Origin of the sequence: Corynebacterium sp. HMSC064H12, assembly GCF_001809925.1 — a bacterium.
Taxonomy (GTDB): Bacteria; Actinomycetota; Actinomycetes; order Mycobacteriales; family Mycobacteriaceae; genus Corynebacterium; species Corynebacterium jeikeium_D.
This window is the reverse complement of sequence record NZ_KV799331.1, coordinates 57,672-99,888: the sequence shown is the minus strand read 5'-3', so window position 1 is coordinate 99,888 and position 42,217 is coordinate 57,672. Positions and strand designations below refer to the sequence as shown.

36 protein-coding genes (1 of these 36 running past the window's edge) are annotated in these 42,217 nt (G+C 59.9%); 18 read left to right on the top strand and 18 right to left on the bottom strand.

What is annotated here, in order from left to right; translation table 11 throughout:
• Positions 1-102: 102 nt before the first annotated feature.
• On the bottom strand, positions 103-1,728 hold the full coding sequence (gene groL, locus HMPREF2681_RS03270; protein WP_038626677.1) for a chaperonin GroEL: 1,626 nt from the start codon (positions 1,726-1,728) through the stop codon (positions 103-105).
• Between the two features lie 378 nt (positions 1,729-2,106).
• Here groL and HMPREF2681_RS03265 point away from each other — a divergent pair, with 378 nt between their 5' ends.
• Together HMPREF2681_RS03265 and HMPREF2681_RS03260 are read left to right on the top strand one after the other, a co-directional pair.
• Positions 2,107-3,492 (top strand): dipeptidase, encoded by a 1,386-nt coding sequence (locus HMPREF2681_RS03265; protein ID WP_070546061.1) that lies wholly within the window; start codon positions 2,107-2,109, stop codon positions 3,490-3,492.
• Between the two features lie 239 nt (positions 3,493-3,731).
• Positions 3,732-4,286 (top strand): 2-isopropylmalate synthase, encoded by a 555-nt coding sequence (locus HMPREF2681_RS03260; protein ID WP_048731724.1) that lies wholly within the window; start codon positions 3,732-3,734, stop codon positions 4,284-4,286.
• Between the two features lie 151 nt (positions 4,287-4,437).
• On the opposite strand, the gene HMPREF2681_RS03255 is transcribed toward HMPREF2681_RS03260, so the two are convergent.
• From HMPREF2681_RS03255 to HMPREF2681_RS03245, 3 genes are all read right to left on the bottom strand, one after another.
• The gene (locus tag HMPREF2681_RS03255; protein ID WP_070546060.1) at positions 4,438-5,649 is read right to left on the bottom strand and encodes an IS110 family RNA-guided transposase; all 1,212 of its coding nucleotides are present in this window, start codon (positions 5,647-5,649) and stop codon (positions 4,438-4,440) included.
• A 293-nt stretch (positions 5,650-5,942) separates the two neighbouring features.
• The gene (locus HMPREF2681_RS03250) at positions 5,943-7,709 is read right to left on the bottom strand and encodes a metal ABC transporter solute-binding protein, Zn/Mn family (protein WP_222865187.1); all 1,767 of its coding nucleotides are present in this window, start codon (positions 7,707-7,709) and stop codon (positions 5,943-5,945) included.
• Complete coding sequence (locus HMPREF2681_RS03245) at positions 7,706-8,515, bottom strand: metal ABC transporter ATP-binding protein (RefSeq protein WP_035006260.1); 810 nt, start codon at positions 8,513-8,515, stop codon at positions 7,706-7,708. Before HMPREF2681_RS03245 ends, HMPREF2681_RS03250 begins: the two co-directional genes overlap by 4 nt.
• Positions 8,516-8,801: 286 nt before the next feature.
• On the opposite strand from HMPREF2681_RS03245, the gene HMPREF2681_RS03240 reads away from it, so the two are divergent.
• From HMPREF2681_RS03240 to HMPREF2681_RS03215, 6 genes are read left to right on the top strand one after another with little or no spacing between them, the layout of a single operon-like run.
• Positions 8,802-11,939 (top strand): Na+/H+ antiporter subunit A, encoded by a 3,138-nt coding sequence (locus HMPREF2681_RS03240; RefSeq protein ID WP_049193803.1) that lies wholly within the window; start codon positions 8,802-8,804, stop codon positions 11,937-11,939.
• Positions 11,936-12,451, top strand: coding sequence for a Na(+)/H(+) antiporter subunit C (locus HMPREF2681_RS03235; protein WP_048760372.1), 516 nt, complete (start codon positions 11,936-11,938; stop codon positions 12,449-12,451). The genes HMPREF2681_RS03240 and HMPREF2681_RS03235 overlap by 4 nt, the downstream gene beginning before the upstream one ends.
• Positions 12,441-14,144 (top strand): Na+/H+ antiporter subunit D, encoded by a 1,704-nt coding sequence (locus tag HMPREF2681_RS03230; protein WP_049193797.1) that lies wholly within the window; start codon positions 12,441-12,443, stop codon positions 14,142-14,144. The genes HMPREF2681_RS03235 and HMPREF2681_RS03230 overlap by 11 nt, the downstream gene beginning before the upstream one ends.
• On the top strand, positions 14,144-14,749 hold the full coding sequence (locus HMPREF2681_RS03225) for a Na+/H+ antiporter subunit E (RefSeq protein WP_070429375.1): 606 nt from the start codon (positions 14,144-14,146) through the stop codon (positions 14,747-14,749). Before HMPREF2681_RS03230 ends, HMPREF2681_RS03225 begins: the two co-directional genes overlap by 1 nt.
• Positions 14,746-15,156, top strand: coding sequence for a monovalent cation/H+ antiporter complex subunit F (locus HMPREF2681_RS03220; RefSeq protein WP_049189490.1), 411 nt, complete (start codon positions 14,746-14,748; stop codon positions 15,154-15,156). The genes HMPREF2681_RS03225 and HMPREF2681_RS03220 overlap by 4 nt, the downstream gene beginning before the upstream one ends.
• Positions 15,153-15,503, top strand: a complete 351-nt coding sequence (locus HMPREF2681_RS03215; RefSeq protein ID WP_016421509.1) for a monovalent cation/H(+) antiporter subunit G — start codon at positions 15,153-15,155, stop codon at positions 15,501-15,503. Before HMPREF2681_RS03220 ends, HMPREF2681_RS03215 begins: the two co-directional genes overlap by 4 nt.
• Positions 15,504-15,625: 122 nt before the next feature.
• On the opposite strand, the gene HMPREF2681_RS03210 is transcribed toward HMPREF2681_RS03215, so the two are convergent.
• The 4 genes from HMPREF2681_RS03210 to HMPREF2681_RS03195 all read right to left on the bottom strand — a co-directional run bounded on the left by HMPREF2681_RS03210 (position 15,626) and on the right by HMPREF2681_RS03195 (position 18,959).
• Positions 15,626-16,849, bottom strand: a complete 1,224-nt coding sequence (locus HMPREF2681_RS03210; protein WP_070546059.1) for a glutamate--cysteine ligase — start codon at positions 16,847-16,849, stop codon at positions 15,626-15,628.
• Between the two features lie 17 nt (positions 16,850-16,866).
• The gene (locus HMPREF2681_RS03205) at positions 16,867-17,424 is read right to left on the bottom strand and encodes a hypothetical protein (RefSeq protein ID WP_049169906.1); all 558 of its coding nucleotides are present in this window, start codon (positions 17,422-17,424) and stop codon (positions 16,867-16,869) included.
• Between the two features lie 221 nt (positions 17,425-17,645).
• Complete coding sequence (locus HMPREF2681_RS03200; protein WP_246822699.1) at positions 17,646-18,569, bottom strand: LytR C-terminal domain-containing protein; 924 nt, start codon at positions 18,567-18,569, stop codon at positions 17,646-17,648.
• A 42-nt stretch (positions 18,570-18,611) separates the two neighbouring features.
• Positions 18,612-18,959, bottom strand: a complete 348-nt coding sequence (locus tag HMPREF2681_RS03195; RefSeq protein ID WP_016421513.1) for a DUF3263 domain-containing protein — start codon at positions 18,957-18,959, stop codon at positions 18,612-18,614.
• Positions 18,960-19,154: 195 nt separating this feature from the next.
• On the opposite strand from HMPREF2681_RS03195, the gene HMPREF2681_RS03190 reads away from it, so the two are divergent.
• On the top strand, positions 19,155-19,736 hold the full coding sequence (locus HMPREF2681_RS03190; RefSeq protein ID WP_069358948.1) for a peptide deformylase: 582 nt from the start codon (positions 19,155-19,157) through the stop codon (positions 19,734-19,736).
• Between the two features lie 3 nt (positions 19,737-19,739).
• Positions 19,740-20,912, top strand: coding sequence for an N-acetylglutamate synthase, CG3035 family (locus tag HMPREF2681_RS03185; RefSeq protein WP_049193790.1), 1,173 nt, complete (start codon positions 19,740-19,742; stop codon positions 20,910-20,912).
• Between the two features lie 46 nt (positions 20,913-20,958).
• Here HMPREF2681_RS03185 and HMPREF2681_RS03180 read toward each other — a convergent pair whose 3' ends face one another.
• The gene (locus HMPREF2681_RS03180; protein WP_222865185.1) at positions 20,959-21,786 is read right to left on the bottom strand and encodes an RDD family protein; all 828 of its coding nucleotides are present in this window, start codon (positions 21,784-21,786) and stop codon (positions 20,959-20,961) included.
• Between the two features lie 121 nt (positions 21,787-21,907).
• Between HMPREF2681_RS03180 and HMPREF2681_RS03175 the strand changes: the two genes are divergently transcribed.
• The 3 genes from HMPREF2681_RS03175 to HMPREF2681_RS03165 all read left to right on the top strand — a co-directional run bounded on the left by HMPREF2681_RS03175 (position 21,908) and on the right by HMPREF2681_RS03165 (position 23,871).
• A complete protein-coding gene (locus tag HMPREF2681_RS03175) occupies positions 21,908-22,705 on the top strand; it encodes an exodeoxyribonuclease III (protein ID WP_038626705.1) in 798 nt (265 codons plus the stop codon).
• A gap of 242 nt (positions 22,706-22,947) precedes the next feature.
• Complete coding sequence (locus tag HMPREF2681_RS03170) at positions 22,948-23,511, top strand: MarR family winged helix-turn-helix transcriptional regulator (protein WP_016421518.1); 564 nt, start codon at positions 22,948-22,950, stop codon at positions 23,509-23,511.
• 42 nt (positions 23,512-23,553) lie between these two features.
• A complete protein-coding gene (locus tag HMPREF2681_RS03165) occupies positions 23,554-23,871 on the top strand; it encodes a hypothetical protein (RefSeq protein WP_187403920.1) in 318 nt (105 codons plus the stop codon).
• Positions 23,872-23,987: 116 nt separating this feature from the next.
• On the opposite strand, the gene HMPREF2681_RS03160 is transcribed toward HMPREF2681_RS03165, so the two are convergent.
• Positions 23,988-24,491 (bottom strand): NUDIX hydrolase, encoded by a 504-nt coding sequence (locus tag HMPREF2681_RS03160; RefSeq protein WP_016421520.1) that lies wholly within the window; start codon positions 24,489-24,491, stop codon positions 23,988-23,990.
• Between the two features lie 135 nt (positions 24,492-24,626).
• Here HMPREF2681_RS03160 and HMPREF2681_RS03155 point away from each other — a divergent pair, with 135 nt between their 5' ends.
• The 4 genes from HMPREF2681_RS03155 to HMPREF2681_RS03140 all read left to right on the top strand — a co-directional run bounded on the left by HMPREF2681_RS03155 (position 24,627) and on the right by HMPREF2681_RS03140 (position 30,788).
• Complete coding sequence (locus tag HMPREF2681_RS03155; protein WP_070546058.1) at positions 24,627-26,285, top strand: hypothetical protein; 1,659 nt, start codon at positions 24,627-24,629, stop codon at positions 26,283-26,285.
• Complete coding sequence (locus tag HMPREF2681_RS03150; RefSeq protein WP_049193784.1) at positions 26,282-27,361, top strand: glutamate ABC transporter substrate-binding protein; 1,080 nt, start codon at positions 26,282-26,284, stop codon at positions 27,359-27,361. The genes HMPREF2681_RS03155 and HMPREF2681_RS03150 overlap by 4 nt, the downstream gene beginning before the upstream one ends.
• The gene (locus tag HMPREF2681_RS03145; protein WP_070546056.1) at positions 27,358-29,823 is read left to right on the top strand and encodes a serine/threonine protein kinase; all 2,466 of its coding nucleotides are present in this window, start codon (positions 27,358-27,360) and stop codon (positions 29,821-29,823) included. The genes HMPREF2681_RS03150 and HMPREF2681_RS03145 overlap by 4 nt, the downstream gene beginning before the upstream one ends.
• A gap of 113 nt (positions 29,824-29,936) precedes the next feature.
• Complete coding sequence (locus HMPREF2681_RS03140; RefSeq protein WP_070546054.1) at positions 29,937-30,788, top strand: L,D-transpeptidase; 852 nt, start codon at positions 29,937-29,939, stop codon at positions 30,786-30,788.
• 241 nt (positions 30,789-31,029) lie between these two features.
• Here HMPREF2681_RS03140 and HMPREF2681_RS03135 read toward each other — a convergent pair whose 3' ends face one another.
• Both HMPREF2681_RS03135 and pta read right to left on the bottom strand, forming a co-directional pair.
• The gene (locus HMPREF2681_RS03135) at positions 31,030-32,226 is read right to left on the bottom strand and encodes an acetate kinase (protein ID WP_049193781.1); all 1,197 of its coding nucleotides are present in this window, start codon (positions 32,224-32,226) and stop codon (positions 31,030-31,032) included.
• Between the two features lie 5 nt (positions 32,227-32,231).
• Positions 32,232-33,557 carry a phosphate acetyltransferase gene (gene pta / locus HMPREF2681_RS03130; protein WP_224783755.1) on the bottom strand — a complete coding sequence of 442 codons (1,326 nt, stop codon included), beginning with the start codon at positions 33,555-33,557 and terminating at the stop codon, positions 32,232-32,234.
• Between the two features lie 726 nt (positions 33,558-34,283).
• Between pta and HMPREF2681_RS03125 the strand changes: the two genes are divergently transcribed.
• The gene (locus HMPREF2681_RS03125) at positions 34,284-35,672 is read left to right on the top strand and encodes an FAD-dependent oxidoreductase (protein WP_070546052.1); all 1,389 of its coding nucleotides are present in this window, start codon (positions 34,284-34,286) and stop codon (positions 35,670-35,672) included.
• 33 nt (positions 35,673-35,705) lie between these two features.
• Here the strand turns inward: HMPREF2681_RS03125 and HMPREF2681_RS03120 are convergent, their stop codons facing one another.
• The 6 genes from HMPREF2681_RS03120 to HMPREF2681_RS03095 all read right to left on the bottom strand — a co-directional run.
• On the bottom strand, positions 35,706-36,476 hold the full coding sequence (locus HMPREF2681_RS03120) for a sirohydrochlorin chelatase (protein ID WP_070546051.1): 771 nt from the start codon (positions 36,474-36,476) through the stop codon (positions 35,706-35,708).
• A 55-nt stretch (positions 36,477-36,531) separates the two neighbouring features.
• The gene (locus HMPREF2681_RS03115; RefSeq protein ID WP_070546049.1) at positions 36,532-37,833 is read right to left on the bottom strand and encodes a sulfate adenylyltransferase subunit 1; all 1,302 of its coding nucleotides are present in this window, start codon (positions 37,831-37,833) and stop codon (positions 36,532-36,534) included.
• The gene (cysD, locus tag HMPREF2681_RS03110) at positions 37,833-38,759 is read right to left on the bottom strand and encodes a sulfate adenylyltransferase subunit CysD (protein WP_070546047.1); all 927 of its coding nucleotides are present in this window, start codon (positions 38,757-38,759) and stop codon (positions 37,833-37,835) included. The genes HMPREF2681_RS03115 and cysD overlap by 1 nt, the downstream gene beginning before the upstream one ends.
• 117 nt (positions 38,760-38,876) lie before the next feature.
• The gene (locus tag HMPREF2681_RS03105; protein ID WP_016421531.1) at positions 38,877-39,641 is read right to left on the bottom strand and encodes a phosphoadenylyl-sulfate reductase; all 765 of its coding nucleotides are present in this window, start codon (positions 39,639-39,641) and stop codon (positions 38,877-38,879) included.
• Between the two features lie 250 nt (positions 39,642-39,891).
• Complete coding sequence (locus tag HMPREF2681_RS03100) at positions 39,892-41,598, bottom strand: nitrite/sulfite reductase (RefSeq protein ID WP_070546045.1); 1,707 nt, start codon at positions 41,596-41,598, stop codon at positions 39,892-39,894.
• A 143-nt stretch (positions 41,599-41,741) separates the two neighbouring features.
• Positions 41,742-42,217, bottom strand: the 3' end of a protein-coding gene (locus HMPREF2681_RS03095) for a sulfite exporter TauE/SafE family protein (RefSeq protein WP_049193775.1). It continues 550 nt past the right edge of the window; 476 of the gene's 1,026 nt are visible here — the last part of the coding sequence; its start codon lies beyond the right edge, outside the window — the gene reads right to left on this strand; its stop codon occupies positions 41,742-41,744.

Below are 42,217 nucleotides of genomic sequence, written 5' to 3'. Positions count from 1 at the left end.
TGAAAGTCAGACACACTTTTTGCTACTTAACCCGCAAAAAGCGCCGCTGAGGATTTCCCTCAGCGGCGCTTTTTAGGCTAACTCAAGCAGTCGGGACCTCTTTTAGAAGCCCATGCCGCCCATCTCGTCGCCACCCGGCATTGCCGGCATAGCCGGTTCCGGCTTGTCAGCGACAACAGCCTCGGTGGTCAGGAACAGAGCCGCAATGGAAGCGGCATTCTGCAGTGCGGAGCGGGTAACCTTCACCGGGTCGTTGATGCCAGCTTCCATCAGGTCGATGTACTCGCCGGTAGCAGCGTTCAGGCCTTCACCCTGCGGCAGGGAAGCAACCTTCTCGGTAACGACGCCGGCCTCGAAACCAGCGTTCAGAGCAATCTGGCGCAGCGGAGCTGCGAGAGCCGCACGCACGATGCGGACACCGGTTGCCTCGTCGCCGGTCAGACCCAGCTCGTCGTCAAGCACGTGCGAGACCTGCAGCAGTGCGGAACCGCCACCTGCGACGATGCCCTCTTCCACAGCAGCCTTTGCGTTACGGACGGCATCCTCAATGCGGTGCTTGCGCTCCTTGAGCTCGACCTCAGTTGCGGCGCCAGCCTTGATAACTGCAACACCGCCGGCGAGCTTAGCCAGGCGCTCCTGCAGCTTCTCCTTGTCGTAGTCGGAGTCGGAGTTCTCGATCTCAGCGCGGATCTGGTTGACGCGGCCCTCGATAGCGGACTGCTCGCCAGCGCCCTCGACGATAGTGGTCTCGTCCTTGGTTACGACCACCTTGCGAGCGCGACCCAGCAGCGGCAGGTCAGCGGTCTCGAGCGACAGGCCGACCTCCTCGGAGATGACCTGGCCATCGGTCAGGATAGCCATGTCCTGCAGCATTGCCTTACGACGGTCGCCGAAGCCCGGAGCCTTGACAGCGACAGACTTGAAGGTACCGCGGATCTTGTTGACGACCAGGGTGGACAGAGCCTCGCCCTCGACGTCCTCAGCAATGATCAGCAGCGGCTTGCCGGACTGCATGACCTTCTCCAGCAGCGGCAGCAGGTCCTTGATGTTGGAAATCTTGCCGGAAACCAGGAGGATGTACGGATCCTCCAGAACGGCCTCCTGGCGCTCCATGTCAGTGGCGAAGTAACCGGAGATGTAGCCCTTGTCGAAGCGCATACCCTCGGTCAGCTCCAGGTCGAGACCAAAGGTGTTGGCCTCTTCCACGGTAATGACGCCTTCCTTGCCGACCTTGTCCATAGCGGTGGCAATCAGCTCACCGATAGCCGGGTCAGCAGCGGAGATACCAGCGGTAGCAGCAATCTGCTCCTTGGTCTCAATGTCCTTAGCGGACTCCAGGAGCTTCTCGGTAACAGCCGTGACAGCCTTCTCGATGCCGCGCTTGATGCCCATCGGGTTGGAGCCAGCAGCAACGTTGCGCAGACCCTCGGAAACCAGAGCCTGAGCCAGAACGGTAGCGGTAGTAGTACCGTCACCAGCGACATCGTCGGTCTTCTTGGCAACTTCCTTGACCAGCTCAGCGCCGATCTTCTCGTAAGGATCCTCAAGTTCGATTTCACGTGCAATGGAGACACCGTCGTTGGTGATCAGCGGTGCGCCCCACTTGCGCTCGAGGACTACGTTGCGACCCTTCGGGCCCAGCGTAACCTTGACAGCGTCTGCCAGGGTGTTCAGACCCGTTTCGAGACCGCGGCGGGCCTCCTCGTCAAATGCAATCATCTTAGCCATGAGGTTTGAAGAATCCTCCGTCTATTTATGTGGCACTTACATTGGAAGTTGACCCAGGCGCCCGCGACGGCATGTGATTCGAGGGAAGCGCCGCCCTCTCCATCACCGGAGTCAACACTGTACTTTTTAACGACTTTGCAACACTTGTTTCAGCCTGCGCTGCAGTATGTGCTGCAGTTTGCTGCAACTCGCATACAACGCACACATACACAAGGTGTGAAGTTGTTTTTATTAGCACTCAATTAGAGCAAGTGCTAATTCACTTTTTTAGCACTCAACCCCATCGAGTGCAAGGTTAAGCGCCGCAACTCCCAACGCCAATACCACTCCCGACGTCACTCCCAACGTCATCATGGTTGTGCGCCTACACTGTCGCACATGAGCATTATTAATAAGGAACTCACGGACGCCCTGCGAGACCACATCTCCAGCCAACGCGAGACCATCCGCACCCAGCTGACCGAGCTGGTGGCTTTCCCTTCCGTACACGGCACCGAAGAAACCAAACAGGCTTGCATTGACGCAGCTCAGGCGGTTACCAAGATGTACGCAGAGCTGGGCATCGAACTGAAGGCGCATCACACCATCGACGGTTCGATTGCACTGTCGGGTTTCATCCCCGGGTCGTCGGAAGGCGCGAAGACCGTACTGCTCTACTCCCATTACGACGTCCAGCCGGCGGGCGACGAATCCGCTTGGACCGCGGATCCGTGGACGCTCGATGAGCGCGACGGTCGCTGGTACGGACGCGGTACTGCCGACTGCAAGGGCAACGTGGTCATGCACCTGGCTGCGCTGCGCGCGCTGCGCGACGACGCTCTTGCGGGCCACGTCGACATGCCAAACATCAAACTCATCGTGGAGGGCTCCGAGGAGCGCGGGTCGGCGGGCCTGAACAACCTCATCGCCACACAGCCAGAGCTTTTCGACGCCGACGTCATCCTCATTGCGGATGTCGGCAATGCCGAGGTTGGCCAGCCGACGCTCGTGACCACTCTGCGCGGCACCGCCGATGTGGAAGTACGCGTCGATGCGCTGGAGCAGCCGGTTCACTCGGGCATGTTCGGCGGCGCAGCCCCGGATGCGCTGGCGGCACTGATTCGCATGCTCGACAGCCTGCGCGATGAAAATGGCTTTACTTCTATTGATGGACTGGACTGCTCGCAGCGGTGGGAGGGCCTGGACTACTCGCCAGAGACTTTCCGCGCTGACGCCGGCGTGCTCAATGGAGTGGGCCTGATTAGCAACGAGGACACTTCCGTCTCCGATCTGACCTGGGCGCGCCCGTCGGTGATTGTGACCGGCATCGACTGCCCACCGGCAACCAATGCTGTCAACGCGATTTCGTCGACCGCCATGGCGCACATTAACTTCCGCATCCCAGGCGGCGTTGATCCGGCTGAGGCGCAGGACGCGCTGGAAAATCACCTGCGCGCACATGCTCCGTGGGGCGTGAAGGTGACGGTCGAACGCGACGAGCTGGCTAACCCGTTCCGGGCCAACGTTGAGGGCAAGGTTGTGCAACTGGTCGCTGACAGCCTGTCGGCCGCCTATGGCAAGGAGACCGCAAGCATGGGCGAGGGCGCCTCAATTCCGCTGTGCGCCACCCTGCTGGACGCCGTACCAGGTGCTGACATCGCGCTTTACGGCGTGGAGGAGCCACAGGCTCGCATCCACTCGGCTGATGAATCGGTCGACCCGAACGAGATTCGCGACATCGCTATTGGCGAGGCGGTTTTCCTGGCCTCTGTCAACGGAATTTAACGGGGACAGCAAAGAATCCACCAAAGATATTGATTGAATGACTTGTGTCACATCTTTTACCTGTAGTAAGGTTCCACCCATGCAGCAGAACATTCTTATTCGAGTAGCGAAGGCTACGAACCCCGGTGGAGGCCGACAGGACTGACCCCTCCACACGGGGTCTCTGGCCGCAACTTCTCAAAGCACTTGGTTGGTCCGCCACTCACAGCAAAAGCAACTAAGCAAAGGACCAGAAAAGAATGTTTCCCACTCGCACCCAGAAGAACATGTCCACTTCGACGACGTTCACGGGCAAGCGCCCTTCGTTGGAGCACCAGGACGACGGCAATGTGCGAACTTATTCCGACGATCCATTTAGGGCTCGATTCGGACATCGCCTGCCTCGAGGCTTAAGGCAAGAAGCTCGTGGCATGAACTGGCAGAAGTTCAAGGACACCTACTCCCCCACGAGCGGCCCGGTTCAGATCAAGAATTTCGAGGCAACCCGCGGCACCCTGGGGCGCTGGAATTTCAACGCTGACTTAACACTGACCGACAAGGACGACCACACCCACACCTTCACCCAGGAGATTACCGCTATGGGGCCGGTGTCGGCTTGCACTAATCTGCTGGCTGATGCAGGTTACCGCGTGGAAATCGTGGAATTCCACCAGTTCGAAATCTTCGAAGCTACCGCTACCTTTGTCTATGCAGGTCACAACAATGACCATGTGTGGACCATGGGCTTCGGCCAGACTCCGGAGGCTTCCGTGCTCTCCGCTTTGGTCTGCGCTGCTAACCGCCTGCATGGGTAGGACGCGGATGCTGCTCGTTTAGTAAACGGGGGGTGTCCCTATGTTTTTGTCAAGTGCCAGACCGATGTTGACGAGCACAGTCTTGGGAGTAGTTTCTTAGGCGTGCCTAGGAGCCGGCCAGCGTGTGCTGGTCGGCTTCGTCTTTGGGGCTTTATGCGGCGACGGGGCGTGGCGGGATTTCGCGGAAGAACTCCTTGTTTTTCAGCATCGCGTAGATGACATTGCATCGGCGTCGTGCCAGGCAGATGACTGCTGCGTTGTGGCGTTTTCCTTCAGCGCGTTTGCGTTCGTAATACCGCCGTGACGGTTCGTGGCTGCGGATAACTGCGAATGCGGAGTAGAACAAGGCGTTTTTCAGTCGTTTATTGCCTGACCGTGCCGGGAATTCACCTCTGATCGACGAACCGGATTGTCTAGTCACGGGTGCTATTCCAGCATAAGCAGCTAAGTGGCCAGCACTAGCGAAGTCGGAGCCATCACCGATCGCAAGAAGGATCTGCGCTGCGGTCTTGATGCCGACTCCGGGCATACTCATCAAGACCTCACAAAGAGGGAAATCAGCGAGCATCTCTTCAACCTGCTCAGCAATGGTGTTTCGTTGCTCTTTGAGGGCCTGGATGTTTGCAGCCAGTTGAGGAATTACTAACTCGGCGGCATCGCTTCCAGGCACGGTGACTGTTTGAGCTTTCAGCGCTGTAAAAATGTCGTCTACCAGCGGGGTGGGGTCTTTACGTGTGCGCTTGATCATCCAGTTCAACACTCGTTGGTATCCGGCTCTTTTTAGCCCCTGCGGTCCCTTGTAATGGATCAATAATTCCAGGATCGGCGTGCGAGTCAGGGTGCTACCAGCAAAAACTCGTTCCAGGCTGGGGTAGATCTGGGTGAGGACACTGCGAAGCCGATTGACAGTGCGAGTGCAATCGCGGGCGATGTCATCATCGAAGCCGGACAGCATCTTTAGGGCGGAGAGTACCTCATCATTGCGGTCGACGGCACGTAGCGTGTGGGGCATTGTGCGGGCGGTGTCGGCGATGATGAATGCGTCGCGTTTGTCTGTTTTTGCACGTCCCGGATAGAGATCTGCAGCTTTGCGCATCGCAAGACCTGGCAGGTATCCGACTTCGCAACCGCAGTCCCGGGCTACAGCAATCGGTAGTGCGCCGATGGTGTTGGGTTGGTCGACGATCACGAGCACGGTGCCAAGCTTCTGAAGCTGGTGAAAAACGCCTGCTAGTTCGGATTCGAGTTGAGGCAACGGTTTGTCGAAGACCTTGTTGCCATCACGGTCTAAGGCGCAGGCGTGGTGTTCAGATTTGCCGACGTCTAACCCAAGGAATATGTCGATGGAATGCTCCGGAGACATGATGAGCTCCTAGAAAACGAGATGGGTATGGCGTTGTTCCAGTCGCTGGTGTCATGACCTTCGTTGCAAGCACCCACGTTACAAAGAGACCTAGTTTAAAACTGGCCGTGTCCCTATCAGCTGTCATCGAAAGTCCTGGCACCCGGCGGCAACACCCCCCCCGGATTATGGAAACTACAGGGCAGGTAAGCCATACCGGGACCAGCGACTATCCCCATTATCGGGGACACTCACAAGGTAACGGGAATGCGACCGGGGAAGCCCAACGCATGTGGGCCTCGAGCATTCGCGTTTTAGCGCTTCAGCCCCGCGATCATGGTCTTCAAGTTGCTGCGCAGGAAATCCTCGTAGGTTCCCGCGACCGTGCCCGGCTTGCCGAGCTCATCGGAGTGCAGTGGCTCGTCGAAGATCGGAATCCCGGCCTCCTTCGAGACGGTCTTCATGGGGCGCGTATCCACGTTCGACTCCACGAACAGGTGCTTCGGGCGCTTGTCCTTCAGCTGGCGCACGAGGTGTCCGATCTGCGCGGGGGAGCCGTTTTCATCCGTGTCGATCTGCCAGATATACAGCTGCTCCATGCCGTAGGTGTCGACCATGTATTGGAAGGCATGTTCACTGGCCACGAGCACACGATCCTCCTTCGGCAGCGCACCGATCTGCTCGCGGTAGTCGGCGTCGATGCTCTCCAGCATGGCCTTGTACTCCGCCCCCTTCTCCTCGATGTGCTCGGCACGCTCGGGCAGGGCCTCGGCCAGCGCCGCGGTCACGTTCTCGGCCATCGCGATGCCGACGGTCGGGTCCAGGAAGGCGTGCGGGTTGATCTCCTGATTGCCCTTTTCGTCCTTGAGGTACTTCGGTTCCACGCCCTTGGTGGCCTCGACCATCTGGGAATCGTCCAGGCCCGCGGTGTTTTTCAGTTTCGCGAGCCAGCCGTGCTCACCGCCCTCGAGGTTCAGCCCGTTGTAGAACAGCAGGTCGGCGTCGCTCGTCGCATCCAGGTCCGCGGGCAGGGGGTCGTAGTCGTGCGGGTCCGTGCCGGTCGGCACGAGGTTATGGACGTCCACCGCCTCGCCGCCGATCTCCTCCACCAGGTCCGCCAGCAGCGTGAAGGTGGTGACGACGTTCAGCTGCTCACCGTCTGCCTTCTCCTCCGTCGAGAAGGTCACGGCCCCGAACACGAGGGCACCGCCCACCAGGAGGGCCAACAGCGCGGCCAGTGGCTTATTGCCCAGCGAGCGAGCAATCAGTCCCTTGCCTGGCGCGAAGAGGAAAGCCAGCAGGAACAGCGCGCTGGCGGTCAGCACGATCGTCACGCCGGAGGACACGTTGTAGCTATAGCTCAGGAACAGCCCCACTACGGAGCTGAGCGCCGAGATCGCCACTGAAAGCCCGATCATCACTCCCAGCCGGTTCGTCAGCAGGTACGCCGCCGACGCCGGAGTGATCAGCAGGGAGACCACCAGGATCACGCCCACCGTCTGCAGGGAAATGACCGTCACCAGCGTGAGCACCACCATCAGCCCGTAGTGGATTGCCCGCACGGGCACGCCAGCCGACTGCGCCATGACGGGGTCGAAGGTGCTGAGCTTGAGCTCCTTGTAAAAGACCAGCGTGAGAATCAGCACGGCAGCGGCAATACCGATCGAGAGGTTGCGGTCGGCGTCCTGAACGGTCAGGACGTTGCCGAAGAGGATCTCCGTCAGATCCGTCGCCGTCTGCGCTTTCGCCATGAGCAGCACGCCGATCGCGAAGAAGGTGGAAAAGACGATGCCGATCGCCGAATCGTTCTTCACAGTGGAGCGTTCGCTGATCAGCCCGATCGCCAGTGTGGCGAGTAGACCCGCGACCACCGCCCCGAGGAAGAGGTTCGTGCCGAGCAGGTAGGAGGCCGCGACCCCCGGTAGTACGGCGTGCGAGATGGCGTCGCCGATCAGGGCCATGCCGCGCAGCACGATGAAGCTGCCGACGATGCCGCAGGCCACGCCCACGATCACCGAGGTGATCAGCGCTTTTTGCAGGTAGCCGTGGCTGAGTAGTGAGTCGAGGAACTCCGCGATCATGCTGTCTCCTCCTGGAGGGCTGCCTGCCGTGGCGTGGGGTGGGCTGGTGCTGACGGCTCGCGGATGACGAGCGCGCCGAAGGCCTTCTGCAGCACGTCGGGGACGAAGACCTCCTCGGTGGGACCCGCCGCGACGAGCTCGCCGTTGAGGACGATGAGGTCGTTGTAGTAGCCGCGCACCGTGTTCATGTCGTGGTGCACGACGACGACGTGCTTGCCCGCGTCCGCCATCTGCCGCAGCAGGGTCACGATCGTCTTCTCGCTGGGGACGTCGATGCCGACGAAGGGCTCGTCCAGGAAGATGTACTCCGCGTCCTGGACGATGGCGCGGGCAAAGAGGACGCGCTGGAACTGTCCGCCCGAGAGTTCGCTGATGTGGCGGTGGCGAAAGTCCCACATGTCGACGTCCTTGAGAGCCTGGGTGGCTGCTTCGCGTTCGGCCTTGCCGGGGCGGTGGAAAAGACCCAGGCGCGGGTAAGTGCCCATCAGGACGGTGTCGAAGACGCTGGTGGGGAAGTTGCGGTCGAGGTCAGAGCGCTGCTCGATATAAGCGATTGCGCGGCGCTGCTCGGCGGGGGCCTTGCCGTCGAGGGTGACGGGGTAGCCGGCAGGGGCGCCGGTGGGGCCTGTGCCGTGGACGTTGTGTTTGTCCAGGATCTGGAGCATCGCCTTCATGAGGGTGGATTTGCCTGAGCCGTTGGGGCCGATGATGCCGTGCATGCCGGGGGAGTCGAGGGTGAAGCTGATGTTCCGAATCGCGGTGTTCGCGCCGTAGCTCACGCTCAAGTTCTGGACGCTAATACTCATGGCAGCCAAGAATAGTGGTCAGTTCAATGAATCACCAAGTTCAATGTATTGACCTTTGGGGTGGGGTGGTGTTGGGGGGCAGTAATGGCACTGATTTGGGGCTTGAGCAGTCAGCCGCTCAAGCCCCAAAAAATGCCCAACTTCCGCCCCCCCCCCACAACTCACCCCCAAATTTTCACTTTCCCAGAAACAATTGACCGTTTTCACACACTCGGTTAACACCGCTTCAAATGCTTAAGTCCCTAAAACGGGGTTGCATGAACTGGCGTGTTCCAATCATTATGGAATAGTGACTTCTCTCCTGTGCATCCTGTTCGTTACGGCAGCGCTTGCACCATGGACGATTAAGTGGCTCGGAACCCGCGGGTTCCTCGTACTCAGCCTCCCGCTGGCAGGCGGTGCCATCTACACCGGCACCCATCTCGTTCGCTTAGCTCTAGACAATGGCAACGGGGAAACTTCCGCACTCACGCAACCCGCCGTCACGCATTTTTCGTGGATGCCCATTATCCACTTGGATGTAAACCTGCGATTAGGTCCTATTGAATCGCTCTTCGGCACGCTGGTTTTGACCATCGGCTTTCTCGTACTGGTGTACTGCTCCGGTTACTTCATCAACCCGCCACTCGGCAAACGTCGCCGCGTAGGTTCCTTCGCAGCCCAAATGATCGCCTTCGCTGCGGCGATGTACGGCCTGGTCATCAGCGACAGCATCATGCTGATGTTCGTCTTCTGGGAAATTACCTCGGTTCTGTCCTTCCTCCTGGTGGGCTACTACGCCGAGCGCGCCTCCTCCCGTCGCGCAGCAGGCCAGGCGCTCCTGGTCACGACGCTGGGTGGCCTCATCATGCTGGTCGGTATCGTTCTGATGGGAGTGACCACCGGTTTCTGGAACTTCTCCGAACTCACCGCGCCTGGCGCTCTGACAGCGGCACAGCTGGACTCCACGGCAGTATCCACGGCCGCAATCCTGCTGGTCGTTGGTGCGCTGTCGAAGTCCGCTATCGCGCCCTTCCACTTCTGGCTACCCGGTGCAATGGCCGCCCCTACCCCGGTTTCTTCCTTCCTGCATTCGGCAGCGATGGTCAAAGCCGGTGTGTTCCTGGTTGCCCGGCTCGCGCCGACCTTCAATGACACCAACGCGTGGCAGCCAATCATCATCCCGCTCGGCCTCTTGACCATGATCATGGCCGGCTGGATGGCCCTGCGCCAGAAGGATCTCAAGCTGATTATGGCGTATGGCACTGTCAGCCAGTTGGGATTCATCATCACAGTCGCGTCGATAGGCACGCGTGCGACGATGCTGGCAGCCCTGGCACTGACGCTCGGCCATGCCATGTTCAAGGCCGCGCTGTTTATGGTCGCGGGCACAATTGACAGGCTGACTGGTACGCGCGATATCCGTGAGCTCTCTGGGCTCGGTAGAAAGTCGCCGCAGTTGCTGGTGATTTCGATTCTCGCCGCTGCATCGATGATGGGTGTGCCGCCGTTCTTCGGCTTCGTCGCCAAGGAAGCGGCGCTCGAGGCCACGCTCAATGCTGATCCGCTGCATGGGATGCCGTCGGTGTTTACCACCATTGGCCTCGTCGTGGGTTCGATTCTGACCGTAGCGTACTCGCTGTACCTGCTGCGCGCCGCGTTTGCGACCAAGTCCAGCACCCACGCCAGCGGCGGTGGCACTTCCCCTGCCGTGGCAGAGATGGATTCCCCGACGTGGGATCAGATTGGCCCGGCTTGGCTGTTGGCGCTGGCAGGTTTGGTTTTCGGCCTGGTTCCCCGCGTCCTCGACTCGATTATCTCGCCCTATCTCACCAGCGCATTCCCGAATACGGAAGCAGAAACGCACCTGGCGCTCTGGCACGGATTCACCCTTCCGCTGGCACTGACGGCCACAATTCTACTCGTGGGTGCCATCATGCATTGGCAGCGTAATCTGGTGCGTCAGCTGCAGTTTGATCAGCCGGCTCTCGGTAGTGCCGATGCGCTTTACGACGGAATCCTGGACTTGGCCCGCCGTCTTTCTCTCCGTGTCACTGCTGCGACCCAGCGTGGTTCCCTCCCGTTGAATGAAGCGGTCATTTTGCTGACCCTCATCGTGCTGTCCATCGGTGCGTTGTTGCTCGGCGAGCGCGATGAGCTGCGAATGGAACTGTGGGACTCTGCTCCGCAGGGTGCAGTTGCGCTCATCATGATTATCGCGGCGCTGGCCGCTACCCGGCAGAAGAACAGGCTTTCCGGGGTCATCCTGGTAGGCGTGACAGGCTACGGCTTGGCCATTATTTTCGCCATGTACGGCGCTCCTGACTTGGCCCTGACGCAGCTGCTGGTCGAGACGGTCTCAATGATTATTTTCGTGTTGGTGTTGCGTACGCTCTCCCCGCGGGCACCGGCATCGAACCCGAGGTGGACACGACACCGTGCATGGCTGGCCATTGCAGTCGGTGTCACGGTTCCCGTGTTGGCCGCCTACGCCATGGGCTCCCGTCGTACTGAGCCAATCTCGGGCGACATTCCGCCGCTGGCGCACGATATTGGACACGGCCAGAATGCAGTCAACGTACTGCTTGTCGACATCCGCGCCTGGGACACCTTCGGTGAAATCACCGTGCTGGTGATGGTGGCTCTGGGGATTACCTCACTGGTCTTCCGCACGCATACCATGCATATGCGTTCAAAGATTAAGCCGCAGCGGAATCGAGCTCGCCGCACCAACCGTTGGTTGAACACTCTCGATGAGTCCGGTGAAGCCGAGCGGTTGCGCTACCCGATCATGGTGCTGGTGGCATCGCGCGTGCTCTTCCCCGCCATGATGGTGGTTTCCTTCTATCTCTTTTTTGCCGGCCATAACGATGTCGGCGGTGGCTTCGCCGGTGGTCTCGTGGCTGCGCTGGCACTGACCATGCGTTATCTCATCGGTGGTCGTCGTGAGTTGGCGGCAACTCTGCCGATTCCTAACGAGATGCTTCTCGGCGGCGGTTTGCTGGTGTCGGCACTCAGCGCGTTGTGGCCACTGTTTGTGGGGTGGGCACCGCTAACTTCTACGTATGGCTCGCGGGAAATTCCGCTGCTCGGAGATGTCACTGTTGTCTCCCCGATGCTCTTTGACCTGGGCGTATACATGATCGTGGTTAGCACGATTGTCTACATCCTGCGCAGTTTGGGCGGTGGCATCGACGCTCAGATAAACCTTCGCGCTGAGCGTGATCGTTCACGTCGTGTGAATCGAGCCGCACTCGGCCAGTCCCGCCAGCTGCGCAGCAAGTTGGCGGCGGCTAAGCCCGCAGGTGTTAAGTCCGCAGGCGCTAATCCCGCAAGCGTTAAACCTGCCGGCACTAAACCCGCAGACTCTGCCAACACAGCCACCTCAGAGGCTTCAGAACCGACAGCCCCAGCTAGGACCGAAGGAAAGGACACACACCCGTGATTCTCAATTTTGTTCTGCTAGCAACTGTCGGCACGCTGATTGCTACAGGGGTGTACCTGTTCCTCGATCGTTCGTTGACCAGGATGCTCATGGGACTGTTGCTGATGGGCAACGGTATCAACCTGCTCATCCTGCTTGGCTCTGGTTCGCCGGGACGGCCACCAATTTGGGATAGGGAATCGCTGGTCAGCGATGCTCAGGCAGACTCACTGCCCCAGGCCTTTATCCTCACCGCAATTGTTATTTCCATGGGCATGACCGCATTCCTGTTGGCTCTGCTCTATCGCCAGCACCGCTACCGCATCGGCGATCACGTGCAAGATGACCACGAGGACCGCAGCCTGGCAATGCGTCGGGCCAGCGACCCATCAGCTGCTCCGGACCACGACAAGTCCGACGATCCCACCACCGGTCGTCCCACAGAGGCCGGCGATAGCTTCGGTCCGGCCAGTTTCGAAAAGCCCGTGACCCCGCCATCAAACTCCCCAGGAGGTGACGACGATGACGACTGAGCAAATAATTCTGGCACTAATTCCGCTGCCTATCATCGTCCCCGCCGCCACCGCCGCAATTGCTCTGCTGCTGGCACGTTTTCCCAAAGCACAGCAGGCGATCGCGCTAATCTCGCTCGGCAGCCTGCTGGGAGTCGCCAGCGCCTTGGTGTATCTCATCTACGCGCACGGCGTCCACACGGTCCAGGTGGGCGGCTGGGACGCACCAATCGGCATCACGCTCGTAGCCGACAACCTCGCAGTGTTGATGATCACCGTCTCTCAGCTGGTCCTCTTTGCCGTGATGTGGTTCGGCATCGGCCAGGGTATTAGCGATGGTGACGAAGATGAGCCGATCTCCGTCTTCGTTCCGACGTACATGCTGCTCAACATGGGCGTCTCCATGGCCTTCCTGGCCGGCGATCTGTTCAACATGTACGTCGGCTTCGAGGTTCTGCTCGTAGCCTCCTACGTGTTGCTCACGCTGGGGGCATCGTCGTCACGCATTCGCGCAGGCGTGTCGTATGTGATGGTCAACATGTTGTCCTCGATGGTGTTCCTGCTGGCGATTGGCCTGGTTTATCAAGCGGTCGGCACGGTGAACTTCGCACACATTTCCCTGCGCATGGAGGACATCCCCGATGGCACCCGCACCGCGATCTTCGCAGTGCTGCTCGTCGCCTTCGCAGTGAAGGCGGCGGTGTTCCCGCTGTCGGCGTGGTTGCCAGACTCCTACCCCACCGCACCGTCGATGGTTACCGCGGTCTTCGCGGGGCTGCTGACGAAGGTGGGTGTCTACGCGATCATCCGCACGCGCAGTGTCGTTTTCCCAGACGGCAGGCTTGACGACGTCCTGATGTGGGCTGGCCTAGCGACAATGCTCATGGGCATTCTCGGTGCCATGGCCCAAAATGACATTAAACGTCTCTTGTCTTTTACGCTGGTATCCCACATCGGATACATGATCTTCGGTATTGCCGTCGGCAATACGCTGGGACTCGGCGGCGCGATTTTCTACATCGTCCACCACATTCTGGTGCAGACGGCATTGTTCCTGGTGGTCGGGCTTATCGAGCGCCAGGCGGGCTCGTCCTCCCTGCGCAGCCTCGGTAGCCTGGCCAAGACGTCGCCGCTGCTGGCGTTGCTATACCTCGTGCCCGCGCTCAACCTCGGTGGTATCCCACCGTTCTCAGGCTTCCTGGGCAAGGTCATGCTCATCGAGGCCGGCGCACAGAACGGATCCGCCACCGCATGGATTCTGGTTGCGGGATCTATCATCACCAGCCTGCTGACCCTCTACACCATGATTCTCGTCTGGTCGAAGGCCTTCTGGCGCGACCGTTCCGACGCCCCCGAGGGCGACACCGTGCTTGCGCAGCCAGCCGCGCTCCGGGAAAGGACTCAGATGGTTGCTATCGCAGAGCGTGACGACGTCGGCAAGATGCCACTCGGCATGGTGATGCCGACGGCCCTGCTGGTGATTGCCTCTGTGGGGGTTACCGTTCTGGCCGGGCCACTGTCCAATGTGGCTACCGAAGCGGCAAGCAACGTCGCGAATGTTGATGAGTACCGCGCAGCGGTCCTCGGTATCGACTCGGCCGATGACAAGGGCCTGGAGCAGCTGGAAAACCCAGGCCGCACCAAGAGCCCATGGAAGTCGGATTCAGCGACCGAACGTGCCACCAGCACGCTGGAAGGAGCAGGTGAAAGCTGATGAGTAAAGCGCGCGCCAAGGTGGCTGCAAAGCGACCACCACGTATTTCAATCCTGCTCTTCTTATTCACAGTGATTATTTGGGTCATGCTGTGGGGCGAGGTGACATTTGCCAATGTGCTTTCGGGAATCCTGGTAGCCACGTTGCTCAACCTCGCCATGCCTATCCCGCCAAACAGCGCGCTGGACATCAACTTCGGTGGCATGGTGCGACTGTTCGGTTCCTGGACAATCGACTTTGTGAAGGCCTCAATCAGTGTCTCCTGGCTGGCCATCCGACGAGCTGATCCACCACCGACGGCCATCATCAAGGTCCCTATGCGCACCAATGACGATATTTCGCTCACGACTGCAATGGCACTGATTAACTTGCAGCCGGGCGGAATCATCGTGGACATCGACAAGCGGGAAAAGACGCTGACCATGCACATTCTCGACGCGTCGTCGACGAGCAAGGTAGCCGAGCAAATCAACCAGCTGACTCGAATCGAGCGTCGGGTTATTCGGGCGTTTGAAAACCGCGATGTCAACGAGCAACCGACCAAGTCGGTGCCAAGTGACAACCAGGTGAGCAGTGACAAGAGCAGCGAAAGGAGTAGCCGATGAACCCGGAAGTTTTTAACACTCTGCTCGGAGTGGCTGCCGCAGGCTATTTCATTGCGGTGATGATTACCCTCGGACACATGATCGCAGGCCCAAACTCGCTGGACCGCCTGGTGGCGCTGGAGTCGACGACTGCAATGCTGCAGGGCATGCTCGCTGCGTTCATGGCCTGGAGCTTGGACACTTCGGTGGTCTACCCAATGCTCATCATTGCGCTGCTCGGTTTCCTGTCTTCGCTGGCGGTCGCCAAGTTCCGTGTTCCGGATGACGGAAAGCAGCCCGCAAAGAGCTCCCGGAAGGGTGCGACGAAAGCAGCCGGAAAGGTCGCCACAAAGAAAACCGCACAGAAAGCGGCGCCTAAGGCAACACCGACAACGGCTCCAAAAACAGCGAAGGGAGAGTCCAAATGATTCTCGTGGCAGACATTATCGCCATCACACTCATTCTCACCGGAATGCTACTGTGCGTTGCAGCGTCCGTGGGATTGATACGCTTCCGCGACACCATCAGTCGGATGCACGCATCCTCCAAGCCACAAACACTGGGGCTAATTTTGACGCTGTCGGGCTCGCTTGTACACGTCGCCACGCACGCGTCAGCTCACACAACTACTAGCAGTGACTTGGCTCTATTGACCCTGATTATCCTGTTTGCTCTGGGAACATCGCCGATTGTTAGTAACCGCGTTGGCCACGAGGCGTTCAAGGAGAGGCTCGTCGACGAGGACAGCCTGGCCCGCGATGACAGCCGAGAATAACGAGAGGACAATGGCCTTAAGTTACTGACTGGGTTTATGACAAAGTGACTAGGTTTATGCACCTCAAAAGTGCTATAAGCCTAGTCACTATTTTTGTCTAGGAACACACCGCTTAACGACGGCTAGTCGTCTACTTGCTCGTGGAAATCTGCAGGCGCTATCGGATGCCCGGCGCGCAGTTCCTGCACCGCAAGATCCACGGCGGCACGCCACGGGGTGTGGCCAATGCGCTCTTCGTTCGCCCGTACGTCGTCCTCGGTAGCCATGGACGGCAGCGCCCCGGCCGCATCCGCCACAGTGCGCTGCCGCTCGTATGCCGCGCCCATTTCCACGATGTTGTTGACGAATTCCAGTTCGGCTCGGCAACCCAGTTCGTCGGCAAGCGGGGCGAGTTGAACCACAAGTTCACGGAGTTCGTCGCGAACCCACCGCTCGTCGGTATCGCGATTGACGATGACCAGCGCGTCCATGCCGTAGCGGGCGGCGCGCCACTTGTTTTCGGCGATGTGCCAGGACTGCAGTGACGGTAGTTCCTCGCCAGCCTCCCACATGCGGTCGTAGTAAACCGTCAGGCAGTGCGTCAATGCCACGATAGCGGCGAGTTCCTGCAGGTTAGAGGTGGCGTCGGCGACACGAATCTCAATGGTGCCGTACTTTGATGCCGGGCGGATGTCCAAGTGCATCGAGCCGGTGTGGTTGATGACGCCGGAGCGGGACTGGTCGTGCATGTAGGACTCCCACTCGGGCCACGTGTAAATCGCCGGCGGCTGACCCGCGGTGGGAAGCTGCTGGTAGAGCAGGCTTCGGTTGGAAGCGTAACCCATATCCTCGCCGTTCCAGGCCGGTGAGGAGGCAGACAGCGCCAACATGTGCGGCAGCTTCGTTGCCAGAGCCTGAATGATCGGCCAAACGCGTTCGGAGTCTTTAATGCCTACGTGGACGTGGACTCCCCAGATAATCATCTGGTTCCCCCACCACTGAGTGCGGTTGATAATTTCGGAGTAGTGCCCCTTGGCACTGACCTGCTGAGCAGTACCGCGGGCGAACGGATGCGAGCCCGATGACCACACATCCACCCCAACGCGGTCAGCGGCGTCGAGAACCATATCCAGCTGGCTTTGGAGCTCCGCTACGGCACCGGGCACGTTCGTGTGCACACCGGTGACGAGCTCTACGGTGTTGGCGAGGAACTCTCGCTGGAGCCCATGTCCGGGATGCTCCGCATCGATGATGTCGAGCACCTCGGCGGCAGCGGGGGCGGTGTCGCGCGTTCGTCGGTCAACGAACGCCACTTCCCATTCCACTCCCAGTGATGGCTGCGCCGATCCGGAAAATTGCTCAGTCATACCGCTATTTTTTCACACTAGGAGTCGTTTTCCTCAGTTGGCTCCGTCCAGGTGACGGTTTTTGCGCAGGAGGCAAGGTCACCGTTGGAATCGACAAGCGCAACTGTGGTGAAACTGTCTTCATCCACCTTGGACGGAACGTTCCAGACATCTGCATTCCGTTTGTCATCGACGTGCACTTCGCCGATGACACCCAACCCTTCGGTTGCGGGGCTGCCGATGCCACTGCAGCCAGATGCACCGCGCGCCTGCACTGTGTACTTGCCCTTATCCAAGGTAGTGAACTGACCTTTTTCGTCGGAAAGGCCCATCCATCCCTTGGCGCTCATGACCTGTACAGTTGCCAGCATTTTCATTGATCCGTCGTCGTTTGTTCGGATGAAGTTATAGGCGCTGACTCGCTCGGTCAGCTTCGGTGCAGCCGGATCTACGCTCACTGGCGCAGTGCTTGTCGACGCGCCTGCGTTCCCGTCCTTGTCGCTGCTGGATTCAACCCCCGAGCAGGACACCAACAGTGTTGCAGCACAACCCAACGCGGTGGCGACAGCAACACGACGACGCTTTACGGCGAACATAAAAACCTCACAGACCTCACTGGCTACTAGCAGAATACTAGTACCCCTTTTTCAGCCGTGATCTGTTTGAGACTGCAAAATATGCAAAAGCCCCGCGTAGGCCATGAAATGTGTGGCTTACGCGGGACTTGGAAAGCTATGGGGCTTCGCACCACGGCGGCAGGTTTTGACGCTTAGGCCGCAAACCTTAGTGAGAGACCAAAGCCTGGTGGGCCGGGAGTCTAGTGAGCCGGGTCAGTGGCGACCACGACGATTCCCGCCGGAGCGTCCCGGAGGCGGTCATCGCGAGGTGCGGCTTCCCAACCGTTGTCATGCGCGATCTGCTCAGCGGCGGCCTTTTCCTCTTCGTTCCTCGGGTCGAAGTAGACGGTGGTCTTCTCCCACACACCCATCTTCTCTTCAGGAGCATTGCCGGTCTCGCCGGCGCCCCAGCCCTGCTCGCCCATCTGCTTGGACAGGTCATCGGCGAGGCCCACGACCTCAGAGTTATTCAGGACACTGACCTTGACAGTCTTGCGGTCAATCTGGGGCGCTTCGTTGGCCTCATCCTGTGCCGGCGGATTCTCAGCGGGAGGAAGCGGTTTGCCTGGCTCATTTGCCGGTGGCGGCGGCGGAACCTCGCCGTCACCATCTCCAACAGCACCATCCTTTGCCGGATCACTGCCGTTGGCCGAGTCAGCAGGCGCACCAGAGTCAACCGGAGCGGATGCCGAGGTGTCATTCTGGCCGGTGTTCTCGGCATCGTCGCCACGTGTGCTGAGTGCATAGGCACCGTAGGCGACCAGGCACACGCCGATAGCGAGCAGCACGATAGCGAGAACGCGCATGTAGCGGCCATCACCGGCACCGTCGCCGATGTCGCCGTCATCAACACCATCAGCAGCTGCGGAATTGCTAGCAGCCCCAGCGCTGGCACCGGTCGAGGCGGCGGTGGCACCAGCAGCAGCTGCACCAGCGGCGGGAGCCGCAGATTTTGGCGCTGTGTGTTGAGCATCCGACGGCTCGGAGTACGCATGGGCGCCGCCAGCGGCGGGAGCCTCCGCGTAATCGCTGTACTCATCGAAGTCGTCGAAGTCGTCATCGAGTCGATGACGGCCCGGACGCGGCGAATTCTGAGGGTTTAGTTGGTCAGACACATCCCACATCCTATATGTTCTGCCGCCGAACCGTGAAGTGAAACTTGAACCTTATGCGTCTTGGTTGTCCCGCACGGCGCGCAGCCGATGAACCAACACGGGTTCGGCCGCTTCGGCTGCCGGAGAATCGAGAAGTCGCGAAAGTACCTGGTGGTAACGGATTGTGTTGTTGCCGAAGTCCTCGGCAAAGCGACGCCGAATTGCCTCCTGCCGCGCACCGGCCATACGCGGCCCACGGCGGGCAACTTTCAGCCATTCCTTCTCAAAATCCAGCATTTTCTGCGCCAAAATGGGCTCAATGCCGCCGGTATCGCCCGCGAGTCCGGGATGCTCGGATGAGTCAGGCCGCAGCTCAGTCTCAGGTTCGTGGCTGCCGCCTATGGGTTTCTTGCTCACCATTTTCCGCACCCCGCTTTCCTTCTCACTCGCCCTGATTTTCTATTCTGCACAACACTGCCTATGCAGATACTTAGCGAAGATACATGGTAAGGCCCAGCCGCCCAGCCTCACCTATGCCCCACCTACAACTGCCTGACACAACTCGGACATCACCAGGCGATTTAGAAAACATGGACGCCGAGTAGAATCAGCGGCATGACTATCCGTCCCATTGTGATTGCCGGAGACCCCGTTCTCCACACTCCTACCCAGCCGGTAACCGAGGACGTCTCCGAGCTGCGCGAGCTCATCGAGGACATGTACGAAACCATGGACCGCGCCCACGGTGTGGGGCTGGCTGCCAACCAGGTGGGTGTCGGCAAGCGTCTGTTCGTCTACAACTGCCCCGATGACGACGACGTCTGGCACCGCGGCTGCGTCATCAATCCGGTGCTGACCACCAGTGAAATCCCGAAGACCATGCCTAACGACGACGGCTCCGATGACGAAGGTTGCCTCTCTGTGCCCGGCCTGTCCTTCCCCACCAACCGTGCGGAGAAGGCTGTTGTCACCGGCCTGGATGAAAACGGCGAAGAGGTCCGCATCGAGGCCACCGGTTTCTTCGCCCGCTGCATGCAGCACGAGGTCGGCCACCTGGATGGGTTCCTCTACACCGATTGCCTCACCGGTCGTTGGAAGCGCATGGCCAAGAAGGAAATCAAGCGCGCCGGTTGGACCGAGGGCGGCCTGACCTGGATGCCGGGCGTGGATCCGGATCCGTTCGGCCACGAGGATTAGATCGTGGCGGATAGGCAATTGGAGTCGTCGGCAAGCGAAAATGCAGCACAGAAGCTACCGATTTCCCGCTGGGGCGTCGGTGAAGTGGCGGTGGGACGTCGTGTCATTGTGCGGCACGCGCTGACCGATGAAGAAGCATTGGCCAGCGGCAAGAAGACTACGGACGTCATTGGGCATGTGCTCAGCATGGATCCGTTCGTCGTGCGTCCGCAGGTTCGTGCTGGCGTGCGTGCCGACGAATCCGTGGCAGCGGTGGACTTTAGCGATAAGCACATTTTGATTGTGAAGGCCCTGCCGGATCATCCGGTGCGCAATTCGGATATTCGCGCCGTGGAAACTGCGACAGCGAAGGCCTTCCCGGGTATCGCGCATGTGGTGGAGTCGGGCTGGCTGCTGCGAGCCGGCGATGGCATTACGGAGCGTTCCAACTCCGCGCTGCCGCTCGAACCCGGAGCCAGCACTCAGCCGGTGCCGTTGGAGAAGATTAAGTCGTTTTACGATTCCCACGATTTGCCGGTGCGGATTGCGATTCCGGATAGAATCGCCAAACCTGCACAGGCGCTGGTCGCGGGGCCGGAGTGGACGGTCGGGCCGGACATTGTGGTTATGACGCGCTCACTCGATGGGGATTTGCCGCCTGCTGAATTGGCAGCTGAATCGCACAGCGCCGTACAGGTGCTTGATGAGCACAGCGCCGTACAGGTGCTCGATGAGCACAGCGTCGAGCTTGCAGACGTGCAGGTGGATATCGCTGATCAACCTGACGACGACTGGCTGGGGCTCTACCATTTCCGCGGTACCACGCTGCCCGAGCATGCACTACAGCTTCTGCGCAATGAAATTGATGGCCGCATGTGCTTCGGACGCCTGCAAGTGCCTGACAACAATGCGCCTGAAGGCATACGCACGGTAGCCATTACGCGCGGCACGCTGACCGAATCGGACGACGGCCGTGTGTGGCTCGGGTTCTCCGCTGTGGAAGTCGCAGCCGATATGCGCCGCCGAGGACTTGGCACCCTACTGGGAATTCACATGATGCACTGGGGCACACAACACGGGGCAGATTCTGCATATCTGCAGGTATTGGGCTCAAATGAGGCTGGCATTGCGCTGTACCGGACACTCGGTTTTACCGAGCACCACCGGCACCGCTACGCGGAGCTGACAGGGGCTTAGGGGCCGGGGGTTACGTTTCGGCCCTGCGCTGCTCGCCCTGATTGCCCTACTTCCCGCGCTTAACCCTTTTAATCCGCTTCAGCTGCTTGCCCTGCTGCTCTTTGCTACCCATGCGATTGCCCATGCGGCGCTGCCCACGCGGCAGCTCGCGCGTCTCCGGCTTTTCCACCACACGGGTGTGGACCGAGAGTTCATGACGACCTCTCCCCAGCGGATCGCGTGAGGCAGCCATTGCAATCCAGCCGGCCAGGCCCGCAGAGACAAACCAACCGGCGACCGGAATCATCGACGGCAGAATCCAGGCATTGCGCACAAAACCATCGCGGGCTGAGACTGGCATCCCGTGTGCACCTTCGATTTTCATGCCCATGGCGTGTTTACCCGGCGACCCGTCGAAGATGGAGTCCCCCGCCACGCGGTAGAGGTAAAAACCACCGGGACCGAGGAAGAGGCTGATCAGCATCACCATTACGCCGCTGTCCGATGTCCCCACGATGCTAGTGAGAACTGCAATGGAGGCAATCAATGCAGTGTAGATGACAGAATCCACCAACAGCGCACCACCACGACGTGCCACTGAGCCATTGGCCAGATTGGGGTCAAAGCCCAGGTGTACTGCCATTTGAGCGGTCAGCGGCGCGACTTTGGGATTAGCACTGAGCTCACCGAAGGAAGACACCCCATAGCTAGCGGGGTACCCGCTTTCATAGCCGACCGGAATGTTTGCTACCGGATATGGCACTTCCTGATACGGCATTGCCGCATCGTACGCCGCATATGCGTCGTGTTCCCGATAAGCGTTCCTGCCACTACTACCCAGGTAATCCGTCGGACTGTACTCGCCGCCGTAACGGCGATCGTCCCAGTTAGCCAACCTCGAAACTCCCTTTCCTACCGGGCTTCCGCCCACCTTGTCCGTTTTTGTCCGCCTATTTTGTCACTGCTTTGTTCAACGCATGAGGCCGCCGTTTCGTTCCCCTTTTACAATCGTTGATATGCGAATCTGTGTCTGGAACGTCAATTCGGCTCGAACTCGCCTCGACCGAATGGTGGAAATGCTGCGCCGGAATGACATTGATGTCCTGGCCGTCCAGGAAACCAAGTGCAAGGACGACCAATTCCCCACCGCTGCTTTTGAAGAGCTGGGATACCAAGTCGCCCACCACGGCCTGAATCAGTGGAATGGCGTTGCCATCATCTCCCGCGTCGGCCTTGAGGACATCCAGGCAGAGTTCCCCGGTCAGCCCGGTTTCAACAAGGACCCCGACGCAACTCCCGCATTGGAGGCCCGCCATATCGCCGCTACCTGCGGTGGCGTGCGCGTCCATAGCCTCTACATCCCGAACGGCCGCGACATCACCGACCCGCACTTCGAGTACAAGCTCGAATTTCTGGAGCGGCTCCGTCAGCACATCATCGCCACGCTTGACGACGACCCGGAGGCCACCTTCATGATGGGCGGCGACTTCAACATTGCCCCGACCGACGGCGATGTCTGGTCAATGGCAGCCTTCGCAGGGAAAACACACGTCACACCGCCTGAACGCGCAGCTTTCTATGCGCTGGAGCAGGCGGGCATGAAGGAAGTAACTCGCCAATTCACCCCAAACCAGTGGACCTACTGGGATTACAAGGCTGGCCGCTTTTTCAAGGATGAGGGCATGCGCATCGACTTCCAGCTCGCCTCCCCCGACCTCGCGGCAAAGGCGTCCGCCGGATTCATCGACATCGAAGAGCGTCAGGGCAAAGGCGCATCCGACCATGCTCCGGTGATTGTGGATTACGAAGTGTAGATAAACGGGCGGAAAAGCGCGTAGGCCTAGTTCCTACTAGGGGGTGTCGCTGGGGCCGTCGTAAAGCGGAGTCTTTGCTGCCAGCCCCTAAAATCAGGGGCAGAAATGGGCGATAAAGCACCCGCACAACACTTATGAGTCTAACTTTTTGTTCAATCTACAAATTTTCACCACAGAAAGTTATTTCGACGATATAAGGTGTTTATTCAGAACATCAATTCATTACGTCGGGAAGGAAGATCATGACTTCTGCACGCTCCCCTCAGCGCACCACTACCCCGGAGCCAGCGAGCGGCTTCCCCACCGCGGATGACTCGACTGAGTCCGATGAATCCCTGCGCGAAAGCGTGCAGAAGATTTCCATCGGCCTGTATGACTTCCTTGCGTCGACTCGCCGCCTCGGTGAGCGCCCGAATGCCAGGATGGACATTTCCCAGTCGGAAATGGAAGTACTGCACTTTATTTCAACCCACCCGGGCTGCGGCGTATCCGACATTGCACGCCTGCGTTTCCTGCGCCCGTCCAACGTTTCGGCAACAGTTCGCCGTCTACTCGACAACGGACTGATTGAACGCGAGAACAATGCAAAGGATCGCCGTGCGCAGAACCTCTATGTCTCCAGCGATGGCGAGACGCTGCTGGAGCAACTTATCGACCACTGGGGTGCGCTGGTGTACGAAATTGTGCGGACAATGTCGCAAAAGGACGTTCGTGCGCTCATTAAGGCACTGCCCTCGCTACTGAAGCTGGCGGAGCACTCGGAAAGCTATGTTGAGGAGCACCAGCGCCGCCAGGAGCCGTTCTAAAAGCGCGCCGCCAAGCCCTTCTTACTAGGTACGATGATGCTTATGGCTATTACTTTGAAGAAGGCAAAAGACGTAAAGACCGCTCCGCTCGTGGCCACTGGCCTCATCGGCGGCTGGCTCACCGCTCGCGAAACAGGCATTCGTCCGCTCGGTGGCGTCATCTTGGGTGCCGCCGGCGCATACGCAGCACGCACCTGGAGCGCAAAGACCGGCGCCCTGGGAGCCGCTGGCCTAGTGGCCGCCTACCTCGGCGCTTTCGGCCTCTCACACCCGCTGGCTAAGAAGATTGGCGCATGGCCGTCTGTCCTGACCGTCACCGCGCTGGCCGCTGGCGCGGCAGCAGTTGCCGACTCCAAGTAAGCAACAAGTAGACAAGCCGCTCTCCCGACTTAAAAGTCGCGCCGGGGAGCGGCTTTGGTGTGCCAAATCTCAGCGTGCAGCCTCAATGGTCGGTGTTAACCTCAGACCTTAGCCACCTAGCCAAGGGCCTCCAACAATTTCTCGAGGTGCGCGCGCACCCGGGGCCACGATTCCACGAAAGGCGGCAGCAGATTGAGGCTGTCGACGTCGTCAAGCGGAATCCAGCGCAGCTCTAGAGACTCTTCGTTCGGATTCGTCTCCAGCTCTTCGGCAGCTAGTGCGTAGACCGTGTGGTACTTCCAGCCGCCGGCGAGCTCGGGGCGGTCCGGATCGGCCGGGAAGGGCCCGGTGGTGACCTGCGTGTCGAGGATGCGAAGCTGATGCTCCAGCAGCCCAGTTTCCTCAGCCGTTTCACGCAGCGCGGTCGCCTCAGGAGTCTCATGAGAATCACAAGCCCCACCAGGAACACCCCACGTTAGGGGGAACGATGTCCAGTCAGCTCGATACTGCATAAGCACCGTGCGCTGAGGGCTCACAATCAGCAGCCCTGCAGCTCCGAAGCGTCCCCAGCAGCGCGTACCGTTGGGGCCGGCTGCCCAACCATTTCCATCCTGAAGCATGTCTCCACCCTACGCCAGATACCCTTGTGTTTTCCGTCACAAGCCCGAGCGACTAAGATTTGCAAGGAACTAACGTTGCTCTGAGCGGAGAGATCGTCGCAGGCGACTTCGGTCACGTCGGAAGGACACGTGCACATGGGTGAAACCACTTCAAGTGCGCCTCATTCCCGTGCCCACGACAAAAACCGAAACCCATTCCACCGCAAGAATCGTGCTCCACGCCGAACTCGTTTCAGCGGTCGCACCACTCCCGGTGGCGAAAGCTTAGACATACACACTGCGGCTCAGGCGGCAAAAGAATCGAAAGATACTCCCGACACCACCCCGGCTACCGAGAGTGCGGCACCATCAACTGCTCTGGAAACTACAGAGTCCTCGGCTAATGCCCCAGCAACGGCCACACCCCCAACAGCCCTAGCAGACTCTCCGCGCGATACAGACTTGCGCGTGGATGCCCTGGAGATTGGCCCGCGCAACCGGAGATTGACACGTTTTCTCGGTGAGCGCCTCTATGACAAGCTCGGCCCGTCGGCCACGTATGTGCGCCGGTCAGCGTCATTTTTGATAACGTCACCGGGCCGATTGACCATAGTCGCCCTCATCCTCATCGTCGCTATCCTGGCAGCCGGCCTATCCATGTGGCAAACAACCTCGCAACGCCAGCAGCAGCTCACCCGAATTTCGCAACTGAGCGAGCCGATGGCCAATGCCTCGCAGAATCTCTATGCCTCGCTGACGATTGCCGATGCGTCCGCCAACACCGCTTTTTCCCGCGGCACACTCAACAGCAGCCAGGACTTGGTCAGCAACTTCGACGATGTCATCGCACAAGCATCCATGTCCGCTACCCGCGCAGCTACGGGCATTGAAAACGTCGATGATCCAGAGATGAAGGATGTCGCGACTGTACAGCGACTGTTGCCGGTCTACACCGGCATGGTCGAGACAGCTCGCGCGAATGCGCGCCAGGGCAACCCCGTCAGTGTCGCGTACCTCGCCTCTGCCTCAAACTTGATGCAGGTCCAGATTCTGCCAGCTGCAAAATCGCTCTACGAACGCACCAGTACCACCACTAATGAGGAGCAGCGCGAACTATCGAAACCACCTCTTTTCCCGATGTCAGGCCTGGCAGCGGCAATTTTGATGCTGCTAATCACACAGTGGTGGCTGACTCGCCGCACCGGTCGACTATTCAACGTCGGCCTGTTTGGTGCAACCATGCTGATGGCCATCGCACTTGTCGGTGTGGGAATCGCCACCACTCAGCCGTGGCAGTCTAACTCCCTCTTCGGAGAGCAGCGCCCGGACGTTCATGCCCTAACCCAAGTACGCATTGATGCCCAGCAGCTACGCGCCAGCGAAACCCTCGGCTTAGTGCGCCGTCAGCCCGCGGATGCGGAGTCCTTCTCGCAGTCGGTGCGCACCCTGGTCGGCGAGCTGGAAAGAGTGGACGCCAACGCGCCGGACGACGATGTCAGAGCCGCCATCCACGGTATCTACAGCTGGGAGTCCGGCCACAACCTGATGATGGAGCACTTGAGTTCAGGCGACTACGCCGGTGCGGTTCGCATCGCGACCGATGTGGATAATGCCAGCTCGTCGGCGACTGCGTTCAACCAGGTCGATGAGTCGCTACAGAATTCCATCGCCGAGTCCCGCCTGACCGCCCGTGAGAACCTCGACCAATCCCGTCGCGCTATCGCGGCACTGTCCCTCGCCACGGTTACGCTGACCGTCATCGCGGCAGTTCTGGTTGTTTTCGGCTTCCGACACCGGCTTCTGGAGTACCTATGATTGTTTCGTTCTCCCCGTCGCTCCACAGTCTCGCCGGTTGGCGGCGCAGGGCCGTCCTTGGTGCACTCGCCATCGCCGGGCTCACCGTCAGTGCCTGCGCGACCGATTCGCTTGCCGACGATCCCTACTCGCGCACAATCCTGGAGGCCACCGGTGACTTCCCCCTGCCACCGGGCGCGTTCTACGACAAAGCCTCCTCGAGGAAGCCTGCGGCAGAAGCCAACACCCCAGATCTGTCCACACTCGCCCCCGATGACCAAACACCGGAAGAGCGAATCCCGGAGATTTACCAGCGCGGCCGCATCATCGTTGGTGTTGACCAATCATTGAACCTGCTCAGCTTCCGCGACTTCAGCAGCGGAGAGCTCTCGGGGTTTGAAGTATCCCTGGCACAAGAGATTGCCCGGGACATCTTTGACAATCCCGATGCTGTCGAGTTTCGGTTCGTCGACAGCAACGAACGCACTGCCGCACTCGAAGACGGCACTGTCGATGTCGTTTTGCGCACTATGACGGTCACCGATGCCCGGCGCGAAAGGGTGCTGTTCTCCACACCGTATTTGACAGCACGAGCTGGAGTTCTAGTCTCTTCGCCGGGTGGCGATGCTTCCCCCGAGGACGTCGAGGACGGTCGCATCTGTGTCTCCCGGGGATCCACTACCGAGGATTTGATTCGACGGCTCTCGCCGAACAATACGCTGCTGTTGGTCGGTAACTGGTCGGATTGCCTCATTTCACTTCAAAACAGCCAGGCAGAGATTGTCGTTGCCGATGACACCATCCTCGCTGGTATCAACGACCAAGATCCGGCTACCGCCATTGTCCAGCGGGGCTTGAACGAGGAAAGCTACGCGGCCGGTGTATCCAAGGGGAACCCAGGCCTAGTTCGCCAAATCAACGCGACCCTGGAGCGTATGGCGAGCGACGGCACCTGGCAGTCCCTCTACGACACTTGGTTCGGCCCCTTCCTGCCAAGCGGTACACAGCCATCGCCACAGTACAGCGACGACGAAGACATACTTGGAATCTCCCCCACACCGGAAGCTGCTCCAGAAGGCGAGGTGGATAACCGATGAGCGACGAAAACCAGTACTCCGAGCATGCCCAGCAAGCCCAGCATCCCCAGTACACGCCGGAGCCCCAGGAGGATGCTCACGCAGAGGCAGAGGCAGCTGCCACTCAGGCCGTCGCCTTCGACCCATTCGCCGATGAAGACGACGAACAAGAGCCCGGCACTGCCGCTGTCGCCTTCGACCCTTTTGCGGACGATGATGACGATGACGAAGAGTTCGATATCGCCGAATTGTTGGGGCGCGGGGGCTCGTCGTCAAGCGCGACGACCCAACCCGGCGCCCAGACGCCAGATCCGTCGATGGCCTCGCACCGGAAAGCGTTGGAGGACTTCCGCCGGAGGCGATCGAATGCACACCGCGGACGCACTGTCGCCGACGGCATGGTGCACCTGCCGTACATCACAACGCAGGATCCGCGCGATGCAGTAATGAGTGATGAGAAGATTCGAGCGACGAATAAGCCGGCGCCGAGCCTGAAAGCCGGCGATATCGTGGCGGATCAGTACGAGATCGTGGGCCCGATTGCCCACGGCGGGCTCGGCTGGATTTACCTGGCGATTGACCACAATGTCTCGGATCGTTGGGTCGTGCTCAAGGGCATGATGGCAGCGAAAAACGAGAAGGATTTCGCCGTAGTCCAGGCGGAACGCGAGTTCCTCGCGGAAATCTCGCATCCGGGAATTGTGAAGATTATCAACTTCATCGATGAGACGGACGCCAACAGCGCCACCGGCTTCATTGTGATGGAGTACGTCGGCGGCCCGTCGTTACGCAAGCAGCGACGGAGCTACCCAGACGGCGTCATGCCCTGTGACCTAGCGATTGGCTACATCCTGGAGCTGCTCCCCGCGCTGGATTACCTGCACTCGCGCGGCGTTGTCTACAACGATTTGAAGCCGGACAACGTGCTGCTCAGCGAAGACCACGTCACGCTTATCGACGTTGGCGCGGTCACCGGCATCGGCGCCTACGGCCATATCTACGGCACGCCCGGTTTCCAGGCGCCGGAGATTGCCACGACGGGACCAACGATTGCCAGCGATATCTACACAGTCGGCCGCACGCTGGCCTCGCTGATTCTGAAGTTGCCGGCGACCAACGGCATCTACGACCCGGGGCTACCCTCACCTGTCGAAGAGCCTCTATTCCGCCGTTTTTACTCGCTCTACCGCTTCCTACTACGCGCTTGCCACGAGAACCCGGAGGCTCGCTTCGGTTCTGCCGAAGAGATGAGTGTGCAGCTCATCGGCGTATTGCGCGAGATTCTGGCGGTGCGCGACGGCGTGCAATTCCCGCAGGCGGTGTCGAATTTCTCGCCGCAGCGTTCCACGTACGGCACCAAGCACCTGGTGTTCCGCACCGATCAGCTTGTCGACGGCATCACCCGCGGCGTGGAAATCACTCCGCAAGAAGTGACCTTCGCGCTGCCTGTACCACTGATTAACCCGACAGATCCGGGTGCGCGCATCTTGAGTGCCTCGTCGTTTACAGAGCCCAACGAACTTATCGAAACACTGACCAATGCGCTGTCCGAACCCGAGTATGGCTCTTCCGTGGAAATTCCACTGGGCATCGTGCGTGCGAAACTGGACCTCGGATTAATTGATGAGGCCCGCGACAGCCTCCGCGATGTCTCTGAACGTTTGCAGCGCGATTGGCGTTACCACTGGTACGAGGGCGTGACTTATTTGCTTCTCGACCAATTCAACGATGCCCTCGCCTCGTTCCACCACGTGCTGACGATGCTGCCCGGCGAGCCCGCCCCGAAGTTGGCGCTGGCAGCGACTCTCGAGTTGATTCAACAGCGCTTGGGCATCGCCAACGCATCTCTCCTCGAGCCCGCTGTCGCCCGCGCCGCCGCGAACTTGAGCAGCGCGCTGGATAATGTCGCTGCCGATACGCCCGAGATCTTCTCCCCCGCCTGGGCCAGCGAGTCCCTGTCGCCTCAGACGATTCGTTTCAACACCCTGCGTCTCTACGCCGTCGTGTGGGCGGCCAACCCGACGACGGTATCCTCCGCCTTCGGGCTAGCTCGTCAGCTGGCCTCTGAGCGCCAACACGAAATGGCTATCTCCCAGCTTGACCGCGTACCCGGTAACTCCCGTCACCATCGCATGGCACGTTTGACGACGATTCTGATGCTCACCTCAGGGATGCCCTCCGAGTTGACCGAATCGAGAATTCGCCGTGCTGCGCGTCGCCTGGTGGAGCTACCAACAAATGAACCGCGCATGCCGCAGCTGCGCATCGCCGTGATGGCGTCCGCGCTGAACTGGTTGCGCAGCTCGAACCTCGACCATGCAGCTAGCTCCAATGGTCTTTTCGATGCGCCCTTTACCGTGGCTGGCCTGCGTGAAGGACTGGAAAAAGACTTACGGATGCTGGCGCGCTCTTCACAGTTTCCGCGACACCGCTACAACTTGGTGGATATCGCAAATCTCATTCGGCCACGAACTTGGCGTTAGCTCTGTACCAGCTCTTTACTGAACCTGGTCAAACATGCGGTTGTGGGCGTGAGCGCCACCCCAGAATTGGTGAATAAAGAGAGAATTGCCGTTCGTGGTTTAAGATATCCTCTATGTTTGCCTCTTCGAAATCCTCTCTCCGCAGCGCTAAGCGTGTCATTATCAGCGCTGCAGCTCTCACCACCGCCTTTGGTATTGGGGCCGGCACTGCCGTTGCCCTGCCGGTTTCCCCGGACCTGCAGTCGCTCAGCCAGAGTGTTCGGGACCTCAAGCTGCCGGAGATCTCGACTCTGAACCCGGGCGACCTTGCTCCTGAGCTCTCTGAGGTTCTGGATTCCTCTTCGGTGAAGCTGCCGGATTCGGTCGTCGCCCTAATCGATGAAAACTTCAAGTTCGCTGAAAATAACAAGCAGATGGCGGACAAGGTCAAAACTCAGCTGCTGAACGCCATCGACAGCCTGCCGCTGCCAGCTGCGCAGAAGGCCGAAGCCACCCGCGTCGTCAACGAGATTTTCGGTTTGCTGGAGGGCCAAGACAAGCCGGCGCAGCCTGAGCCGGCGCCTGCCCCCGCTCCACAGCCAGAGCAGAAGCCACGCCCTGAACCACGCCCCGAGCCAAACAACCCGTGCCCGCCGAGCGCCCGCGCATGCGTTGACCTGGCTAACCAGAAGACCTGGCTGCAGGAAAACGGCAACATCACCTACGGCCCGGTGCCAATGTCCTCCGGTATGCCAGGTTACGAAACCACCCGTGGCCACTTGAGCGTTACCCGCAAGGTCCGCGATGAGTGGTCGGTTCCTTACAACGGCCCGATGCCGTTCTCTGTGTACTTCACCAACGACGGTGAGGCTTTCCACGAGGGTTCGGTCAATCAGATGTCCCACGGCTGCATTCATCTGAATCACGATGATGCCGTGATGTACTTCAACACTCTGCAGGTCGGCGACGGCGTCTACATCTGGTAGTTACCCGCGCTGATGCGTTGAAATAACGAACAGGTGACTGAGCCTATTGAGGCATAGGCGCAGTTTCCCTGGCGGTGAAAAATGAGCTCGCCCCACTAGATTCTTCCAGTTTGGAAGGCAGTGGAGGCGAGCTCATTTTTTGTTGAGTTACAGTCGCGGATTCAACAGGTGAGGTACACGGCAGCCGTCGATTACGGGTTACCGGAACCCTGCCTACTCGTCAGGGTTCCGGTCCAAAGAACTAGTCCACGAAGCTCATTGCGTAGCGGGCAATGGCCAGTTCCTCATTGGTCGGTACCACGAAGACCTTGACCTTCGAGTCATCCGCCGAAATCAGACGTGGGCCGTCATTCGGCTGGGAGTTGAGCTCGTCATCAATTTTGATACCGAAGTTCTCAAGCTCAGCCATCGAATCACGGCGGATACCGACGTGGTTCTCACCGACACCGGCGGTGAAGGTGATGGCATCGAGGCGACCGAGAATCAGCATGTACGAGCCGATGTAGCGGCGCAGCTGGTGAACATACATCTGGTATGCAGCCCAAGCATCCGGGTCGTGGTCATCCATGCGCTCCTGCAGGACTCGGAAGTCATTGACACCAGAGACGCCCTTCAAACCGGACTGGCGGTTGCACAGATTGTCGATCTCATCGATGCTCATGCCGTTGCGGTAGAGGTGGAAGATGACGCCCGGGTCAATGTCACCGGTACGAGTGCCCATCATCAGACCAGCCAGCGGAGTCAGCCCCATCGAGGTATCCACCGCCTGGCCACCTCGGATAGCCGCACACGACGCACCGTTACCCAGGTGCAGCGTAATCTGGTTGATTTCCTCTGCCGGCTTATTCAGAAGGTCCGGCACCTGCTTGGAAACAAACTCATGCGAGGTGCCGTGGAAGCCGTAACGACGGATATCAAACTTCGATGCGACCTCTGCATTGAGCGGGTACAGAGCAGCAGCTGGCGGCATGGTGTGGAAGAAACCAGTGTCGAAGACGGCGACGTGCGGCACGTCGGGAAGCAGCTTGCGAGACTCTTCGATACCTACGATATTGGCCGGGTTGTGCAGCGGCGCCAGCGGAATAAGGTCGCGGATCATGCCGACGATCTCGTCGGTAATCAGCTCCGGTCCAGAGAACAGGCGACCACCGTGAACGACGCGGTGACCGACGGCGGCAATATCCACCGACTCCGGACCAACACCGTGCTCATCCATCAGTTCGAACGCGCGGTCAAGGCCACTGGCGTGGTCAGCGATAGGCTCGGTGATTTCAATCTTCTGTCCGGAGAACTTCAGATTAATAATGCCGTCTTCTTCACCAATGCGCTCCACCAGACCGGAGACATACGGCGGCTGCGTTGAGTCCTTCTCCGGATCTACCAGCTGAAACTTGATAGAGGAGGAACCGGAGTTCAAAACAAGTACGTGACGGGACATAATAATTAGTTTCCTCCAGCCTGAATAGCGGTAATTGCAACCGTGTTGATGATGTCCGGCACCGTGGCGCCACGGGAGAGGTCGTTGACCGGCTTGTTCAAGCCCTGCAGAATCGGGCCGATTGCCAACGCACCACCACAGCGCTGGGCAATCTTGTACCCGATGTTACCGGCGTCCAAATCCGGGAACACGAAAACAGTTGCCTTACCCGCAACGGAGGAATCCGGCATCTTCTTCGCAGCCACAGACGGGTCAATAGCGGCATCGAACTGCAGCGGACCATCGACAGCGAGGTCCGGAGCCAGCTCCTTGGCCTTGGCCAGACCCGCCTTCACACGATCAACATCCTCACCTGTGCCGGATGCCCCAGTGGAGTAGCTCAGCATGGCGACGCGGGCGTCGATACCGAAGGAAGCTGCAGTCTCGGCGGATACCACCGCGATTTCACCCAGCTGTTCCGGAGCCGGCTTCGGCAGCACCGCACAGTCCGCAAAACCCCACAGCGAGTTGTCCATAACCATGAGGAACAGCGACGACACCGTGGAAGCCGACGGCTTGGTCTTAATGATTTGCAAGGACGGACGAATGGTGTGCGCAGTTGTGTGGGCTGCACCGGACACCATGCCGTCGACAAGCCCGTTGTGAATCATCATCGTCGCAAAGTAGGAGATGTCCTGCATCGTCTCACGGGCCTGCTCCAGCGTGACCCCCTTGGCCTTGCGCATCTCTGCGAACTGTTCCGCGAACTGCTCAACATATTCGGAGGTCTGTGGGTTCCAGAGATGGGCGGCGTCGATGTCAAAACCAAGTTCGGCGGCGCGCGCCTTCATAGCATCCGGGTCACCGAGGATAGTAAGCTCACAGATGTCCTCGCGCAGGAGGTAATCAGCGGCCTCAAGAATGCGGTCATCATCCCCCTCTGGCAGCACAATGTGGCGCTTATCAGTCTTGGCGCGCTGCAACAGCCACCACTGGAAACGCTGTGGAGTCATCACTGCGGTGACCTCGCGGCTTACGACCTTGCGAAGCCCCTCAGCATCGTCAACGGCAACAACGGGAACGTCGAGATCGAGAGTCTTAGCAGCCTCGACTGCTTCCTCCCCTGTGAGAACAACAGCGAGTACCTCGCTGTGACGCTGAGCTGCACTGCTGAGCGCCAAACGAACGCGAGCCTTTGCGGCCTCTGTGTGACAGCCCTCGCCACCAGCGACAACGATGACACCGGCACCGGCGACGGTGGCGATGCGGAAGTCAAAATCGAGGTTGCCGGAGCCGGTCAGAACAGCCGCCCCCTCGTTAGCAGCGCGGTCGTCCTCAACAGCACTGACGATGGTGTCAAGCGCGGATTCCGGATCCACAACAACCTGATCCACAGTGGCGCCGTGAGCCCCACCGACAGTGTGGAGGCAACGTGCCCCACCCAGTGCCTCAGACAATGCCGTAATGACATCCTGTAGATCGTCTGCGCGGTCCACTGAAGTAATCAGGACTGCGGAGTTGTTGGTGGACGCTTGGGCGTTCTTATCGCTCACCGACGTTCCTTTCTCGCACTGCGCTTAATCGTTGACTTATTTGAACGTTGACTTGGCTCGAGCCAATGGACTGCCGGAGGCTCAAGATCATGCTGAGCTTCCAATCCCGCTGAGTCCCAAATCATTATTTTCATCTTATTGTGAGTCACCTTACATCTCACGACGGACTCAAACCTCTTTGGTTACCCCTGGTAGCCACACTTTTCCCCACAGATTCCAACAATTTTCCCGCACAATCGCGCCTTTTAGGCGGTTTTTCTAGTGAACTATCCCAAATTCCCACATTGGACGTGACTAAGGTCACATTTAGTTTTGTACGCCTTCAAAAGCATCTCACCGATGATGTGATGCTCGCCTCTCGATTTTTCGTAAGTTATCGCTACGATTGGGGGCGCTACCATTGGGAATGTCGAATAAACCGATAGCTCACCAATAACTCCTTTCCCCACGAGGTCACCGCTGGCAGCTACTTACGCCGCGGTCTCGTGGCCGTCGTAAAGCATTAGAGAAAGAAGGACAGACTTCATGAATCGCCCGCTCCGCGTTGCCGTAATTGGCTCTGGCCCGGCCGGTGTTTATGCTTCCGATGCACTGATGAAATCCAGTACTGACGTGGAAGTCGATCTCTTTGAAAAGATGCCGGCTCCATTCGGCCTGATTCGCTACGGCGTCGCCCCCGACCACCCACGTATCAAGGGCATCATCATGGCCCTGCACCGTGTGATGGAAAAGCCGGAGCTACGTCTGTTCTCCAACGTTGAGTTCGGCAAGGACATCACCCTCGACGAATTAAAGGAGCATTACGACGCCGTCATCTTCGCCACCGGTGCTGTCGGCGACCGCGCACTGCCGACGCCGGGTGCGGATCTGCCGGAGCACTTTGGTGCTGGTGAATTCGTGGGCTTCTACGACGGCAATCCGCTTTTTGAGCGCACCTGGGACCTCTCGGCGGAGTCCGTGGCCGTCGTCGGTGTCGGTAACGTCGCGCTGGACGTCTCCCGAATCCTGGCGAAGACCGGCGAGGAACTGCACGTCACGGAGATTCCGGACAATGTCTACGAGGTTCTGAAGACCAATAAGGCCAAGGAAGTCCACGTCTTCGGTCGACGTGGCCCGGCACAGGCAAAGTTCACTCCGCTGGAGCTCAAGGAACTGGACTACTCACCAAACGTCGAGGTCGTTGTCGATCCGCGCGATATTGACTACGACTCCGCGTCCGAGATTATGCGTCGCAACTCCAAGATCACTGACCAGGTCTGCACCATCCTGGAGAACTACGCCATCCGCGAACCGAAGAACGCACCGCACAAGCTCTACATTCACTTCTTCGAGTCGCCAGTGGAAATCCTCAGCGAGGAGGGCGCCGACGGCGAGCAGCATGTGGTCGGCTTGCGCACGCAGCGTATGGAATACGACGGGGCTGGCGGGCTGTGCCCGACCGGCGAGACCACCGACTGGAAGGTCGGCGCGGTCTACTCCGCCGTGGGCTACCGCTCCGACGCACTGCCGGGAATCCCGTTCGACAACGTCAAGAACGTCATCTCCAACATCGGCGGTCGAGTCATTGAATCGGAAAACACCGAGGATGAAGAAGCCGAGACCATCACCGGCCTCTACACCACCGGGTGGGTTCGCCGTGGCCCGGTCGGCCTGATTGGCAATACCAAGGGCGATGCCAACGAGGCCGTGGCCAACCTGCTGGCAGATGCCGCAGAGGGCAAGAAATTCACCCCGTCGAAGCCGGAGTTGTCCGCTGTCAACGAGCTGCTGGCGTCAAAGGGCATCGACTACCTGGACTGGGAGGGCTGGCACAAGCTCGATGCTGCCGAACGCACCGCCGGCGAGGCCGAGGGCCGCGAACGCAAGAAGTATGTCGAATGGGATGAGATGGTCACCCACTCCAAGGGCGAGTAACGGCGAGTAACGAGGGCGGATAGAAAGCGCCGGCTACGCCACTACCTGCACATCCGTGTACGCAGCGCGCGAGTCCCAGCGGCAGCACACAATCGGCGCCAACAGCTCGGCCAATGGCTCACCAAAAGCCACCTGGCCAGCACCGGCGGCAGCGCCCGCATCGAGGACTCGATCCCACAGCAGCCCCGGCGCGGTAAACAGCGGCACCACTACGAGTCCGCGACCGCGCTTGGCCGCGCGCTCCTGTGCCACGGCCACAGCATCGGATCCCTTGATCTTCTCAGGACCGACCACGAATGCTGCACTCACATGTCCCGGCAGCATCCCGCCAAGATTTGCCGCAAATTGGTGCACCGCCGCATTGGCCTCCTCATCAGAGGAGCCGACCCCCATCACCAGCGCATCGACCGGCCAGGAAAAAGACGCATTCTCCGCCGCTTCAATGATTCGCTTCACGACGGCGCGCTTCGTGCCGTCGCCAAGCCCGAGTCCTTCAGCCACTGTGATGTCAACACCATGCCGATCGCAGAGTCGAACCTGCTCGGGAACATCGACTCGCGAGTGGAACGCATCGGTGAACAGCAGCGGTACGGCCAGCGCCTGAGTCTCGCCGGCAGCGGCGAGCTCACCACATACGGCATCTAGCGAGGGCTCGTCGAGGTCCAGCCAGGCGAGGCGAATCTGAGAGGGCGCATCCAGACGGGTGAGCGGCATCTTCTCGCGCACGAGTGCGACCACCTCTTCGAGCACCGGTTTGGTCTCTGGGTGCCGGGAACCGTGCGCAAGCAGAATCAGTGCGGTCATCGATGGTCTCCTCAGGCTCGCTAGCTGTGCTTTCTGGTTTCTCTATCTGGCAGCTCTACTGAGCTGCGCCACGCACGAGGCCAGCGGTGAGGCTGTCACCGGTGCCCGGCTCAATAAGCAGGAAGGCACCGACACGACCACCGACGCGGTAGGCATCGACCGGGAGCGGCTGCGCGACCTCGATGGTCACCTCAGCGACATCATTGACCGCGAGCTGGTCGGCAACGCCGGTGGGCTCGCCGATCTCGATGTCGATAAGGGCATCGACGGAAGCGATACGCCCACGCACCAGCGCGGCACCGTAGCGCACCTCAACGACACGGCCGACTGCCAGCGGCTTGTCCGCAAGGTGGACAGCCACGGCGGAGAAGCGGCGGACGTCCTCCGGACGGGTGCCACTGATGAGATCACCACGGGCGAGGTCGAACTCGGCATCCAAGCTGATGGCAACCGACTGACCGGCCACGGCCTCAGTGACATCCTCGGCTGCCACGGTGATCTTCGTGACCGTAGCCTGACGGTTGGCGTCTACGGAGACAGTGTCACCCACACGCACACTGCCTGCGGCGATACGGCCAGCGTAACCGCGGTATTCAGTGGCGTGATCACGAATGACGTAGTCGATGGGCAGGCGTAGGTCGGCCTCGGCATCGGTTTCCAGGTCGGCACCGATGTTGAGGTTTTCCAGCAGTTCCAACACAGTCGGCCCCTCGTACCACGGGGTGTGCTCAGACGGATCGACAATGTTGTCGCCGACCAAAGCCGACACTGGAACAACGAAGGTGTTCTGAAGACCCAAACGCTCTGCCAGCACTGCTACATCCGACTCAATCTTGCGGAAGGCTTCTTCGCTGTAGTCCAGCAGGTCGATCTTGTTGACGGCAAAGATTACGTGGCGAACACCCAGCAGACCGGCCACCGTTGCGTGTCGCTTGGTCTGCGTCACGACGCCGTTGCGTGCGTCGATAAGCAAAACGACGGCCTCAGCGGTGGACATACCAGTGATGGTGTTTCGGGTGTACTGCTCGTGACCAGGGCAGTCGGCAAGGATGAACGAGCGGACGTCGGTGGCGAAGTAGCGGTAGGCAACGTCGATCGTGATGCCCTGCTCACGCTCGGCCCGCAGACCATCAACCAGCAACGAGAGGTCAGGATTTTCCTGACCGCGCGCCTGCGAGGAGGCGACGACGGCCTCGTACTGGTCAGCGAGGATGTTCTTCGTGTCGTGCAGCAGGCGACCGACGAAGGTGGACTTACCGTCGTCCACGGAGCCAGCGGTGCACAGGCGAAGAGTGCGACGAGCGCGAGTGGCGCGGTCAGCGGTAATCAGGGTAGCTGGGGAATTTGGCTGGCTCATCAGAAGTAACCTTCCTTCTTGCGGTCTTCCATGGAGGATTCGGACAACTTGTCATCTGCGCGGGTAGCGCCGCGCTCGGTGAGCTTGGATGTGCGAAGTTCCTCCATGACCTCCGCAATAGTGGTGGCAGTCGATTCGACAGCGCCGGTGCAGCTCATGTCACCGACAGTGCGGTAGCGGACAGTGCGAACCTCGAGGGTCTCGCCGTCGCGGGGGCCACCCCACTCGCCCGGTGCCAGCCACATACCGCCGCGGTTGAACACCTCACGCTCGTGGGCGAAGTAGATGGGCGGCAGTTCGATGTCACGGGCTTCGATGTAGGCCCAGACGTCGGCCTCGGTCCAGTTCGAGATTGGGAAAACGCGGACGTTCTCTCCGGCGGCGTGGCGACCGTTGTAGAGACCCCACAGCTCAGGGCGCTGACGGCGTGGATCCCAACCACCGAAGGAGTCTCGGACGGAGAACACGCGCTCCTTGGCGCGGGCCTTCTCCTCATCGCGGCGGGCGCCACCGAGAACGGCATCGTAACCACGGTTGGCAATGGTCTCCACCAGCGGCACTGTCTGCAAAGGGTTACGGGTGCCGTCGGCACGCTCGGTGAGCACGCCGCTGTCGATCCAGTCTTGGACCTTGGCTACGTGCAGCTTGATGCCCGGCTGAGCGGCAATCTTGTCGCGGAATTCAATAACTTCGGGGAAGTTGTGGCCGGTGTCGACGTGGAGCAGCTCCAGCGGGATACCCGCCGGTGCGAAGGCGCGCTTGGCCAGCTCGAGCACGACGACGGAATCCTTTCCGCCGGAGAAAAGTAGTGCCGGACGGTCGAACTGACCGGCGGTCTGGCGAATAATGTCGATGGCCTCGGCTTCGAGCTCGGCAAGCCGCGGGTCGAGGCGGTTTTGTACGGAACCGGTGGTTGAGCTAGTCATGGGGGTTCTTTCTGTTGGGGCTGTGTTGGCTGTTGTAACTGCGCTGTTTTAGCTGATATCGGTTATCGGCGGGCGGCTAGTGGCTGGCGGCAAGTAGCTGTCTGCTAGCCGCTCGAACTAGAGGTGCAATCCGCACTCAGTCTTCTCGGAGCCCTCCCAGCGACCCGAGCGCGGATCCGCGCCCTCTGCCACTCGCGCGGTGCATGTCGCGCAGCCAATCGACGGGAACCCCTGTTGCGTCAGCGGATGAACAATGAGGTCATTGTCCTCGATGTACTGGGCAACATCCTCATCTGTCCAGGTGGCCAGCGGGTTGAGCTTGATGCGACCAGTCTTGTCGATCTCCAGTACCGGCGTGTGTGCGCGGGTCGGCGCGTCGACGCGCTTCAGACCTGTGACCCAGCCCTCGTAGGGGCGCTTCACGGCAGACAGCGGCTCGACCTTCCGCAATGCGCAGCATCGCGTCGGGTCGGTCTTGTACAGATCAACGCCCTCTTCGGCGTCCTGCTCGGCGCGGGTGCGCTTCGGCTCAATCGACAGCAGTCGGTTGTCGTAACGCTGTGCGACCTGCTCTGCCACGTCGAGGGTCTCCGGGAAGTGGTAACCGGTATCCAGGAAAATCAGATCTGCCTCCGGCGCGTGCCGAGCAGCCAGTTCCGCCAACACTGTGTCCTGCATCGACAGGGTCACAGCCAGTGGCGTGTGCAGGTGCTCCGCACCCCATTCCAGTACTTCCCCAGCAGTGGCGGTCTCCAGCTTGGAGCCCCACTCCAGTGCGAGCTCAATCAGACGGCGAGCAGTTTCCGGGTTGTCCAGCGCGTCTTCACGCGCGAGCGCCTCCTGAGTCTTAATGACCTCAGCGGTTTTCAGTCCCGTGCTCATGACGCCACCTTTCTATCGATATGTCCGTGCAGTTTCACTGTGAATACCCGGCAGCATTCGCGGCATTGCCAGGCGTAATCGGTTTCCAGGTCGGGCCACAGATCATCACCGCCGCAGTAAGGGCAATGCATCACCGCACCCCGGTTCGGATTGGGGTGTGCGCTTCGGCCACCGATTCCCAGTCGCGCTGGCGTCTCGTCTTTTTCGCTTGACGACGGCCCCTGCGACCGAACCCCATTGGGAGATTCACTCACTTCAGGTCCTCCTCATCAGCGCGGACAATCCACTCGCGGAACTGTTCACCCTCGTGGCGCTGCTCCTTGAAGTGATTGACGACGCGCTCGATGTAGTCACCCAGTTCTGCCGAGGTGACCTTGTGTCCGCGAACCTTGCGGCCGAAGTTGGCATCGAGCCCCAGCGAACCACCGAGGTGAACCTGGAAACCCTCGACACGGTTGCCCTCGTCGTCGGTGACAATCTGCCCCTTGAGTCCGATGTCGGCAATCTGCGTGCGGGCGCAGGCATTCGGGCAGCCATTGAGCGCAATGGTGATTGGGACGTCGAGGTCACCGAGGCGTTCCTCCAAGTCGCCCACCAAATCAATTGCGCGCTGGCGCGTGGTGACAAGTGCGAGCTTGCAGAACTCTAGGCCGGTGCAGGCCAGGATGCCCCGTCGGAAAGCAGAAGGCTTGGCAGACAGGCCAATTTCGTCGAGTTCTGCGAGCAGGGAGTCGACCTGGTCGTCGGCGACGTCGAGGAGAATGAGCTCCTTCATCACGGTGGTGCGGACGCGGGAAACACCGTGGCGCTCGGCGATGTCGGCGAGCTTGACCAGGTCAGAGCCCGGAACACGGCCAACAGCGGGCTTAACACCGACGTAGTTGAGACCGTCGGCCTGCTTGTGCACGCCGATGTGGTCCCGGTCGCCCTCGAAAGGTTCGGGTGCGGGGCCGTCGATAAGCTTGCGGTTGAGGTAGTCGTCTTCGAGTACCTGGCGGAACTTCTCCGCGCCCCATTCGGCAACGAGGAACTTCAGACGCGCACGATTGCGCAGGCGACGGTAGCCGTAGTCCCGGAAGATGCGGCACACGCCCGCCCATACCTCGGGAACCTCGTCCTCTGGGATCCAGGCGCCGAGACGCTGGGCGAGCATCGGGTTGGTGGAGAGACCACCACCGACCCAAACGTCGAAACCGGGGCCGTGCTCTGGATGATTGACACCGACGAAGGCAACGTCCTGGACCTCGTGGGTGACATCGAGACGCGGGGAACCGGAAACTGCCGACTTAAACTTACGCGGTAGGTTGGAGAACTCGTCGCCGGAGAGGTACTCCTCCTTGATGCGGCGGATGGCGTTGGTGCCGTCGACAATTTCATCGGCCGCAACACCGGCAACCGGGCTGCCTAGAATAACGCGGGGAACGTCGCCGCAGCCAAAGTTGGTGTCGAGACCAACTCGCTCAAGGCGGTCCCAGATCTCCGGCATATCTTCGACGCGAATCCAGTGCAGCTGGACGTTCTGGCGGTCGGAGAAGTCCGCAGTGTCGCGGGCGAAGTCGCGGGAAATCTCGCCGATGGTGCGAATGCCCTCGGTGGTGGTCTGGCCACCGTCGAGGCGGACGCGGAGCATAAAGTACTTGTCCTGCAGCTCGGCGTTGGTCTTCACGCCGGTGTGCTCACCGCTAAGCCCCTGCTTGCGCTGGGTGTAGAGGCCAATCCACTTAAAGCGAGGCGCTAGGTCCTCCGCGGGGATGGAGTCAAACCCCTGCTTGGAGTAGATGTCGATAACACGCTGCTTAACGGCGATGCCAGCATCTTCTTTCTTAATGCGCTCGTCGTCGTTAAGTGGCTCGCGGCCGTCGATAAGCCACTGCCCCTGTGGCTTCGGTGCGCGCTTCTTACGTCGGGTAGCCGCTGCGGAAGCTGGACGCTCGACGGTTTTCGTAGGAGAGCTCATGGGGAATCTACCGAATCACTTTCGTTTTGTTCTCGTTGACCGAATTAGTTTCTAATCTTTATAGACCGTTTGGTCTACGTTGCATTGCAGGCAACATTAGACCGACCAGTCTGGCTAGTGCAAGCCGGGACACGCTCGGATACCTAGCGGACTTCCGCTTCGCCCACGCGGACACCGTTTTTCGCACCCACTTTGACACCTTCAGAAGCATCCTCGGCCCCGGCATCAACCGAAGCGGGTGATGGAGATCCAGAACTAGGCACATCAGCCGAGGAAGACTGAGAAGTCGGCTCAAGTTGGACCCGCTGACGCAGCCCCGGAAGAGTGTCGTGCGAACGCGCCCACAGCACCAGCACAACGACAACAAAAGCCCACACGAGCAGCGCTGTCGTCAGTACGCCCCCAGAAACCAGCGACGAAAACAGAGTGCGAATATTCAGCCCCACCAACACGCCGCCGATCGCAATCCCAAGCAGCCGCGGATTAATGCGCCCCACCAGGTACGCAGCCAAGGGTGCCGCAATCACACCACCGCACAACAAACCAATTACCGGTGCGGCATGCTGAGTGAATTCCTCCCGCAGCTTGGGCAAAAAGCCCAGTACAGCCGCCAAGGCAA

Coding starts and splice junctions, on each gene's coding strand:
- HMPREF2681_RS03250 (WP_222865187.1), bottom strand. CDS start 7,709: ATGATCGCGGAGTTCCTCGACTCACTACTCAGCCACGGCTACCTGCAA.
- HMPREF2681_RS03115 (WP_070546049.1), bottom strand. CDS start 37,833: ATGAGCCAGCCAAATTCCCCAGCTACCCTGATTACCGCTGACCGCGCC.
- HMPREF2681_RS03260 (WP_048731724.1), top strand. CDS start 3,732: ATGTTTCCCACTCGCACCCAGAAGAACATGTCCACTTCGACGACGTTC.
- HMPREF2681_RS03100 (WP_070546045.1), bottom strand. CDS start 41,598: ATGAGCTCTCCTACGAAAACCGTCGAGCGTCCAGCTTCCGCAGCGGCT.
- HMPREF2681_RS03140 (WP_070546054.1), top strand. CDS start 29,937: ATGTTTGCCTCTTCGAAATCCTCTCTCCGCAGCGCTAAGCGTGTCATT.
- HMPREF2681_RS03245 (WP_035006260.1), bottom strand. CDS start 8,515: ATGAGTATTAGCGTCCAGAACTTGAGCGTGAGCTACGGCGCGAACACC.
- HMPREF2681_RS03200 (WP_246822699.1), bottom strand. CDS start 18,569: ATGTGGGATGTGTCTGACCAACTAAACCCTCAGAATTCGCCGCGTCCG.
- HMPREF2681_RS03155 (WP_070546058.1), top strand. CDS start 24,627: ATGGGTGAAACCACTTCAAGTGCGCCTCATTCCCGTGCCCACGACAAA.
- HMPREF2681_RS03255 (WP_070546060.1), bottom strand. CDS start 5,649: ATGTCTCCGGAGCATTCCATCGACATATTCCTTGGGTTAGACGTCGGC.
- HMPREF2681_RS03195 (WP_016421513.1), bottom strand. CDS start 18,959: ATGGTGAGCAAGAAACCCATAGGCGGCAGCCACGAACCTGAGACTGAG.
- HMPREF2681_RS03220 (WP_049189490.1), top strand. CDS start 14,746: ATGAACCCGGAAGTTTTTAACACTCTGCTCGGAGTGGCTGCCGCAGGC.
- cysD (WP_070546047.1), bottom strand. CDS start 38,759: ATGACTAGCTCAACCACCGGTTCCGTACAAAACCGCCTCGACCCGCGG.
- HMPREF2681_RS03160 (WP_016421520.1), bottom strand. CDS start 24,491: ATGCTTCAGGATGGAAATGGTTGGGCAGCCGGCCCCAACGGTACGCGC.
- HMPREF2681_RS03145 (WP_070546056.1), top strand. CDS start 27,358: ATGAGCGACGAAAACCAGTACTCCGAGCATGCCCAGCAAGCCCAGCAT.
- HMPREF2681_RS03170 (WP_016421518.1), top strand. CDS start 22,948: ATGACTTCTGCACGCTCCCCTCAGCGCACCACTACCCCGGAGCCAGCG.
- HMPREF2681_RS03135 (WP_049193781.1), bottom strand. CDS start 32,226: ATGTCCCGTCACGTACTTGTTTTGAACTCCGGTTCCTCCTCTATCAAG.
- groL (WP_038626677.1), bottom strand. CDS start 1,728: ATGGCTAAGATGATTGCATTTGACGAGGAGGCCCGCCGCGGTCTCGAA.
- HMPREF2681_RS03105 (WP_016421531.1), bottom strand. CDS start 39,641: ATGAGCACGGGACTGAAAACCGCTGAGGTCATTAAGACTCAGGAGGCG.
- HMPREF2681_RS03125 (WP_070546052.1), top strand. CDS start 34,284: ATGAATCGCCCGCTCCGCGTTGCCGTAATTGGCTCTGGCCCGGCCGGT.
- HMPREF2681_RS03210 (WP_070546059.1), bottom strand. CDS start 16,849: ATGACTGAGCAATTTTCCGGATCGGCGCAGCCATCACTGGGAGTGGAA.
- HMPREF2681_RS03215 (WP_016421509.1), top strand. CDS start 15,153: ATGATTCTCGTGGCAGACATTATCGCCATCACACTCATTCTCACCGGA.
- HMPREF2681_RS03205 (WP_049169906.1), bottom strand. CDS start 17,424: ATGTTCGCCGTAAAGCGTCGTCGTGTTGCTGTCGCCACCGCGTTGGGT.
- HMPREF2681_RS03265 (WP_070546061.1), top strand. CDS start 2,107: ATGAGCATTATTAATAAGGAACTCACGGACGCCCTGCGAGACCACATC.
- HMPREF2681_RS03165 (WP_187403920.1), top strand. CDS start 23,554: ATGGCTATTACTTTGAAGAAGGCAAAAGACGTAAAGACCGCTCCGCTC.
- HMPREF2681_RS03120 (WP_070546051.1), bottom strand. CDS start 36,476: ATGACCGCACTGATTCTGCTTGCGCACGGTTCCCGGCACCCAGAGACC.
- HMPREF2681_RS03190 (WP_069358948.1), top strand. CDS start 19,155: ATGACTATCCGTCCCATTGTGATTGCCGGAGACCCCGTTCTCCACACT.
- HMPREF2681_RS03230 (WP_049193797.1), top strand. CDS start 12,441: ATGACGACTGAGCAAATAATTCTGGCACTAATTCCGCTGCCTATCATC.
- HMPREF2681_RS03150 (WP_049193784.1), top strand. CDS start 26,282: ATGATTGTTTCGTTCTCCCCGTCGCTCCACAGTCTCGCCGGTTGGCGG.
- HMPREF2681_RS03175 (WP_038626705.1), top strand. CDS start 21,908: ATGCGAATCTGTGTCTGGAACGTCAATTCGGCTCGAACTCGCCTCGAC.
- HMPREF2681_RS03225 (WP_070429375.1), top strand. CDS start 14,144: ATGAGTAAAGCGCGCGCCAAGGTGGCTGCAAAGCGACCACCACGTATT.